At 61.6% G+C, this 57500-nt stretch carries 52 protein-coding genes, 1 tRNA gene and 1 pseudogene (1 of these 54 running past the window's edge); 22 read left to right on the top strand and 32 right to left on the bottom strand.

The window, feature by feature from the left end; all coding sequences use genetic code 11:
• The 3 genes from B0E55_RS06050 to B0E55_RS06040 form a co-directional block, all read right to left on the bottom strand.
• On the bottom strand, window positions 1–1870 hold the 5' portion of the coding sequence (locus tag B0E55_RS06050; RefSeq protein ID WP_080909282.1) for an arabinosyltransferase domain-containing protein. Its footprint begins 1433 nt before the window's first position; the window shows 1870 of its 3303 coding nt (coding positions 1–1870); it begins with the start codon at window positions 1868–1870; its stop codon lies beyond the left edge, outside the window.
• A 73-nt stretch (window positions 1871–1943) separates the two neighbouring features.
• Window positions 1944–5234, bottom strand: coding sequence for an arabinosyltransferase domain-containing protein (locus B0E55_RS06045; protein WP_443216803.1), 3291 nt, complete (start codon window positions 5232–5234; stop codon window positions 1944–1946).
• 49 nt (window positions 5235–5283) lie between these two features.
• The gene (locus B0E55_RS06040; protein WP_003943854.1) at window positions 5284–5553 is read right to left on the bottom strand and encodes a helix-turn-helix domain-containing protein; all 270 of its coding nucleotides are present in this window, start codon (window positions 5551–5553) and stop codon (window positions 5284–5286) included.
• Between the two features lie 49 nt (window positions 5554–5602).
• Between B0E55_RS06040 and map the strand changes: the two genes are divergently transcribed.
• On the top strand, window positions 5603–6367 hold the full coding sequence (gene map / locus B0E55_RS06035; protein WP_020905776.1) for a type I methionyl aminopeptidase: 765 nt from the start codon (window positions 5603–5605) through the stop codon (window positions 6365–6367).
• A gap of 9 nt (window positions 6368–6376) precedes the next feature.
• On the opposite strand, the gene B0E55_RS06030 is transcribed toward map, so the two are convergent.
• The gene (locus B0E55_RS06030) at window positions 6377–8209 is read right to left on the bottom strand and encodes a glycosyl transferase (RefSeq protein ID WP_019746419.1); all 1833 of its coding nucleotides are present in this window, start codon (window positions 8207–8209) and stop codon (window positions 6377–6379) included.
• A 335-nt stretch (window positions 8210–8544) separates the two neighbouring features.
• Between B0E55_RS06030 and B0E55_RS06025 the strand changes: the two genes are divergently transcribed.
• A complete protein-coding gene (locus B0E55_RS06025; RefSeq protein WP_020968119.1) occupies window positions 8545–9216 on the top strand; it encodes an MspA family porin in 672 nt (223 codons plus the stop codon).
• Between the two features lie 22 nt (window positions 9217–9238).
• Here the strand turns inward: B0E55_RS06025 and B0E55_RS06020 are convergent, their stop codons facing one another.
• From B0E55_RS06020 to B0E55_RS06000, 5 genes are all read right to left on the bottom strand, one after another.
• Window positions 9239–9871 carry a hypothetical protein gene (locus B0E55_RS06020; RefSeq protein ID WP_195849558.1) on the bottom strand — a complete coding sequence of 211 codons (633 nt, stop codon included), beginning with the start codon at window positions 9869–9871 and terminating at the stop codon, window positions 9239–9241.
• Window positions 9872–9970: 99 nt separating this feature from the next.
• Window positions 9971–10579 carry a TetR/AcrR family transcriptional regulator gene (locus tag B0E55_RS06015; protein WP_024487671.1) on the bottom strand — a complete coding sequence of 203 codons (609 nt, stop codon included), beginning with the start codon at window positions 10577–10579 and terminating at the stop codon, window positions 9971–9973.
• 73 nt (window positions 10580–10652) lie between these two features.
• Window positions 10653–12506 (bottom strand): galactan 5-O-arabinofuranosyltransferase, encoded by a 1854-nt coding sequence (locus B0E55_RS06010; RefSeq protein ID WP_080909420.1) that lies wholly within the window; start codon window positions 12504–12506, stop codon window positions 10653–10655.
• 90 nt (window positions 12507–12596) lie between these two features.
• Window positions 12597–13358, bottom strand: a complete 762-nt coding sequence (locus tag B0E55_RS06005; RefSeq protein WP_019746424.1) for a decaprenylphospho-beta-D-erythro-pentofuranosid-2-ulose 2-reductase — start codon at window positions 13356–13358, stop codon at window positions 12597–12599.
• Window positions 13355–14788 (bottom strand): FAD-binding oxidoreductase, encoded by a 1434-nt coding sequence (locus B0E55_RS06000; protein WP_003943934.1) that lies wholly within the window; start codon window positions 14786–14788, stop codon window positions 13355–13357. Before B0E55_RS06000 ends, B0E55_RS06005 begins: the two co-directional genes overlap by 4 nt.
• A 63-nt stretch (window positions 14789–14851) precedes the next feature.
• Here B0E55_RS06000 and B0E55_RS05995 point away from each other — a divergent pair, with 63 nt between their 5' ends.
• The 3 genes from B0E55_RS05995 to B0E55_RS05985 are packed head-to-tail and all read left to right on the top strand — an operon-like array spanning window position 14852 to window position 17297.
• Entirely contained in the window at window positions 14852–15325 is a 474-nt protein-coding gene (locus tag B0E55_RS05995) for a GtrA family protein (RefSeq protein WP_074447111.1), read from the top strand.
• 54 nt (window positions 15326–15379) lie between these two features.
• Complete coding sequence (locus B0E55_RS05990) at window positions 15380–16306, top strand: PIN domain-containing protein (protein WP_080909280.1); 927 nt, start codon at window positions 15380–15382, stop codon at window positions 16304–16306.
• A gap of 19 nt (window positions 16307–16325) precedes the next feature.
• Window positions 16326–17297, top strand: a complete 972-nt coding sequence (locus tag B0E55_RS05985; protein ID WP_080909279.1) for an alpha/beta hydrolase — start codon at window positions 16326–16328, stop codon at window positions 17295–17297.
• On the opposite strand, the gene B0E55_RS05980 is transcribed toward B0E55_RS05985, so the two are convergent.
• The 6 genes from B0E55_RS05980 to rfbA form a co-directional block, all read right to left on the bottom strand.
• A complete protein-coding gene (locus tag B0E55_RS05980; protein WP_080909278.1) occupies window positions 17283–18143 on the bottom strand; it encodes an ATP-grasp domain-containing protein in 861 nt (286 codons plus the stop codon). The genes B0E55_RS05985 and B0E55_RS05980 overlap by 15 nt on opposite strands.
• A 34-nt stretch (window positions 18144–18177) precedes the next feature.
• Window positions 18178–19269 carry a S1C family serine protease gene (locus tag B0E55_RS05975; RefSeq protein WP_069146770.1) on the bottom strand — a complete coding sequence of 364 codons (1092 nt, stop codon included), beginning with the start codon at window positions 19267–19269 and terminating at the stop codon, window positions 18178–18180.
• 69 nt (window positions 19270–19338) lie between these two features.
• Window positions 19339–20169, bottom strand: coding sequence for a glycosyltransferase family 2 protein (locus B0E55_RS05970; RefSeq protein ID WP_046377751.1), 831 nt, complete (start codon window positions 20167–20169; stop codon window positions 19339–19341).
• Complete coding sequence (locus B0E55_RS05965) at window positions 20166–20636, bottom strand: GtrA family protein (RefSeq protein ID WP_020905791.1); 471 nt, start codon at window positions 20634–20636, stop codon at window positions 20166–20168. The genes B0E55_RS05970 and B0E55_RS05965 overlap by 4 nt, the downstream gene beginning before the upstream one ends.
• Window positions 20636–21247 (bottom strand): dTDP-4-dehydrorhamnose 3,5-epimerase family protein, encoded by a 612-nt coding sequence (locus B0E55_RS05960; RefSeq protein WP_223257871.1) that lies wholly within the window; start codon window positions 21245–21247, stop codon window positions 20636–20638. The genes B0E55_RS05965 and B0E55_RS05960 overlap by 1 nt, the downstream gene beginning before the upstream one ends.
• Window position 21248: 1 nt before the next feature.
• Window positions 21249–22124, bottom strand: a complete 876-nt coding sequence (gene rfbA / locus B0E55_RS05955; RefSeq protein ID WP_020905793.1) for a glucose-1-phosphate thymidylyltransferase RfbA — start codon at window positions 22122–22124, stop codon at window positions 21249–21251.
• Window positions 22125–22231: 107 nt separating this feature from the next.
• On the opposite strand from rfbA, the gene rfbB reads away from it, so the two are divergent.
• Complete coding sequence (rfbB, locus tag B0E55_RS05950) at window positions 22232–23239, top strand: dTDP-glucose 4,6-dehydratase (RefSeq protein WP_024488303.1); 1008 nt, start codon at window positions 22232–22234, stop codon at window positions 23237–23239.
• Here rfbB and B0E55_RS05945 read toward each other — a convergent pair.
• Window positions 23236–24162 (bottom strand): NAD-dependent epimerase/dehydratase family protein, encoded by a 927-nt coding sequence (locus B0E55_RS05945; RefSeq protein ID WP_080909277.1) that lies wholly within the window; start codon window positions 24160–24162, stop codon window positions 23236–23238. The two genes, rfbB and B0E55_RS05945, sit on opposite strands and share 4 nt — an antisense overlap.
• Window positions 24163–24164: 2 nt before the next feature.
• Window positions 24165–25193 (bottom strand): glycosyltransferase, encoded by a 1029-nt coding sequence (locus tag B0E55_RS05940; protein WP_241896020.1) that lies wholly within the window; start codon window positions 25191–25193, stop codon window positions 24165–24167.
• A 108-nt stretch (window positions 25194–25301) separates the two neighbouring features.
• Here B0E55_RS05940 and B0E55_RS05935 point away from each other — a divergent pair, with 108 nt between their 5' ends.
• Window positions 25302–25982: a class I SAM-dependent methyltransferase gene (locus B0E55_RS05935; RefSeq protein ID WP_108912697.1), complete on the top strand. Its 681-nt coding sequence runs from the start codon at window positions 25302–25304 to the stop codon at window positions 25980–25982.
• On the opposite strand, the gene B0E55_RS05930 is transcribed toward B0E55_RS05935, so the two are convergent.
• Complete coding sequence (locus B0E55_RS05930; protein ID WP_080909419.1) at window positions 25937–28156, bottom strand: hypothetical protein; 2220 nt, start codon at window positions 28154–28156, stop codon at window positions 25937–25939. The genes B0E55_RS05935 and B0E55_RS05930 overlap by 46 nt on opposite strands.
• Window positions 28157–28291: 135 nt before the next feature.
• Here B0E55_RS05930 and B0E55_RS05925 point away from each other — a divergent pair, with 135 nt between their 5' ends.
• On the top strand, window positions 28292–30145 hold the full coding sequence (locus tag B0E55_RS05925; RefSeq protein WP_024488161.1) for a glycosyltransferase: 1854 nt from the start codon (window positions 28292–28294) through the stop codon (window positions 30143–30145).
• A gap of 3 nt (window positions 30146–30148) precedes the next feature.
• Here the strand turns inward: B0E55_RS05925 and B0E55_RS05920 are convergent, their stop codons facing one another.
• From B0E55_RS05920 to B0E55_RS05895, 6 genes are all read right to left on the bottom strand, one after another.
• Window positions 30149–30976: a TylF/MycF/NovP-related O-methyltransferase gene (locus tag B0E55_RS05920; protein WP_070796544.1), complete on the bottom strand. Its 828-nt coding sequence runs from the start codon at window positions 30974–30976 to the stop codon at window positions 30149–30151.
• A 47-nt stretch (window positions 30977–31023) separates the two neighbouring features.
• On the bottom strand, window positions 31024–32109 hold the full coding sequence (gene rsgA / locus B0E55_RS05915) for a ribosome small subunit-dependent GTPase A (protein WP_080909418.1): 1086 nt from the start codon (window positions 32107–32109) through the stop codon (window positions 31024–31026).
• Between the two features lie 155 nt (window positions 32110–32264).
• Entirely contained in the window at window positions 32265–33161 is an 897-nt protein-coding gene (glfT1, locus tag B0E55_RS05910; RefSeq protein WP_020905802.1) for a galactofuranosyltransferase GlfT1, read from the bottom strand.
• Window positions 33158–33964 carry a galactan export ABC transporter ATP-binding subunit Wzt/RfbE gene (gene wzt / locus B0E55_RS05905; RefSeq protein WP_020905803.1) on the bottom strand — a complete coding sequence of 269 codons (807 nt, stop codon included), beginning with the start codon at window positions 33962–33964 and terminating at the stop codon, window positions 33158–33160. The genes glfT1 and wzt overlap by 4 nt, the downstream gene beginning before the upstream one ends.
• Before the next feature lie 10 nt (window positions 33965–33974).
• Window positions 33975–34847 (bottom strand): galactan export ABC transporter permease subunit Wzm/RfbD, encoded by an 873-nt coding sequence (gene wzm / locus B0E55_RS05900; RefSeq protein ID WP_020905804.1) that lies wholly within the window; start codon window positions 34845–34847, stop codon window positions 33975–33977.
• A 64-nt stretch (window positions 34848–34911) separates the two neighbouring features.
• Window positions 34912–35481 (bottom strand): bacterial proteasome activator family protein, encoded by a 570-nt coding sequence (locus tag B0E55_RS05895; protein ID WP_021342495.1) that lies wholly within the window; start codon window positions 35479–35481, stop codon window positions 34912–34914.
• 132 nt (window positions 35482–35613) lie between these two features.
• On the opposite strand from B0E55_RS05895, the gene B0E55_RS05890 reads away from it, so the two are divergent.
• Entirely contained in the window at window positions 35614–36816 is a 1203-nt protein-coding gene (locus B0E55_RS05890; RefSeq protein ID WP_007731767.1) for a cysteine desulfurase-like protein, read from the top strand.
• Between the two features lie 15 nt (window positions 36817–36831).
• On the opposite strand, the gene B0E55_RS05885 is transcribed toward B0E55_RS05890, so the two are convergent.
• On the bottom strand, window positions 36832–37821 hold the full coding sequence (locus tag B0E55_RS05885; protein ID WP_007731765.1) for an NAD(P)H-quinone oxidoreductase: 990 nt from the start codon (window positions 37819–37821) through the stop codon (window positions 36832–36834).
• On the opposite strand from B0E55_RS05885, the gene B0E55_RS05880 reads away from it, so the two are divergent.
• From B0E55_RS05880 to B0E55_RS31870, 7 genes are all read left to right on the top strand, one after another.
• The gene (locus B0E55_RS05880) at window positions 37820–39058 is read left to right on the top strand and encodes a lactate 2-monooxygenase (RefSeq protein WP_047888801.1); all 1239 of its coding nucleotides are present in this window, start codon (window positions 37820–37822) and stop codon (window positions 39056–39058) included. The two genes, B0E55_RS05885 and B0E55_RS05880, sit on opposite strands and share 2 nt — an antisense overlap.
• A 128-nt stretch (window positions 39059–39186) precedes the next feature.
• Window positions 39187–39612, top strand: a complete 426-nt coding sequence (locus B0E55_RS05875; protein ID WP_020968140.1) for a MarR family winged helix-turn-helix transcriptional regulator — start codon at window positions 39187–39189, stop codon at window positions 39610–39612.
• Between the two features lie 51 nt (window positions 39613–39663).
• Window positions 39664–39753: transfer RNA gene (locus tag B0E55_RS05870), tRNA-Ser, on the top strand.
• Window positions 39754–40450: 697 nt separating this feature from the next.
• The gene (locus B0E55_RS05865; protein WP_020968141.1) at window positions 40451–41134 is read left to right on the top strand and encodes an MspA family porin; all 684 of its coding nucleotides are present in this window, start codon (window positions 40451–40453) and stop codon (window positions 41132–41134) included.
• Between the two features lie 126 nt (window positions 41135–41260).
• The gene (locus B0E55_RS05860) at window positions 41261–41656 is read left to right on the top strand and encodes a hypothetical protein (RefSeq protein WP_020968142.1); all 396 of its coding nucleotides are present in this window, start codon (window positions 41261–41263) and stop codon (window positions 41654–41656) included.
• Between the two features lie 84 nt (window positions 41657–41740).
• Window positions 41741–42082: a hypothetical protein gene (locus B0E55_RS05855; RefSeq protein WP_020968143.1), complete on the top strand. Its 342-nt coding sequence runs from the start codon at window positions 41741–41743 to the stop codon at window positions 42080–42082.
• Window positions 42079–44445 (top strand): hypothetical protein, encoded by a 2367-nt coding sequence (locus B0E55_RS31870; RefSeq protein ID WP_198538396.1) that lies wholly within the window; start codon window positions 42079–42081, stop codon window positions 44443–44445. The genes B0E55_RS05855 and B0E55_RS31870 overlap by 4 nt, the downstream gene beginning before the upstream one ends.
• 896 nt (window positions 44446–45341) lie before the next feature.
• On the opposite strand, the gene B0E55_RS32600 is transcribed toward B0E55_RS31870, so the two are convergent.
• The 4 genes from B0E55_RS32600 to B0E55_RS05825 all read right to left on the bottom strand — a co-directional run bounded on the left by B0E55_RS32600 (window position 45342) and on the right by B0E55_RS05825 (window position 50072).
• The gene (locus B0E55_RS32600; protein WP_394855704.1) at window positions 45342–46028 is read right to left on the bottom strand and encodes a TatD family hydrolase; all 687 of its coding nucleotides are present in this window, start codon (window positions 46026–46028) and stop codon (window positions 45342–45344) included.
• 92 nt (window positions 46029–46120) lie between these two features.
• On the bottom strand, window positions 46121–47413 hold the full coding sequence (locus B0E55_RS31505; protein WP_133053403.1) for a hypothetical protein: 1293 nt from the start codon (window positions 47411–47413) through the stop codon (window positions 46121–46123).
• Entirely contained in the window at window positions 47410–47853 is a 444-nt protein-coding gene (locus B0E55_RS05830) for a hypothetical protein (protein ID WP_133053402.1), read from the bottom strand. Before B0E55_RS05830 ends, B0E55_RS31505 begins: the two co-directional genes overlap by 4 nt.
• Before the next feature lie 323 nt (window positions 47854–48176).
• On the bottom strand, window positions 48177–50072 hold the full coding sequence (locus B0E55_RS05825) for a KAP family P-loop NTPase fold protein (protein ID WP_080909272.1): 1896 nt from the start codon (window positions 50070–50072) through the stop codon (window positions 48177–48179).
• 292 nt (window positions 50073–50364) lie between these two features.
• Between B0E55_RS05825 and B0E55_RS05820 the strand changes: the two genes are divergently transcribed.
• Window positions 50365–50745: a hypothetical protein gene (locus B0E55_RS05820; protein WP_133053401.1), complete on the top strand. Its 381-nt coding sequence runs from the start codon at window positions 50365–50367 to the stop codon at window positions 50743–50745.
• 336 nt (window positions 50746–51081) lie between these two features.
• On the opposite strand, the gene B0E55_RS05815 is transcribed toward B0E55_RS05820, so the two are convergent.
• The 3 genes from B0E55_RS05815 to B0E55_RS05805 all read right to left on the bottom strand — a co-directional run bounded on the left by B0E55_RS05815 (window position 51082) and on the right by B0E55_RS05805 (window position 53375).
• The gene (locus B0E55_RS05815; protein WP_080909270.1) at window positions 51082–51885 is read right to left on the bottom strand and encodes a neutral zinc metallopeptidase; all 804 of its coding nucleotides are present in this window, start codon (window positions 51883–51885) and stop codon (window positions 51082–51084) included.
• 211 nt (window positions 51886–52096) lie between these two features.
• A complete protein-coding gene (locus tag B0E55_RS05810) occupies window positions 52097–52477 on the bottom strand; it encodes a hypothetical protein (RefSeq protein ID WP_019746448.1) in 381 nt (126 codons plus the stop codon).
• Between the two features lie 403 nt (window positions 52478–52880).
• Complete coding sequence (locus B0E55_RS05805; RefSeq protein WP_030535796.1) at window positions 52881–53375, bottom strand: DUF1877 family protein; 495 nt, start codon at window positions 53373–53375, stop codon at window positions 52881–52883.
• A gap of 251 nt (window positions 53376–53626) precedes the next feature.
• Here B0E55_RS05805 and B0E55_RS05800 point away from each other — a divergent pair, with 251 nt between their 5' ends.
• From B0E55_RS05800 to B0E55_RS05780, 5 genes and pseudogenes are all read left to right on the top strand, one after another.
• On the top strand, window positions 53627–54478 hold the full coding sequence (locus B0E55_RS05800; RefSeq protein WP_241896030.1) for a glycoside hydrolase family 43 protein: 852 nt from the start codon (window positions 53627–53629) through the stop codon (window positions 54476–54478).
• A gap of 590 nt (window positions 54479–55068) precedes the next feature.
• Window positions 55069–55752 (top strand): MspA family porin, encoded by a 684-nt coding sequence (locus tag B0E55_RS05795; RefSeq protein ID WP_059016389.1) that lies wholly within the window; start codon window positions 55069–55071, stop codon window positions 55750–55752.
• 92 nt (window positions 55753–55844) lie between these two features.
• Entirely contained in the window at window positions 55845–56237 is a 393-nt protein-coding gene (locus tag B0E55_RS05790) for a hypothetical protein (protein WP_029254241.1), read from the top strand.
• 62 nt (window positions 56238–56299) lie between these two features.
• Window positions 56300–56638 (top strand): hypothetical protein, encoded by a 339-nt coding sequence (locus B0E55_RS05785; protein WP_029254242.1) that lies wholly within the window; start codon window positions 56300–56302, stop codon window positions 56636–56638.
• A pseudogene (locus B0E55_RS05780) lies at window positions 56635–57500 on the top strand (hypothetical protein); the annotation flags it as partial. The gene B0E55_RS05785 and the pseudogene B0E55_RS05780, both read left to right, overlap by 4 nt.

Below are 57500 nucleotides of genomic sequence, written 5' to 3'. Positions count from 1 at the left end.
TCAACGCGAGCATCAGGAGCAGTCCGGCCACGAACACCGATCGGTTACGACGCGAGCGCAGGGCAGACGCGGACACAGCCACGGCGGTCAGCGCGGCGAGAGAACCGGCGATGCCCGCGTACGCACCGAAGTGGTGAGTCCACTTGGTGGGGTTGAACATCATCAGGAACATCGTGCCGAAGACGACGCCGACCAGGCGCCACGACGGACCGGTTGCCGCGCCGGGGACGCGGCCGCGCCGCAACAACACGAAGAGCGTCGTGAAGAGGCACAGGATCATCGTCAAGAACGCGAAGCGTCGGGCAACCGAGCCGTCGACCGTCTGGACGAAGAGGTAGTAGTAGCGCAGGAAGTCCTGGTACCACTCGAGATTGGGGCCGATGATCGTTCGGACGCGCGTGGCTTCCATGACGCCGGCAAAGGTCTGGTCGGCGAAGATGACCACCAGCACGATGGTTCCGGCAGCGGCGATCGGAGCGAGAAGTGGCAGTGTGCCGACCAGTCGGTGACGCTTGACGACGATGCGCACCAACGGGCGCACACCGGCGAGAAGGGCTGCGATACACATCAATCCGGTGGGTGCGGCGGCAAGAGTGAAGGCGCCGATCAAAATTGCCGTGGCCGCGGGCAGCAGGCGTCCGGTGGCGATGGCGCGCTCGATGGAGCACCAGGTGAGCAGTGCGCCGAGAGCCACGATGGGCTCGGGGCGAAGACCGTTGTTGTACGCCAGCCAGAAGGACAGGAATACCAGACCGCCGGTCCAGAGGGCGACATTGCTCCGGCGAACCGCCCGGCCGAGACGCGGGACGACCTCGCGGCTGATCACCATCCAGCAGAGGATTCCGGCGAGCAGAGCGGGCAGACGCATGAACGGGCTCGCCGTCGAGATCTTCGCCATCACGGCCAGGACTTCGTAGTACCAGCCGAACGGGGCCTCGGGAACGCCGAACCAACGGAAGTAGTTGGCCATGTATCCCGCGTCCGGCGAGACTCGGGCCATGGTCAGGAGATAACCGTCGTCGGCGGTGTTCGCGCCGATGAAGTGCCAGACGACCAGCGTGCCGACTACAACTCCGTCGATACCGGAGAACTTCCACCACCGTTCGGGCAGGAAGCGTCGGTGCTTGCGGCCGTCGGTGCCGTCGAGGCGAGCCAGGGCGACCAGCGCGACGATGGTCGAGAGCACTGCCACGATCATCGCGACCAGCTTCAGGACGCTGGGGCTCGACGAGAAACGTGAGTCGATCGTCATCGAGAAGCCGAGGCCCTCGGGGGCAGCGCCGTCGGGCAGGTCGCTGAAGACGCCGACCACCTGCGGGCGGAAGTCGCCGTCGAGCTGGCCACGAATCGGGTTGCCGTCGGGATACGTCAGTCCGACGAACTCTGCCGAGGTCCGGTTGACGTCAGAGCTGAACGCGATGGCGCCGCAGCGACTCGACTCGACGTCCTCGCGCGCTGCCGAAGCGACGACGACGTTGCGATCGAGCACGTCGACGCTGGTAGCGGACACGCGGACGAACATCGACGAGAGCGCGGCACCGTCGCCCTGAGCAGGTGCCGTCGACATCAGGATGCCGCCGCCCTCGGGGAGTGAGCTGACCGCGGTGCAGGGGATCGACGCGTTGACGTCGATGGGAACCTGCGCCATCAGCGGTGCCTCGACGTCGCCGATCACGCCGTTCTGTGGCCAGTTGACCGTCGCCGTCGTCTGCACGACAGGAAGCAGAGGAGTTGCCAGTGCGAGTACGAAGCCGAGCAAGCCGGCGATGATCGCAACCCATCGAGTGCGATGGAAACGCTCGCGGGCATCCTGACCAGCAGGAGGCGGCGAACTCGAAGTCTGGGGTGAAGCTGTCACGGCGTCGGGCACGGCTACCGATGGTATGTCAGGGCTGAGCGTGGACCTACCGTGACCGGGTGGTTGGTAGGTCCACGCGTAACAGTTACGACTGGTAACGAATCGGGCCCGGTGTCCAGGTGCCCGAACGGGTCTCGGTGGTGACGTTCATTTGCGCGGGAACTGCGTCCGGATCGAGCGGTGTGTACTGCTCGAGCGAACCCCAGTCACGATCCCAGTCGTTGTCCAGATAGGTGGGCAATGCCCTGGCCGAGAGCAGTTCGCTGGTCCAACCGAGCGGTCCGCCGCCGTAGTGGTCCTGCCAGGCGTTGGTGGACTCCGCGCCGATGCGGTCGGGCAGAATGCGCCACTCGGGGATCTCGGCGACGCCGTACAGATGATCGACCGGGCGTTGACACGGGAAGGCGAGACCGACGGCCCAGTCCATCAGCACCGGATCGGTGGATCCGACGACGTCCTGCAGCGTGCGCATGGTCGGCACTCGCGGCGGTGTCACCGCCAGCCATTGGTCGGCACTGATGTCGGTGTCACTGGCCACCAGACGCACGGTGTCGGCGTCGGCGGGCAGTTGATCCATCGGAACGCGCAGGTTGCGCCACGACGGCGACGGGCCGATGTCGATCGGATCGACTCGTCCCAGCGCGTCGACGCTTCCGTCGGCCTGCTTCTTGCCGTACTCGACCTGCAAGACCGCGCCGGGGGTGACGATGCCGTCGGAGTTGACGTAGCGGATTCGTCCGGCCGCGGCGACCGTGAGGAGCGGTGCGGCGTCGTTGCGCTCGGGCAGTGAGTACCAACCTGTGGTCAGTGACGCGTTCTGGGGCGCTCCGTAACTACCGAGCACCGGCGTTTTTGCGGGGTCGAGCCCGAACGGGAGCGCGACGTTGCTGCCGTTGACGCCCGAGGTCGACTGCGAGCCGCCAGCGGTTCCGGATCCGGTGCCGGGCGTGCTGGTGGTGCCGGACTGAGATGTTGTCGTGTCGAGGCTGTTTGCACTGCCCGCCGTCGAGTCCTCGGCGTCTGCGGTGAGGTCGCCGGCGACTCCGTCCGGCGAGAATCCGGTCGATTCGCTTGCACCGAAAGCTCCGGCGCCGGCGAGGTCGGTGGGCCTGTCCAGCAATTGCAGGACGCCGGTGTTGGGATCGGATTCCACGAGTACCTCACCCGCGAGACCGCAGCTTCCGCCGAAGACGGATTCGATGTTGGACTTGCCGATCGAGTACGCGGGGTACTGAGCGACCGCTCCCTTGAGTAGGGACAGCACCTCGAAGAGCACGACGGCTCCGGCCGCGATGGTCAACGGTGACGGGGCGAGAAGGCGAAGTCGCCTTGTCTTCTTGACGCTGTCTTCCGCACCGTTTCGCTCGCGCGGCTCCATGACGTGGTACCAGGCTGCCAGCAGCAGCGTGAGGATCGTGAGGCCGAGGAAGGCCGTCGAGAATCCCTTGCCGGCGATTGACGGTGGCTTGTCCCACCACGGGACGCCGTAACTCGAGACATACCACCAGCCGTTGGAGCTGGTGAACGCCACAGCGAGGATGAACAGGATGCCCGCGGCGAACAGCGCGCGGTTTCGTTTGGAACGCATGCTCGACGCACTCACGCCGACGGCGGCGAGCACGGCAACCGTAGCGGCCAGACCGGCGTACACACCGAAGTGGTGAGTCCACTTGGTGGGGGTGAACTGCATCAGGAGCAGCGACGCGAACACGATGCCGAGGATTCGGCGCGAGGGCCCGATCGCGGTACCGGGGATCCGGCCCTTGCGCAGGATCATCATGACGCAGAAGACGAGTCCGACGATCATGACGAACATGCCGAAGCGGCGGGCCAGTGAGCCGTCGGGGGAGATGGTCATCAGTGCGTCCCACCGCAACCGCTCCTCGAACCACGGAACGTTCGGCCCGACGGCGGTTCGCACCCTGGTGGATTCGAGAACCGTTGCGAGGGTTTGATCTGCGAAGACTGCGACAAGAACCACGGTTCCGGCTGCGAGGATCGGCATGACCTGGGACAGGAAGCCGACGCGTTTGCCGCGGGCGATCAGGATCTGCAGGATCGGCCGGGCTCCGGCGATCAGCGCGCCGATGGCGATCAGCCCCGAAGGTCCGGCGGCCAGCGAGAATGCGGCGATCAGCACGGCCATCGCGGCGGGCAACAGACGTCCGGTGGCGATGGCGCGCTCGATGGAGCACCACGTGAGCAGGGCGCCGAGGGCAATGATGGGTTCGGGACGCAGGCCGTTGTTGTACGGCAACCAGAAGGCCAGGAACACGAGCCCGCCCGTCCAGATGGCAACCTTGTTGCGGCGCACCGCAACACCGAGTCGCGGTATCACCTCGCGGCTGATGACCATCCAGCACAGAATGCCGGCGATCAATGCGGGCAGGCGCATCCACATGCTCGCGGTGCTGACCTTCGCGAACAGCGCCAGCACGTCGTAGTACCAACCGAACGGCGCTTCGGGGACGCCGAACCAACGGAAGTAATTGGCCATGTACCCGGAGTGCTCCGAGACTCTGGCCATGCCGAGCAGATAACCGTCGTCGGAAGTGTTGGCGCCGAACACATGCCAGAGCGCCAGCGTGCCGATCACCAGGGCGTCGATGCCGGTGAACTTCCACCACCGTGCCGGAAGGAACCGCCGGGCACGACGGCCGTCGACGCCGTCGATCCGGTGCAGTGCGTACAGCGAGACGATGGTCGAGAGTGCCGCGACGATCATCGCGAACAGTTTGAGAAGTGTGGGGCTGGACGAGAACCGCGAGTCGACGTCCATGTGGGCAGACAATCCGGCGGGCGCTGCGCCCTGCAGGTCGGTGAAGATGCCGACAACCTGTGGGCGGTAGTCACCGGTCAGGGTGGTGCCGACGCCGTCGATTCCGGTGACCGCCGCGACGGTCTGCTCGGAGTTGGTCGTGATGGTGATCGCCGTGCACCCGCTCAGTTGATCGAGCGGAGCCGAGATCAACACCGAATCGCGAGTGAGTGCTTCGAGGCGGTCGGCAGTGGTGCGGACGGTGAGGCCGCGAGCGTTTCGGTCCGGCGCACCGTTCGGCATGGTCGAGAGCAGTGTGCCGCCGCTGCCGCCCAACTGGCCGAGGGTGGAACAGGGAATGCTGATGTCGAGCGATGTGGGCGAGTAGGAGATCAGCGGCGACGAGACGCTGTTGACGGTCCCACCCTGCGGCCAGTCGATGCTCGCGGCTTCCTGCTTGACGGGCAGGAACGGCGTCGCGAGTGCAAGAAGCAGGCCAAGAAGGCCGGTGACTATCGCGATGAGTCGTGCCGTCCGGACTCTCTGGGAATCCGATTCTCGGGGAGCTTCGGGGCCAGTGGGCACGGGTTTCGGGGGCACTACTACTTCAGACGGCACAAGGAACGATGTTAGGCGAGTGCGGGCCCACACATCCTGAGAGAACTACTCAGGATGCAACTTCCTGTTCGGATTGTGGTGTTTCAAGTGTTCGGGCGATGGTGTCGAGTGAAATACCCAACACTTCCGCGACCGCGCTGATGGTGAAGAAGGCGGGTGTCGCGATGCGTCCGGTTTCGATCTTGCGCAGCGTTTCGACGGAGATACCGGCGTCGAGCGCTACCTGAACCATGCTTCGGTCCCCCCGCGCCGATCGCAGGAGTTCACCCAGTCGTAGTCCTCGTTCGAGTTCTTCCGCCGTCAGCGGCACGCGCACCATGTGCTTATAGTAATACCGGTATAGTTATTCGACAAGGAAGGTGTTCGAGATGGTCGAAATCAAGACCGCAGGGGAAATCGACGCGATGGCGGCGGCGGGGAGAATCACCGCGCAGGCGCTGGCTGCGGCGCGTGAGGCGGCGAGCGTCGGAGTGACGTTGCTCGAATTGGACGCCGTTGCCGCGGAGGTCATTTCGGCTGCCGGCGCCTCGGCGCTGTTCTTGAATTACCGGCCGGCGACGGCGCCGATACCCTTTCCCGGCGTCGCCTGCATCAGTGTGAACGATGCTGTGGTGCACGGTATCCCGAATGGGTACCGACTCCGTGACGGTGACCTGGTCAGTATCGACTGCGGTGCGAGACTCGACGGCTGGTGCGGCGATTCTGCCATCAGCTTCACCGTCGGACAGGGAAGTAGTGAGGATCAGGCACTGATCGACGCGACCGATGAGGCACTTGCCCGTGGCATTGCCGCCGCCCAGCCCGGAAACCGATTGGGCGACATCGGTGCCGCGATCGGACAGTACGCGCGTGGCCTCGGATACGGCATGCTCGCCGATCACGGTGGGCACGGCATCGGCCGCGAGATGCACGAAGGCCCGGACGTGCCCAACGAAGGTCGAGCAGGCAAAGGCTTCCGGTTACGGCCCGGCCTGGTCATCGCCATCGAACCGATGCTCATCGCCGACGGAACCGACGACTACCGGCACGACGCCGACGGGTGGACCCTTCGCACCGTTTCGGGCGCCAGGGCTGCGCACAGTGAGCACACTGTCGCGATCACCGAAGACGGTCCGGTGATCATGACCCGCTGATCAACCCGCTCAGCTCTGGTTGGAGGTCTTGCCGCTCACGAGGTCTCGTACGTCCCACACCCACACGTCGTCGACGCGCTTGGCGTCGAAGCCGACCAGCTCGTCGACCGTGTGGCGCAGGGCGTCGTCGCCGGAGAATCGGGGAAGCACCAGTACGTCGGCGTGCCAGTACCGCAGGTCGGTCAGGGCGTTCGCTCTGGTGCCCACATCGATCAACGGGACCTTGCCGGTTTGTTTGGCATTGACCAGCAGGGTCGAGGTGGGCCGTGACTCGGCGCCGTAGATTCCGGCGCGGGTCTTCGAATCCGGGCCGACGAAGTACCCGCCGGCGATGGGGAAGCCGAAGTCGGCGTCGACCTGCCAGCTCAGTGCGCGGGCGTCTTCGGCGCTCGCGACGGGGACCGTCACCAGGGTGCCGTCGCTGACGTAGTTCTCCCACGAGCCGCTGGTGATGAATTCAGGCGTCGCAGATCGCTGATCGGCGTCGATGGGGGTCGGGATCAGGGGAATCATCGCGACGGCGAGTGCCACCAGCCAGACACCGGCTGCCGTGCGGCGCGGTCCACGAAGTTCGACAAAAGCGCGGTAGGTGCCGAGGGTGAGCAGCAGCCCGATCGCCGGAATCGCGCCCATGGCGAATCGGGATTCGAGCACCGATTCGAACAACGGCAAGTCGGCGAGGAGTTTCCACGGCAGGGTGATGCCGGTCTTGTCACCGTCGATGGTCAGTTCGGAACCGAGCGAGAGCACACCCATCACCACGATCACGGCGGCGGCAGCGCGGGTCAGACGGATGCGCCACAGCCACACCGTTGCACCGAGAAGCAGGAGCACCAACGGCCATCCGAAGTACGCATTCTCCTCGGTCGGGTTCATTCGGAACTCCGCGCCCTCGGGATCACCCGCAACCGATTCGGTCGGGAACGTGGTGAGTGCAGCGGTGTCGTTGCCTGCCTGACCGTGTGAGACGCCGTCGTAGCTCGCAGGGCCGAAGAACTGCGACCACAGCGGCACCGCGGTGATCAGGAGTGTGACCGCGCCGCCGATCACGAGACCGGGCATCGCGCGCTTGATCGCCTGGCGCGACTTGGCCAGGTCAGGCAGTGCATAGGCGGCGCCGAACACCATGGCTGACATCGTGAAGATGAGGAGCGGCTCTTCGCCGAGGAAGATCTGCCACGCGACGAGTAGGCCGAGAACGATTCCGTCGCGAACCGGACGCTTGCCGTTCGAGATGCGTACTACCTGCAAGAAGATGAAGGGGAGTACGAAGAACGCGACGAAGTTCGGATGACCGTTGGCGTGCGAAATCATGGCGGGCGCGAATCCGCAGAACCCCGCTCCGACGGCGGCGGCGATCTTGGAGCGGACGGAGACGCCGGTAAGTACGTGCCGCGAGAATGCCCAGTACCAAGCGATGGCGGTGCCGCCGAGGCCGGCGGTCAGCCCGATCGCATACGTGGCTGTCGGTCCGAAGATCAGCGTGATCGGGGCCAACGGGATGCTGATGCCGAACATCGCGGTATTGGCCATCAGGTTCACGCCGAGCGGGTAATTCTGCAGGTCACTGAACAGCGGGCTGCGGAACTGGGCGAGGGCGTGAGCGGTATCGGCGAAGAACCATTCCCACATGGCCTGGTCGCGGCCCGCGTTGAACAGATAGCCGGACTGCAGATCGCTCCACAGGTTCGACATCACGTAGATCGCCGCAACGGTGAACGTCGCCATGATCGCGAGGTCGACAAGACGCCCGCGCTGGACGACCGAGCGCCGCACTGCTGAACGGACTCGCCCTGGACGTGCTTCTTCGAGCAGTTGGACGTCGGGCAAGGTCTCGGTCATGCAGTCGGTGCCTTTCGGTTCTGGCGCCCATCCCTGAAGTGGCAGTTCTCAGAAGTTCGGGCTGGCCTATTTAGGTCTCGATTCGATAACTTCCTCTGTCAGAGTAACGAACAAAACGGTTCGCGTCCGCGAGCGGGCGCAGTCGACGGGACAAACCGGGCCACCCGACTTGTCCGGAAAGTAATGTTTTCGTGCATCGTTTGACGGGTTCGTGACCGGGGTATCGCAACAAGGATCTTGCTCGCGTTTGTTCAGGCAGCCCCGACGAATCCCATCCTCGACGAAGAGTTGGAACCAACGTCCGGGGCCTATACCGGATGGGATGGTGCTTGTGCATGTCGAAGACAGCAGTTCGCAGTAGCGCAGTGGGAGCAGTGGCCTTACTGGCCGTTGTCCTGGGGGGTGGGACGGCGTCGGCAGGCGTCGACAACACCAGTTCGATCACCGACGTCAAAGGAAATCGGATAGAGGTCTATCAGGCTGATACCGCTATCCACGTCTTTCCGCCTCTCGACAGCTCACCGCTGAGCGTCGAGTTCTTCCACGACGGGGTTGCCGGCGTGAAGATCGACGGGCCGGACGCAGCAAGTTTCACCGGCACGAAGCTGACGATCGGTTATCAAATCGGCTACCCGATCGCGTTGACCGGCGCGACGGTCGTTCTCAATAGCCCCGGTCTCGACTGGGCTGTCGAGAGTGGAACCAACCTCGGTATCGGTCTGGTTCCGGACTTCGAACTGGGCCTGGACATTTCGAACGGGTTCGCCATCGGCGGCGACATCATTCCTTCACAGGAACTGGACGTCGATCTGGCGCCGGGCGGTATCACCGACGTCGCGCTACTCGAAGACCAGGAATTCGACGGACCTGAAGCAGCCGTCCGGCTCTCCGGAGTTCACGGATACGTACAGGGAGCAATCGGGCCGGTAACCATCAGGCCCTACGCGAAGGCTGTCACGTCGAATGGCGATACCGTCGTCACTTACGGTGTGCCGCAACGACTGTAAAGCAGTGCCGGCGCTCCCGCCCTCACGCTGCAACAGCGTGGTGGTGGGAGCGTTCCGCGTTGTGAGTTGTCGAATCGGTGCCACGAATAGGCTCGGCGTCCGCCCAATGGGCACTGCGGGAAACACTGACGAGTTTCGCGACCAGCCGTGCCGCGATCCACACGAGGTACACGGCGGTGATCAGAAGCAGAAGCGCCCAGTCGTGCGCGAAGAATCCGACTATCCCGCCGATCGTGAACGCGAGGGCGACGAAGACGACGCGTCCTCCCACGTCGGTCTCGACCAGATACTCCGGCTCGATCGGATCGTCGAAGTCGTTCGATTCATCGGCGTCTCCAGCCGATTCGGCTCTGGACTTCTCGTGGTGTTCGGTCGGGATCTCGAGTAGCTCACCCCATTCGAGCACCGCAACGGTGTGTGCGGTGTCGGTCGGGATCGCGCGGTAGTCGCGGGACTCGGAAACGTCGATGAGAGCCCTTGCCAGAGTGAGTACTTCGATGCGATTGCGAATCGCGACGCTCAACACTTCGTGGAAGGCCTGCTCGCGCCCGAACGGTTTGCCGCGCGCAATGACCAGAACATGTTCTGCGGAATCGAGAACTGCACGATGCGGTACAAGCTCGCGGCTTTGCGTAACGAGTTCGCTCACTGTCATCACCTACCCCGCCGGTGGTTGATGCGGCCGTTTGCTCGACTGCGCTTGGAGGGGCTGAGTACCCCGGCAGTTTCGGAAACAAACTCGCCGGACAGCGTGTCAGATTTGCGCAGCCGGGGCCGAGAGTGCTCCGAGGCAACTTTCGATCAGGTCGGCAACAATCACGTGAGCACGTTCTCGGCTGTCGACGCGACCCTCCCACGTGGCAAAAGTGACGACGGCGAGCACGGTCAGAGTTGCCGCCCGAAGTTCGGCGATCTCTGCCGGCAACGAGGACGCAGTGACTATCCGCCGCTGAACTTCGCGGAAACTCTCGGCCTGCATGTGATCACGGATGGTCGACGACATGGCCGGGTCGAAGATCGACTGCACCAGGAACCGTGCGTACAACGTGCCCTCGCGGTAGATGGTCTGTTCCGCCAACGGCAGGACGAGAGCCTCGACGAGGGCACGCATCGTCGGTGGATTCGCGTCGAGATCGATCGTGTCGAGCAACTCGCGTCGACGCTCACCGGCAGGTCGCATTCTGGACTCGACGACGGCCGCCAGCAAACCTTCACGTGAACCGAAGTGATACTGCGCAGCCGATTTGTTGGCCTGTCCGGCTTCGGTCTGAACATCACGAAGCGTCAGAGCGGCCAGACCTCGTTCGGCAACCAGACGCTCGGCTGCATCGATCATTGCCGCTCGGGCATCGGTTCGAGTCACGGTATGAAGTTAGGGGTGCGTCGGGGTCGCGTCAACGACCCCGACGGTAAGCCTTTTGTGACGTATCTCCTGGTTAGATCGCGTCAGAGCGGGTAACGACCACAAACGGGCCCTGCTCGGTGACTGTGAAACGAGGATCGTCGAACAGTTCCTTGGGGAACGTGACCGTGTAGCGGCGGACGTTCGGGTCGTTGGGGTAGACATCCTCGGCCAACCGCAGCGTGTACCCGTCGGCGCCCTGGCGGAAGACGAAGGCGTCGGGACTGCGCCACGGCGACGCGTCCAGCGCAGCTATCAGTTCGTCAGGGGTCTTCAGTTCCGACCACTGCTCTATCAGTGCGGCGCGGGCACGGAAATCGGCGAGGGGGTTTGCGTAGTGCGACGTCAGACCTTGGAAACCGAAGTACGGGTAGAAGCTCAGGAAGCCGATGTCGGCGGTGAGTACCACCGTGTCATGGGGTTCACGTCCCAACTGTTCGCGGATGATCCGGTCGATGTCCGCGTAATTGGCTTCGGCCCCGGGAGGTCGCTTGTCCCCGCGCTCGCCGTTGCCGTCGGTATCGCTGTATGCCACAGCGATATCCGGCGCCAGCACCTGCGGGATGTTCTGCGCGAAGGCGATGGCTCCGATGGCACCGAGTGCAACCAGTACCGCTTTGACGCGGGGATTTTCGCTGGTGGCCAGGACGATCCAACCGGCGAACTCGACGAATCCGAACACGCCGGCGGCCGCAAGGAGTCCGATCAGGACCGGCTCCAGTCGAAAGCCGAGGAGCGTACTGCCGGCAACGGTGAACGTCATCGACAGCAGTGCCCACAGATACACGGCAATGACACCGATACCGAGTGCCCGGGCGCGGCGGGAGAAGAGGAAACGAGAAATCAGCCAGACCGTGCCGAGTAGGCACAGTCCGCCGACGAGGGTGAAGCTCAGCATCGGGAAGGGCAGTACCGCACCGGAATCGGGGAGGTAGTGCATTGCCGTGCCGGATTCTGCAGTGGCACCCGAGAGTGCCTTCAACAGGTAGGGCGCCCAGACCGTCAGAGCGACCAGTCCGGAGATCACGGCGATGACAGCGAGCCTGACAAGGGGACCCAGTGCGGCTTTCCACGTGTTCTGAGCGCGGGCGGCAAGTACTGCGGCAACGACTGCCATCAGAGTCACGGCGAATGCGGCGAATCCGAGGTACAGCGTGTAGACGGTTGCGGCAAAACCGAGGAACAGGCCCGTCCCGAGAATTGCGCCGGCTCCGGCAAATCGAGAGGCACCCGGGCGATCGAGAGCCCCCCACGCCAGGATCAGCACCGGCGGGATCAGGAGGTTGATGACGGCGCCGTACGCCTCGGGGGAGTTGTACGCCAACACGACGGCAGTGACGGCCAACGCTGCGACTACGGCCCAATCGCGTCGAATCAGCTTGGTCCACAACACGAGTGCAACGACGGCGACGACAGCCAGCGAGCCGATCGCGTAGGGCTTGAAGGCTTCCCAACCGTCCATGCCCAGCAGGTTCGCGACGCGTCCACCGATCCAGAACCAGCCGGCCGGGTAGAACGGCGGCAGATCCACGTACGTCATGTCCTGCAGCGCAGCCGAATCCGTCAGCCGGGTCAGGTACTCGGTCCGGAACTGCTGATCGACCGAGACGCCGTGCAGATACAGACTCGTCGCGGCCAGGGGAAGTCCGAGCGTCGTGGTGACGAAACCGGAGAGCCCGGCCCACGAGAGGAGTTTTGCGACCCGCTCGGCCTTGCGGGCGCGGAACATCAGAACCGCAACACCGACCACTGCGATGCAGAGCACCTGCAGCACCGTCGTGACGGCCTGCGTGACGTTGGAAGACGTGAACGCCGGCCACTGCACTCGGCCGAAAGCAAAGAGCCCGACAGCGGCTACAACAGCGGCGACCAGCGCTCCGAGGGCCATTTCCACCACCGTCGCCGCGGCATTACGCCACGGCGACGGGGTCGAAAGTTCTGTACTCGGAGCAGTTGTTGTTTCTGGCACGGGAGGAGCTTAAACCGGCAACTTCCGGAAGATCGGGCGCGGCACGTGGCGAAGACCCATCATGACGAAACGCCACGGGCCGGGAGTCCAGACGATTTCCTTGCCCTTGTCCGAGGCGGCAACAGCGAGCTTCGCGACGATGTCCTTGTTGACCGTCAGCGGAGCTTCCTTGACGTGGGCACTGAACTGCGTGCGCACCATGCCGGGACGGACGACGGTGACCTGCGGTCCGAATTCCGCGAGAGCCTCGCCGAGTCCGAGGTAGAAACCGTCGAGGCCCGCCTTGGTGGAGCCGTAGACGAAGTTGGCACGCTTGACGCGCTCGCCGGCAACCGACGACATCGCGATGATCTTGCCGAAGCCCTGAGCCTTCATCTTCTCGCCGAGAAGAACACCGACCGAGACGGATGCGGTGTAGTTCACGTTTGCGACCAGAACCGCCTTGCGCTGGTTCTGCCACAGCTCTTCGGAGTCACCGTCCAGTGCGAAGGCGACGATCGCGACGTCGACGTCCCCGTTCGAGAACGCCTGGTCGATCACCTTCGGGTGCGATTCGAAATCAACGGCGTCGAAGTCGATGAGCTCCACCGAGGTGGCACCCTTCGCTTCGAGCTGCTTGACCGCAGCTTCGCGTCCCGGATCGCCGGGAAGTGCCGCAAGAATGACGCGGAGCGGCGCCTTCTTCAGGTATTCCTCACAGATGGCGAGGCCGATCTCGGAGGTTCCACCGAGAAGCAAAACGGTTTGCGGGTTACCTACAGCGTTGATCACAGTTCCAGCCTTCTGGACATATCGGAGGCGAAAACGCCTGTGGGGTCGTACTTGCGGCGCGTCGCGATCCACTCGTCGATGCGCGGGTACATGGCGTGGAAGGTTTCCGCGGACGTCCGCGAATCCTTGGCCGTGTACAGGCGCCCACCGAATTCGAGGACACGCTTGTCGAGTTCGGTGACGAACTCGTTCAGGCCCGGCTTGATGCGGAAGTCGACGCAGATGTTCCAGCCCGGGATCGGGAAGCTCAGCGGCGCCTGATTGCCCTCGCCGAAGAGCTTGAACACGTTGAGGAACGAGTAGTGCCCGCTGCGCTGGATGTCGACGATGATCTTCTTGAATTCGTCGACGGCCTCCGGCGGAACCACGAACTGGTACTGCAGGAATCCGTTGGATCCGTACGCCCGGTTCCACTCACCGAACATGTCGAGCGGGTGGTAGAACTGCGTCAGATTCTGGACCTTGCCGCGGTACTTGCCGGACTTGCGGAACCAGACCTCACCGATCGCGGTGAAGTTGAACTTGTTGGCCAGCCCGTTGGGGAAGACGTCGGGGAACGTCAGCAACTGCGGCGCATCGAAGGCGAGCGGGTTCTTCTGCAGCTTGGCCGGAAGCTGGTCGAGCTTCGCCAGAGATCCGCGCGAGACTGCCGCACGGCCGAGCTTCGGGGGCGCGGAAATCGCGTCGAACCAGGCGCTCGAGTACTCGTAGTTGGCCTCGCTGCCGTCGCTGTGCAGCGCGATGGTCTCGTCGAGGCTGTTGGTGACGTCGCCGTCGGCGATGAAGTACGCCGTCTCGGTCGGTGTCATCTTGATGGTTGCCCGCAAGATGATGCCCGTCAGGCCCATGCCGCCGATCGTGGCCCAGAACAGTGCGGCCTTCGGGTCGTTACGCCCGCCCTTGGGGGTGAGCGTGCGAACCTTGCCGTCGGCCGTCAGTAGATCCAACGACACGACGTGGTTGCCGAAGCTACCTGCGCTGTGGTGGTTCTTGCCGTGGATGTCCGAGCCGATGGCGCCGCCGATCGTGACCTGGCGAGTACCCGGCAGGACCGGAACCCACAGGCCGAACGGCAGAGCAGCCTTCATCAGCTGATCCAGATTCACACCGGCGTCGACGTCCACCAGGGCGGTGTCGCGATCGATGCGATGAATGCGGCTGAGTGCATTCATGTCGATGACCAGCCCACCGGCATTCTGCGCCGGGTCGCCGTACGAGCGGCCGAGGCCGCGCGCGATGACACCGCGTCGCAGATGCGATGGCTTGGAATCGTTCTGTTCCGCAACCTGGGCGACCGCGTTGGCGATCACTTCCACGTCGGGGGTGGACAGCACCTGTGCGGTGGTGGCGGCGGTGCGTCCCCAACCGGTGAGGGTGCGGGCTTGGGTGTGGAGAGCCGGCTGCGGCGTCTCTTCTGCTGTCGTGGACATCAAGGTAGAGGTTACCTGGGAGTAGTGCCGACGGCTCCGACTCGAGTGGTTACTCTCGTCGTCGTGCCCGAAACACCTGCAAGTCACCAGCACGAACCCCACGTCCCGCTGCCCGTCGAGATTCCTGTCACGACGGACATCGCCGACGACGCGCTGGACCTGAAAACGCAGATCGTCCGGTTCGTCGCGACGGGTGGGCTGTCGGCTGTCGTGGACTACGGGCTGTATGTGCTGCTCCTCGCGTTGGGGTTGCCGCGCGTCGCCGCAAAATCGCTGAGCTTCGTTGCGGGCACCACGACGGCGTACCTCATCAATCGTCGGTGGACGTTCAAGGCCGAGCCTTCTCGCGCCCGCTTCATCGCTGTAGTCGCGCTGTACGCGGTCACTTTTGCGGTTCAGGTCGGACTCAACGAACTGATGGTCCATGTCTTCGACGAGCATTGGTGGCGGACACCGCTGGCCTTCGTCATCGCGCAGGGCACCGCGACGGTCATCAACTTCATCGTTCAGCGGGCAGTGATCTTCAAGATCAAGTAACGGTTCGGGGTGGATTAGCGCATTCGTCCGGTTTCTCGAGAGAGAATCGAGCCCATGATCATCGTTCTCGATTCTTCGGCCCTGACCAGGGGCGCACGGTTCGACGCCGCCATCGCCGACGCTCGCGCACTCGGACACCGCGTCGTCGTGCCGCGATTGGTCGTACTCGAGGTTGCGAGCCGCTACCGCGAGGAATCGGCGGAGATGATCGCGGCCCTGAGCGTCCAGGCGCGCATGTACGACCGACTGGGGTTGCGGCGCGACCTCACGAGGTTCGTCGACGCTGCTCACGACAAGGCCGACGGCTACGTCGACGACGTGATCGAAGACCTCGTGGCGATCGGCGTCGAAGTGGTCGATCCAGTCGACGTGTCGCATCTCGAGGTGGCCGAGAGGGCGATCTCGCTGCGTCGGCCCTATACCGACAAGAAGAAGCGAGACGGCTACCCGGCGACGCTGAACTGGCTGACCGTGCTCGATCTCGCCCACCGCAACCCGGAGGTCGACGTCATCTGGGTCAGTTCCGACGCGCGGGCATACGGCGACGGCGAAGACGGGGTCTGGCACGCGGATCTCGCACGTGAACTGGCATCGCGCGGCCTCGAGTATCGGGTCCGCTGGGCGTCGGACATCCCGGTGATCGACGGACCGGTGCAGGTGGAGCAGGTGGCTGAGGTCGCTGAGGTCGCGCCCGAGGCCCCGGTTGCTCGGGGCTTCGTGGAGCCGGAAGCGGTCGTTCCAACAGAGATTCCCGAACCCGAGGTTCCGGCGGCGCCCATCGCTCCGGAGGCACCGGCAACAGCTCCCGCACCCAAGCCCGTACAGCGCGCAGCGCGGACGAGAGTTGCGCCGCAGCGCATCGAACCCGCCCCGAAAGCTCAGTCCGGTGGACTGCGCGGTCTGGGCAAGGTCATCGGCGGGCGGAAACGAAAGGTCACGATCGTCGACGATCTCGACGAAGTCGACCTCTTCGGCGCCTGATCGCTTCTAATCTGGACAGATGTCTCTGTTGCCGACAGTCAGTCGTAGGACCGGAACTCGATACGGCAGGCCGAGTATCGAATCGCAGGTCCTCTACAACGCGTGTCGATGGATGCTTCGGCCCGTAGTTGGGATCGCGCCGCTGACGCCTGGCGCAATGCGCCGCGCCGCAGTTCTGGACTCGGCCGCGGGTGTACGCATTCCCTCCGGGATCGATCGGGAAGCGATTCGTTTTCCAGGTTTCGACGGTGAACTCGTCCGGACAGCAGGCTCGACGGCCGATCTGCGCGACGGTGTAGTTCTATACCTGCACGGCGGCGGGTTCATGTGCTGCGGGCTCAACACGCATCGGCCGGTCGTGGCCAGCATCGCCAAGCGAACCGGCCTTCCGGTCCTGCACATCGCGTATCGGCAGTTGCCGAGCACGAGCATCAGCGGGTCCGTCGACGACTGCCTCGATGCATACCGGTGGCTTCTCGAACAGGGAGCTTTTCCGGAAAAGGTTGTCTTCGTTGGTGATTCGGCCGGAGGTTTCCTGGTCTTCGCGACGGCGCTTGCAGCAGTTTCCGCGGGGCTCGAGGTTCCGGCCGGCCTGGTCGGGCTCTCGCCGCTCCTCGATCTCGATTGCACCACCAAATCGGTCCATGCCAACGCTCGACGCGACGTGATCGCCCCGGTGTCGGCATTGATGGCGATCGGAAAGCTTGGCGGACAGACGAACTCGCCCGTCGACGGCGATCTTGCAGCTTTGCCGCCGTCGTTGCTGATCGCCGCCGAATCCGAGGTGCTCAGAGTCGATTCGGAGGTGATGGCGCAACGGCTCGCCGCCGCGGGGGTGCCGTGCTCGCTGCAGATCTGGAACGGCCAGGTTCACGCGTTTCCCGCCGTCTGGCCTGGCTTGCCGGAGAGCCGGGCCGCGCTACGTGACGTTGCCAGGTTCATTCGCGCCAGGCTCGATGCGGTCCCGCCCCAGGAGTCACGTGCGCAGTGACGCGACAACTGCCCGTGCGAGGGCGTCGGCAGATCCAGGGGCGAATGGCAGAAAGAGTTCGGGCTCGATCAGTTCCACTTCCATGAGCAGTGGTTGATCCACCGGCCCCACGACGTCCACACGCGCATAAAGCAATTCGCCGGGGCCGCGTGGGGTCGCGGCCAGTGCCGCGTCGGCCACCGCGAGTTCGGCGGCGGAAGGCTCGTGGAGGTAGTTGGTTCCGCCGTGGAATTCCTGCACGCGGAAGTCGTTGGTGGCCGGGATTTTCCGGACGGCGTGCGAGTAGCGTCCGCCGAGGTGGATGATCGAGCGCTCGCCGTCTACGACATCCGAGATGAAGGGCTGGACCAGAGCGTCGTTGCCACTCTCGAGGATTGAACTGAGGTGAGCGTGGGCCTGCTCGGACCCGGCGGCAAACTTTCCCACTCCGACAGCGCCGGCGGACACTGCAGGCTTGACGATGACGTCGGCACCCTCGAACGAAGGGAGGGTGAGTGTTTCGCTCTTTCCGGCAGCGATCACAGCAGTTGGGACGATAGGTACGCCGGCCGCGGCAAGTTCGGTGAGGTATCCCTTGTGGGCGTTCCACTCGACGATCGGGAGCGGGTTGGCGATCGGGGCGGTCAGCTGATCGAGAACGGCAAGAAATTCGTCGAGGCGCTGGGTGTAGTCCCAGGTCGACCGGATCAGAACCAGGTCGGCGTCGATATCGAGGAGGGACCGGCTCGACCACGGCGCCATTGTCGACGCAACGCCGTAGGTGGTGAGAGCTTCCATGACGAGTTTGCTTTCGACATCCGCCTCGCGGGCGGCGCCGTCACAGGTGAGCAGGAGAACCGTGGTCATGCCACGATGCTTTCACGGCTGGCGCCTTGTCCGACTAGCGAGGTGGCCCCTCGTCGAGGACCAGGGAACCGGTCCCGGGTTGCCCGGTTGCGTCCACCCACGTCACCGCGACGGTGTCGCCGGGGCGGCGCGAGCTCATCGCCGCGTTGAGATCAGCGGACGACGCGATCCGGCTGCCACCGAACTCGGTGATGACCGCACCTTTGATCAGCCCCACCCGCTCGGCCGGCGAATCGAAGCTCACGGCAACAACTTCCGCGCCGGCCGGCATCTCCGCGTGATCCTTGACTGCGACACCGAGCACGGGCGTCGGTCCCACACGCACGGTTTCGGAGGAGCGGCCACCGAGTACCTGCTCGACGATCGGCAGCGCGGTGTCGATCGGTATCGCGTAGGACTGAGGCGCCGGCGAGGTTTCGGTGCGGTCGGTGACGGCGTTGCCCGCGCTGCTGACGCCGATCAGCTCGCCAACGGCGTTGACCAGGGGGCCACCGGAATCGCCAGGCCGGATGTCCGCGTCGACCTCGATGAGGCCCTTCAACTGGTTTCGCGATCCGTCGGACACGTTGCGGGTGTTGACGGTGACACCGAGGTTGGTGATGACGCCGGGAGCTGGGACGGGCACTCCGCCGCCTTCCGCATTTCCGATTGCGGTGACGGCATCCCCACGAGTGGCTTCTGCTGATTTGCCGACCACAGCCACCGGCAGATCCGTGGCGCCCGCGAGTCGAAGGACGGCAAGGTCGCTGACGCTGTCGTACCCGAGGATCTCGGCGTCGTAGATCAGTCCGTTGGACATGCTGACGGCAGTGACGTCCGAGGCCCCGCTGATGACGTGGTGATTCGTGAGCACAACTCCGTCAGGGGAGAGCACGATCCCGGTTCCGGCGGTGGTGGTGAATCCGGCCGGCGCGGTGATGGTGACGATGGTGGGGACCACCTGGGCCGAGAGCTCTTCCGGGGTGAGCGGAACAACCGGCGCCGGTGGGGTGGTGGTGATAACCGTGACCGGTGCGGACTCGATCGTGCCAGGCGTCAGAGGCGGTGCGACCAGTGCGAGGGCGCCGAGTCCGGCTGCGAGAACGGCGGCCATCCACAGACCGCGTCTGCCCGCACGTTTGGTCATCCAGCCGTCCGTCCCGCCGGTCGTCATCCCATCGAGTGTGAAAGGTGAAGATTACCCAACCGGCAACGATCAAGACATGCGATGGCGCAACAGCATGTAGACGCCGCGACGCATGAACGAGGTGGCGAGTGCGCGTGCGTCGCCGATTCGGACGTCCATTGCGGAGACGAGAGTCGGATCCGATTCCCGGAGATCTTTGTGGAATGCCGCTGCCTGGCGTGCCTGATCCTTGGCCAGACGCACACTCCACTGTCCGGCGTTGACGCGGAAGGACGCGAGGGGCTTGGCGATCGCATAGACGTCGCCTTGGAGTGCGACGGCGGTGTACGTGGCTTCGTCGATGACGTACGGGTTGGTGTCGTCCCACCATCCGATGGCCTTCAAGGCGGATCGCTTCATGAGTACACATCCGGGCTCGCCGAAGATGTTCGCTCCCGCCGTTACCGTCTTTCGGGCCGCGTCGCGCCCGGTGACCAGTCCCTTCAGCCCTGCAAGTCCGCGCGCGGAGAGGATGGTCTTTCCGTTTGCATCGACCAGTTTGCGTTGCGAGGCCACGAGTACCACCGAGGGGTGCTCGTCGAAAGCCGCGACCTGTTCCGCCAGGCACTCGGGGTAGATGGTGTCGTCACCGCACACCAGTTTCAGGAGCTCTCCGTTCGCGGCTTCGCTGACCCGGTCCCAGTTTCGCTTCGCTCCGCCGCCGGCCTCGGTCGACAGGATCTCGATCCGCGGATCGTCGGCGTATCGCGCCAGGACCTTGACGGTGTCGTCGGTCGACGAATGATCCGAGATGATCAGTTCGAAGTCCTGGTAGGTCTGATTCAGGATCGAGTCGATCGTCTCGGCAATGTAGTCGGCATTGTTGTAAGCCGGGACGACGACGGAAACACGCGGAGTCATGAGTTGCCTGTTCTCTTGTTTCGACTGAACGAGAAATCGCGGTAACCGAAGAAGCTTGCTGTTGCGGTTACCGCAGTGATGACGAGTTGTGACGGGATGGGAGGAAAGTGCAGGACCGAGACCGCGACGGTCATCAGCGCGAGGTTGATCACGAAGGCGCCGAAATTGACGACGACGAATCGCCAGAAGTCACGGAGGAAGTGACCGCGAACTTCGAACACCAGGTAGCGGTACATCGCAAAAGCGCACAGCAGGTTGCAGACGTACCCGGCAACGATCGCGAAGTGGTAGCCGAATTGATCGCCGAGCGCGATCTGCCAGGCAATGAACCAGGCGGTTCCGAGCGCCGTGTTGACGCCACCGACGAGCAGAAAGGCAAGGGCCTGATTCTTGACGACGCGCATCAACGGACCCGGCCTGCCGGTCATTCCAGCGGGGGGTGTTGCAGTCGAATCCGGTGAAGCCATCAGCCTTCGCCGAACGTGGGCAGCAGCCCCGCCGACACGGCATCTTGAAGCGACGGTGCCGCTGTGTCCTTCGCGGAGAGCGTGATGTTCAGGGGCTCACCGCTGCGACCCACGGTGGGCCAGTCGATCGCTATGTCGGGATCGAGGGGGTGAACTTCGTGCTCACGTTCGGGGGCGTATCCCGTCGAGCACAGGTAAACCACTGTCGAGTTGTCCTCGAGGGACAGGAAGGCGTGCCCAAGCCCTTCGGACAGAAAGATCGCTCTGCGGTCGACGTCGTCGAGAAGGACCGAATCCCACTGGCCGAAGGTCGGCGATCCCACGCGGAGGTCGACGGCGATGTCGAGTATCGCGCCTTTGACACACGTGACGTACTTGGCCTGTCCGGGAGGGACGTCGGCAAAATGGATGCCTCGTAGGACGCCGGCAGCCGAGACCGAGCAATTGGCCTGCTGAAGGTCGAGGGTGCGGCCGGTGATCTCGGAGAATCCGGGTTCACGGAACCACTCGAGGAAGACTCCACGGTCGTCGCCGAACTGTTTGGGTGTGAATTCCCAGGCCCCTGGCACTTTCAGTTCGCGATACTGGCTCATCACGTGAGTATCTGCCATGTCACCAGTCCTTGCCGCGGTCGAGAAGTTCGAGAAGGTATTTTCCGTATCCGGATTTGAGGAGCTTCTCAGCACGAATGCGTAGCTCGTCGTCGGTGATGAATCCGTGCCGCCACGCAACTTCTTCGGGCGCGCCGATCTTGAGTCCCTGACGCTCCTCGATCGTGCGCACGTAGTTCGATGCGTCGAGAAGCGAATCGAAAGTTCCGGTGTCGAGCCACGCGGTGCCGCGAGGAAGTACTTCGACCTGGAGGCGGCCAGCTTCGAGGTACGCACGGTTGACGTCGGTGATCTCGTATTCGCCGCGTGCCGATGGTTCGAGGTCCTTGGCGATGGCGACAACGTCGTTGTCGTAGAAATAAAGGCCAGGCACCGAATAGTTGGAGCGCGGGTTCGCCGGCTTCTCCTCGAGCGAGACGGCTTTGCCTTCGCGGTCGAACTCGATGACTCCGTAAGCCGTGGGGTCCGAAACCCAGTACGCGAATACGGCGCCACCGTCGATGTTCTCGAAACGCGTGAGCTTACTGCCCAGACCTGGGCCGTAGAAGATGTTGTCGCCGAGGACGAGGGCCGCGGATTCCGAACCGATGTGGCCGGCTCCGAGTACGAAGGCTTGTGCGAGACCATTCGGCTCGTGCTGGATCTGGTAGGTCAGGTCGACGCCGAACTGCGAGCCGTCGCCGAGCAACCGCTGGAACTGCGGTGCGTCGTCTTCTGTGGTGATGATCATGATGTCGCGAATCCCGGCCAGCATCAGGGTGCTGAGTGGGTAATAGATCATCGGTTTGTCGTAGACGGGGACCAGCTGTTTGCTCACGCCGAGCGTGATGGGGTGCAACCTCGACCCCGTGCCGCCCGCCAGAATGATTCCGCGCATGCCTCGAAGTGTTCCAGTGTTCGCTGGAGAAACAAATCTCGGGCGCACGGTATCGTGCGTGGCCGGTAGATAGATCGGTTCGATTCGGTGATCGTGGAGGCGCAAACGTGAGAGTTCTCGTGACTGGCGGTGCAGGCTTCATCGGCGCCAATTTCGTCCATCAGACGGTGGCAGAGCGCCCCGACGCCGAGGTCACGGTGCTCGATGCGCTGACCTACGCGGGCAACAAGTCTTCGCTCGATTCGATAGCCGACCGCATCACGTTTGTTCACGGCGACATCACCGACGCAGTTCTCGTCGACGAACTGGTGGGCGCTGCCGACGTCGTCGTTCATTTTGCTGCCGAGTCCCACAACGACAATTCGCTCGCTGATCCGTGGCCGTTCGTGCAGACCAACATCGTGGGAACCTTCACGCTCCTGCAGGCTGTGCGCAAGCACGACGTCAGGTATCACCACATTTCCACCGACGAGGTGTACGGAGACCTCGAACTGGGCGATCCGGACCGTTTCACGGAGTCGACCGCGTACAACCCGTCGAGCCCCTACTCGTCGACGAAGGCATCGAGCGACATGTTGGTGCGCGCGTGGACCCGTTCGTTCGGCGTCCGGGCCACCCTGTCGAACTGCTCGAACAATTACGGCCCTTATCAACATGTCGAGAAGTTCATCCCGCGGCAGATCACCAATGTTCTCGCCGGATTGCGTCCCAAGTTGTACGGCGACGGCTTGAACGTCCGTGACTGGATCCATGTCGACGATCACAACAGCGCGGTCTGGGCGATCATCGACGGTGGCCGGATCGGTCAGACCTACTTGATCGGCGCTGACGGTGAGGTGAACAACCGAACTGTCATGGAGTCGATTCTGCAGATATTGGGCCGTGGCGCCGACGAGTTCGATTTTGTCACCGACCGCCCGGGGCACGACGTGAGGTACGCGATCGACTCGAGTCTGCTCCGGAAAGAACTTGGCTGGTCCCCGCGCTACGAGGACTTCCGCAGTGGTCTGGAAGCGACGATCGACTGGTACCGCGACAACGAACAGTGGTGGCGTCCGCAGAAGGACGCGACCGAGCAGGCATACGTGGCAGCCGGCGAGAAGACCACTTCCTAGCGTGCAGCCAGATTGCGGCGGATGGAGTCGAGGGTCGACGCTATCCCGGCAGGCAACGGGCGATGTGTGCGCTGGTCCAGATCAGTCCACACGATCGATCGCAGCCGTAGGTCTCGGGCTTGCGCCGAAGCGAGTGGAGAACTGGCGAGCACAACGTTGGGGCGTTTTCTGAAGACGGTGTGGCACGCGCCGAGGATCGCTCCGATGGTGACGCTGCGTCCGGACGCGTAGATCTTGGTGACCGTCGGTTCCTGCGACGCTTCCGCTCGGGTGAAGCTGTCGACCACCATTTCGGCCGCGTCGGAGACGTAGACGTAGTCCCGAAGCGTGTCCATGGGAACGTAGATCGAAATGGGCATCGACAGCAGATAGCCTCGGCAGAGGTGCGAAATCAGGCCTTGGGGTTTCGCCAGATTCTGACCCGGGCCGTAGAGATTTGCGAATCTTCCTATGACAGTGCGGGTTCCGCTTCTGGCGCCGAATTCGCGAACAATGGATTCGGCATCGAGCTTTGCTCGCCCGTAGTCGGCCAGTGGATTGGTCGCGCTTGTTTCGGTGTGCGGTGCTCCGGGAGCTCCGGCGTAGACGCCGCCGGCAGACGAAGCGTGGAAGACGGTCCCGACGCCTGCGTCCGCCGTCCCCAGCTCGTCGAGAACGTCCTTCATGAGTTGGTTCTCGCGAGCGAATTCGTCACTGCTCGTACCGTTCACACCTGCACCGGCGCACCACGCCATTCGCCACGGGCCGCCGGCGGCGTCAGTAACCAGTTTCCTGGCATCGGCGAACAGGATTTCTCTGGCCAGAGCGGGTTCGCCCCACGGGACGCGGCTGGTGCGGATGTCGGCCCCACGGCGCTCGAGTTCGCGGGCCACGGAGCTGCCGAGGAGGCCGCCGCTGCCGACTACCCACGTGGGGACATTCATTGTTACGCGGGTGGCTCGGTGGCGTTCCGGCGCCCCAACGGGCCTGACGCGGGGTCGCTGACGATGAGGTACGGCGGCTTTCCCATTGCCGTCTTGACTGCGACACCGATGTATTCGGCGATCACACCCAACGAGAAGAGCACTGCCCCGAAACCGAACAGCATCACGATCATCGTCGACGCCCATCCCCGCACCTCGACGCCGGCGTCGAAAAACACGTACGACGCCAACACGTAGAGGACGATGACGAGACCGCCGACAGCGAACAGGAAGCCGATCAAGCTGACCATTCGCAGGCCCTTGGTGCCGCTGGAGAGAACCATTCGCCAGAAATGCGACAGCAAGCTTCTGAGGTGATATCCGGATGCGCGTCCGCGTTCCTCACGCAGTTGAACCGGGCTGGTGGTGACCTCTCCCGCGATCCAGCCCAGAGCCACGTCGAGGTAAGCCTCGGATCCGGCGTATGCGGCGACCGACCGTCCGACCTCTCCGAGGACCAGTCGGAAGCTCTGATACTTCACGGAGTTCTCGGACGAGAGAATTTTGGTGGTCAACCATTTCGACGACTTCGACGCCGCGTTGCGTAGCGCACCGTGGGGTGCCGCGTTCACGGGCTGCGCGTAGACGAGGGTGGCCTGTTGATCCAGTGCAGTGTCGAGGAGTCCACCGATGTCGGCCGGGTCGTGCTGGCCGTCTTCATCCATGGTGACAACCCATTCGCCACCACTCGACGCCATTCCCGCCAGTGTTGCCGGATGTTGGCCGAAGTTGCGCGAGAGCCAGATGGGTCGGATGAAGTCATGTTGTCTCGCGAGTTCACGGATGACCGCAGCTGATCCGTCCGGACCGTGGTCGAAGACGAGAAGGACTTCTTCGACGACCAACAGCCGCCCGCCGGGAGTGGTCTGGGTTTTCGTCAGGGGAAGTATCTCGTCGATGAGTGCATTGAGAGTGTGTTCGCCCTGGTAAACCGGCACGACGACGGAAATTCGGTGCGGTTGCACCGACTCGGGTGTGCCATCGGTCTTCACAGGCGGGGAGTGTATACGTCGCCGAGGGTCGGCTTCTCGGCGTGGGGGCGTACATGTCGGAGAATCGTGAAGTTATGATCCGGATCACTCGACGAAAGTGAGTCTCCAGTGGCCGAGTTCGAAGATCACACCAACGATCGACGCGAGAACAATCGCGAGAACACAGGCCTTCCGGGGAGAGCCGATACGGGTAGCGGTGATACCACCGACACCGAGTACACGGCTCGGTTGCGTGAGCTTCAAGGCGCCAAATGGAAGCGCGTTCTGAACGTGCAAGCGCCGTATCAGTGGAATATCCGACGTTTCCTCGGCGGCCGGAAGGTGCTCGACGTCGGCTGCGGGATCGGCCGAAATCTGCGAAATCTTCCCCCTGGCAGTGTCGGGGTGGACCATAACGAACATTCGGTGGAGTTCTGTCGATCGCTCGGGTTCGAGGCGTACTCTTCTGCGGAATTTCACTCCGAAAGCGGTCAGCGAACCTTCGACGGAATGCTGATGGCGCATCTCCTCGAGCACCTGCCGGCGGGAGAAGCTTCCGGCATCGTCGCCGAGTACCTTCCATTCCTGGAACCGGGCGCGACCGTCATGCTGATCTGCCCTCAGGAACGTGGCTTCGCCAGCGATCCCACGCATACCGTCTTCCTCGACGGCGTCGACCTCGAAAAGATCTGTGCGGACAACGGTCTTGTAGTCAGGCGCTCGCTGTCGTTCCCGTTTCCGCGGTGGATGGGAAAGCCGTTCATCTACAACGAGTCTGTGGTGATCGCGGAGGTCCCGTCCCGGCTCTGACGCCTGTCGCGGTAGTAGATCACGGAGAGGCCGGCAAGGATAACGAGCCCGAAGCCCATACCGACATAGCCGATCCTCTGTCCTGGGGAACGGAAGTTGATCACCAGTTCCGCGTTGTCGGTGCCAGGCGGCAGATCGACGTAGAGGTACGTTCCGCCAAGGCCCTTGGTCGGGATGGGTTCGCCGTCGAGGGTCGCGGTGTAGCCCGGCCATGCCAACCGTGCGAATACCACGCTGCCACCGCCCGGTGAGCTGACTCGCACACGCTCGTTCTTGACGCTCATGTACTCGGACTGTGCGTCGGCATTGGCAGTTGCCGACACACGGCCCGGTTGACCGGAGATCGGGCCGGCGTCGCGTTCGAGGATGTAGATCTGGTCCTGGGCGACCTCGGGCACGTCTGCCCAGTGCCACCCGGGTGGGGCGGGTTCGTTGTCAGCGCCCGGGTACTGCTTCCGTTGAAGGACGACGCGGTCGAGCAGCATCAGGTCTGCGCTGGTTCGACCGGTGTATTCATCCGGCCTGAACACGTTTCGGTAGGCGTCGTCGCACGTCGACCCGTCGAATCCCATACACAGCAGCGAAGCGAAGTCCGCGTGGCCGACCGGGGTGTACGCGTTGACGTAGTCGAGATCGAGCACCTTGGCGTAGTTTCCGTACACCTGCGAAGTCCACGGGAGTTCTGTTGTTTCGGCGTCGATTCGGATCAGCGCGCGATTGCCGAGCTGAAGGGTCGTGCCCGGGAAATCCGGAAAGTTCGCCTTGGCTTCGGATTGGCTGGTCGGCAGGTACCACTTGTTCAGCGCCTGGGGATACGCGATCACTTGATACAGAGTCACCGGAGCGATGGTGAGAATCAGTAGACCTGCGATCGCCGGGGCGCCGTATCTACGACCGAGGTAGATGGCGAGTGCTCCGACGGCGATGATCACGACAGCCCACGTGAGATGTCGGATGAAGTACTGCGGACCCGAAGAACTGGCGCGAATCATCAAGACGAACACGATCAACGATGCAGCGATGACGCGTGATCGCAGTTTGTCCAAAGTCCCGAATCGGCTCAGCAGCACACCGAGTAGTACCAGGGAGAACACCGCGACGAAGGGAAGTAGTCGTGCCGGCCACCGAATCTGGCCGATGTCGCTGGGGCCCGCGGTGAACAGCAGAATGAAGGCCAACAGCAGCAGCGGGGTCACCAACTCTCGCAGTGAACCCTGTGCTTTCCGCCAGCCGATGAATGCCAGTGCCGGTATCGCGAACCAGGCGATGTAGGTGATCGGTGCGTAGGTGGTTTCGCCCGTCCAGGACTCGATGCTCGAGACGGACGACGGAATACTCGCCGTGAGCGTTTCCGACCACGGTGCCGTCAGGAAATTGTCGTTGAACGTACCTTCTTCGCCGGTGCGCCATGTGACGGCCGAGGAGAGCAGACCTGGAAGAAAGGTGATCGCGCCGCAGGCGGCGGCCGAGATGCCGACCAGTCCGAGCTTCACTGTTGTCCGCCACTGCGGACTGCGGACGTATTCGCCCACCATCAGTGCCCCGACGGTCACTCCGGCCATCAATGCCGCATGGACGTATCCGACGCTGATCGCGAGATAGAGGAAGACGAAGACGGGTATTGGCCCCGACCGGCCGCGGGCATAGCGAATTCCGCTGGCCCACGCCTGCACCACCCAGGCCATTCCGATCACCGACGTAACCCACGACGGGTACTCGAAGTACAGAGTGAACCCGGCAAAGGGCACTGCGCTTCCGGCGACGGCCGCCCAGTAGGGGCGCGCGCCGTATTCGAGGCAGACTCGATAGACGCCCCATCCGAGGATGATCGCGAATGCCAACTTCACCAGCGTGGCCAGCAAAGCGAGATTGTCGACGGACGGTGCGATGTAGTTGATGAAGATCTGGACCGGGTTCCACAGCCCACCCTGACCCTCGACCGGATAGTTTCCGGCCATCCACTGATCCAGAACCAGCGAGGGGAATTGTCCCTCTCGCATCAGATGGCCTAGCTGAACCCAGTTGCCGACCGCACCGGATTCGGTGTCGTCGACATAGAAGTAGCGAGGGTCCACCGTGACGATCGCGAAGAATGCGAGGCACACGACTGCTGGGATCACAGCGCCCCAGCTCCAGCGTTCCCGACGGGTGGGAGCGGGTAGTTCGAGTGTCAAGGGATCTCCAGGTCGCACGGGTGGATGCACCAGAGACAGTAGCCGAGGCTGTGTTTTCGAGTTTCGGGGGTAATTCCACCTCGGATACCCTGCGAGTGACAGGTACAGCTTTTTCAAGATTCACGTAGGAGTCATATGCCCGAGCAGGTAAAGGTGGGGGTGCCGGAGAACGGGCAGGTCATGGCTCGCCGTTTGGTGGTCCAGCGCGGCGTGTTCGTCGGAATGTCGCCGATAGTCAACGACGACCTGTACGTCGAGTTCCGGAAGGGCTCCGGTGAGCGGACCCGGCACCGAGTCGCTCTGGACAAGGGCGCACGTATCAGCACCAACACCTATTTCGGGCGTTTCGCTGCCAGCTACTGGCAGCGGTGGACGACTGTCACTGAGGTCGAGGCTTCGCTGCGGATCGAGAGCGAGGGTCGGTTCCGCGTCCGGATGGTTGCTTCGGATATCGCCGGGCATCGCCGTATTCTCGAGACCCGCGACGGATCGGGGTCCTCGGAGGTCACGTTGACCACATCGTTGGACAAGTTCGTCGACGGCGGCGCCCTCTGGCTCGAGGTGGATTCTGTCGACGCTCCGATGACGATCGACCACTTGGAATGGACCGTGGCCGCTCCGGAGACGGTTCGCCCGGTCTCGGTGGCGATCTGCACCTTCAATCGGGCCGACGATTGTGCCGAGACTGTTGCTGCACTGGCTTCCGATGCCACTGTGCGTGACCTCGTCAGCTCCGTGTACGTCGTCGATCAGGGTAACGACCTGGTGAAAGATCGGGCGCGCTTCGTCGAGGCGGCAGACAAGCTCGGTGAGAAGCTGAAATATCTGCAGCAGCCGAATCTCGGCGGAGCGGGCGGTTTTTCACGTGGGCTTTTCGAGGCTACATCCGAGGGGACAGATCTCGCCGACGTCATCCTGATGGACGACGATATTCTCTGTGAACCAGAAACAGTGTTGCGCCTCAACGCTTTTGCGAATATGACGGTGGAACCGACATTGGTGGGTGCACAGATGATGTATCTGCTCAATCCCGATTTCCTCAATGTCGGTGCCGAAGACGTAGATCTGAAGACTCTCCATCACGGGCAACGAGTGCCCAAGGCTCTCATCAACACGAGCATGCTCAAGAAGCGTCAAGAGCGTCGAGTCGATGCGGGATACAACGCCTGGTGGACGTGCCTGATCCCCGCCGAAGTTGTCGAAGCCATCGGGTTACCCGTTCCGATCTTCTTTCAGTGGGATGACGTGGAGTACGGAATCAGGGCCCGGAAAGCAGGGTTTGTCACCGTCACGTTGCCCAACGCCGCTGTGTGGCATGCCGATTTCTATTGGAAGGACTTCGACGACTGGGCCCGCTACTTCAGTACGCGTAACTCCCTCGTCGTCGGGTCTTTGCACAGCGATCTCGACACCAAGGGACTTTCACGTCAGTTCTTCCGCCAGATTTCCGAATTCCTCGTCGGAATGCAATACGGCCTTGCCTTCACGACGTTGAAGGGCATCGAGGATTATCTCGACGGTCCGGAAGCGTTGCGGGACGGCGGCATCGAGGCCATGGCAAGCATCCGTGCCGGCCGAGCGCAGTATGCCGAGACGATCAAACACGATGCGGCTACCGCCCCGATCGCCTCGAACGAACTCCACACCGAGCGTGCCGGTGGTGAACCGAGCCTGATGCGAGTGATTCTGGCCAAACGTGGGTTGAATCAGTGGCTGGGGCGCACCCGTGGCGGTTTGGTCAATATTCCGCGCGAGGATGCGCACTGGTGGCACATCTCGCAGTTCGACCATGTAGTCGTCACCGATGCTTCGCAGTCGGGGGTACGTATCCGGCAGCGAGACAAGGCTACGGCGCGTGCTCTCTTGATCCGAACGGTGAAGCTACTGCGTCGATTCCAGAAGGAAGCACCTGCCGTGTCGGCGAAGTACCGTGCTGCGATGCCGGAACTCACGAGTCGAGAGAACTGGGCACGTCTGTACGAGAAGTGATTCTCAGCTGGTGATCTCGACGATGACCTGCTCGTTGTCGACGGTGTACCCGAGGTATTCGAACGAGATGCCGGTGCGTGTGACGAACTCCGTCCACGCCCGGTATTCGTGCTGCTGCCATCCGGGATAGTTGAAGAACTCGTCGAAGACGACGATCGACCCGGGGACCAGTCGGTCGCCGAGGAGATCGAGCACGGTCTTGGTGGACGAGTAGAGGTCGGCGTCGAGGTGCAGGAACGCAACGGGGCCGGATTCGTCGTTCAGGAACGAGGGCAAGGTGTTCTCGAAGAGGCCCGGAACAAGTTGCGCTCCAGGCACTTCGGGGATGGATTCCTGTGCGAACTCGCCGACCGGGAACCCGGTGCGCCAGGTCTCCGGAAGGCCGGAGAACACGTCGAAACCTGCGACGGTCCCCTCGCGTTCGGTGAAAGCCTCCGCGACGATCCTGAGTGTGGTTCCGCTGGCGACGCCGAATTCGAGTGCCATGCCGGGTATTTCGATCAAGCCCAATGCGTGGCGCAGCGTGTCGTGCGGGTGGCCGAATGTCTCCGCGACTCGAAGGTGTTCGAGGATGAACTCGGCAGTCGACGCTGTCGCTTCCAGATCCACGGCGTAGGCCAGATCCCGACGCTGGCGAAATTCCAGCTCGTCGATCCTGGACCGGAGGCCCGCGATGTCAACGCGGGCCTCGGCCAGTTCGTCACGTGAGAGTGCCAGCGCGTCGAGGATCTGCTGCGTGCGATCGGCGTTGCGACGGTCGGCGGTCTCGACCACCTCGGATACCGCACGCTGAAGCTTGGTCCTGGCGCTGGAACGGAACCGCTCGAACATGACAACCTCTCGTCGGGATCACCCCCCATGCTGCCAGGCTTTCTTCGCTACCGGTCCCGACCACGGTAGTGACTCTTGAGATGGCGGGAGATCACCTTGATCTCCCGCGTCCTCTCTGCCTGCAGCCGAGCATTGCTTCGGGCGGCGTTCCACGCGTTCTCTCGCTGTAGTTTCCGGTAGCTCGCAAGTCTCCGCTCGTCCAGATCGCCGCGCCCGAGTGCGGTCAGGACTGCGCATCCCGGCTCGGAGTTGTGTGCGCAATCCGAGAACCGGCACTCTGCAATCAGTTCCTCGATCTCGGGGAACGTCTTGTCGATTCCCTCCGCCGCATTCCACATGCCAACCCCTCGCAGGCCGGGTGTGTCGATCAACGTCCGGGCGCCGGAGAAGGGGATCAGTTCTCTCGTGACTGTGGTGTGGCGTCCCTTTCCGTCGCCGGTTCGAACGCGGCCGGTCTCGAGTCGATCGGCGCCTGTGGTGTCCGCGAGGAGTGCGTTCGCGAGCGTCGACTTACCGGCGCCGGATGGACCGAGTATCGCCACGGTGCCGTCCAGAACTGCATCGAGTACATCCATTCCTTCGTTGGTCTCGGCACTGACGGCCAGCACTGTTGCGCCGGGCGCAATGGCAGAGACCTCAGCTAGAGTGTCGGAGATATATTGAGCTGCATCCGATTTGGTGAGTGCGACGACAGGTGTTGCGCCACTTTCCCAGGCGAGTGCGAGTAGTCGCTCGATGCGCCCGAGATCGACGTCGGCGTCCGAAGCCGTGGCGATGACGACGGTGTCGACGTTCGCAGCCAGAATCTGGCCTTCCGATTTTCCGGACGCCGAGGATCGAACGATGCTGCTCGATCGGGGGAGTATTGAAGTGACCGTGTGCATCTCGGGTTCGCGTGAGTTCAGTACCTCGGCGACGGCCACCCAGTCACCCGTGCACAGTTGGCTGGCACCGCGTGGATCGCTGCCGCTGAGTGCGCGAACTGTGCCTTCGGCGATGGCCACGTCGCACCGGCCGCGGTCGACGCGAAGAACGCGCCCGGGTGCGGAGTCCGGTGGGGCCAGGGTAGTGAATGTGTTCGAGAGTGTTGCGTTCCAACCGTATTCGGTCAGGGGCGTGCTGTTTTCCGGCATGGTGATTGTGTCCTCGAGTACGAAGAAGTGTGAACGTTGACGGCGCTGAAACTGCGGAACACGACAGTCATCAATACTCACTCCTCGTAATTCTCAGGACGCACCATGCGTCGGATCAGAATCGTCTCAGCCGCAGACGCGACTGTGCAACTGATTTAACTCGGGCGTTCGAACTTTTCTTCCCGGCCGAGTTTGCGCAGTCGCATCCACTCGCGTAGTCCTGCCGGATCGCGGCGGGTGATCAGGAAGTACCAGCCGAACCGAACCCATTCCTGCGGAAGCAGTTTCCGCATTCCCGGTTGGGCGAGGATGTATCCACGGTTGCGGTAAGTGAAGTAGCGCTTCGTGTCGTTGTCGGGGTACTGCGTGTGCATACGTCCGCCGAGAATCGGCTTGAACTCGTCCGCGCCGTTGGGGTGGACGTAAGCAGTTTGCAGGCAGGTGCCGAACTTCAGGCCGGAGCGCACGAGGCGACGATGTACCTCGACCTCGTCGCCGCGGACGAACAGGCGTAGATCCGGAACTCCGACAGCATCGATCGCATCGGCGGTGAACAGTGCACCGTTGAAGAGGGACGCGATGCCTGGCAGGAGATCCTCGTCGCCGAGTTCGGAACGCAACCGGCGCCACGACGTGCCGCGGCGCAAGGGGAACGCGAGGCGGTCTGGGTTGTCGATGTCGCAGACGACGGGGGAGACCTCGGCCAGGTCGTTCCGAATTGCACAGTCGAGCAGGGTTTCCAGGACCTCGGGGCCCTCCGGACGCCCGTCGTCGTCGGCGAGCCAGACGCGGTCGGCGCCGAGCGAAAGTGCGTAGAGAATGCCCAGAGCAAATCCTCCGGCACCGCCGAGGTTGTGCTGAGAACCGATGTAACTCGTCGGCAGTGGAGCGTTGTCGACGAGGTCTTTCACATCGGCTTCGTCGGCGTTGTCGACGACAACCAGGTGATCGAGCGACCGCGACTGGGTGCTGAGGACCTTCAAGGATTCGGCCAGCAGTTCACGACGCTTGTGCGTGACGACAACCCCGATGATCTTCTCGGGTGCGCTCACAGGGTGTTCTCCCGTTCCATCTCCTTGATGACGTGGCGCACGTGTTCGGCGGCGTCGTCGCCTTCGTAGGCGCGCACGACATCCTCGATGTCACCCTGCATGCGGATCTGGCCGTGGTCGATCCACATCGCGCTGTTGCACAGCTGAGCGAGGAATTCGTTGGAGTGGCTGGCGAATACCAGGATGCCGGAGCGTTCCACCAGCTTTTGCAGCCGAACTCTGGCCTTCTTCATGAATTCGGCGTCGACGGCACCGATGCCTTCGTCGAGTAGCAGGATCTCGGGATCGATACTGGTGACCACGCCCATAGCGATGCGCACGCGCATGCCGGTGGAGTACGTGCGCAATGGCATGTCGAGATAGTCGCCGAGTTCGGTGAAGTCGGCGATTTCATCCATCTTCGCGAGCATCTGCTTGCGGGTCTGACCGAGGAACAGGCCGCGGATGATGATGTTCTCGTAGCCGGAGATCTCGGGATCCATGCCGACTCCGAGGTCGAAAACAGGTGCGACGCGTCCGCGAATGGTGGCGGATCCCCGGGTGGGTTCGTAGATCCCGGAGAGCAAGCGCAGCAGGGTGGACTTTCCGGCGCCGTTGTGGCCGACCAGCCCTACACGGTCGCCCTCTTTGAGCGTCATCGTGATGTCTTTCAGGGCTTCCACGACCACAACGTCGGAACTGTTGCGGCCGATGGCGCCACCCGCTTTACCGAGGAATGCCTTCTTCATCGACCGGGACTTCGCGTCGAAGATCGGGAAGTCGACGCAGGCGTTGTGCGTTGAGATGTTCACATGTTCGGTCATTGCGATGTCCCTAAACCCAGTAGGGCACGCGGGCCCGGTATTTGCGAAGCGCCAGCAATGCGACGGCCCAGCCGACCACCGTGATCGTGATGACGATGTACCAGTGGTAAAGCTCTTGCGGCTGCCCGATCATCGGCGCGCGGACGATGTCCAGGTAGTGGAACAGCGGATTGAGTTCGGCGATCTTTGCACGATCTCGGACCGCGCCGCCCTGAGCCTCGAGGCTTTGTGTTGTCCACATGATCGGTGTCAGCACGAAAAGCAGCAGCGTCAGCGAAGACAGAATCGGTGCGATGTCACGGTATCGAGTGGCGAAGATTCCGAACACGATCGAGACCCACAGTGCGTTGAGCACGATCAGTCCCAACGCCGGGATCGCAGCCAACGACGCCCAACTCAGGTTCCGCCAGACCCCGAACGCGATCACCATGATCACGTAGATCAGCAGGTTGTGTGCGAAGAACAACATCTGCCGCCACACCAGTCGATAGATGTGCACGCTCAAGGCTGATGGCAGCTGTTTGATCAGGCCTTCGTTGGCGACAAAGACTTCGGAGCCTTCGATGATCGAGGCATTGATGAGGTTCCAGACGATCAGGCCCACCGTCACATACGGCAGGAACTCCTGGAGTGGCATGTCCAACAGGGCCGCGTACAGAATGCCGATGGCGGTGGCCTGGACGCCGGTGGCGATCGTGATCCAGAACGGACCGATCACCGACCGGCGGTAGCGCTGTTTGATGTCCTGCCAGCCGAGGCTGAGCCACAACTCACGCTGATTCAGACCGTCGCGAAGGTCTTTGAACGCACGACGGAACGTCTGGGAGTCGGACACGGGCGCAGGTGCGTCCGGCGTCTCGGATTCGATTGCGGATGCTGACACGGAGGTCGAGCCTACCGGCCTGGCGTCGGCGCCGGATTTCCCTCGGATCTAGTGGTGGTCCGGGTTACAGATACTGGCCGGTTCCTGGGCTCTGTTGGTCCGGATGTGCAGGCGAATGCGGAGCCCCGATGCTCATGCCGGGAGGCAGTGCGCCTTGACGCATTTGTTCGAGCTGAGCGCGCGCTGCCATCTGCTGGGCGAACAGTGCGGTTTGAATTCCGTGGAACAGTCCTTCGAGCCAGCCGACGAGTTGGGCCTGCGCGATTCGCAGTTCGGCGTCGGAGGGAATGGAGTCGTCGGTGAACGGGAGGCTCAGTCGCTCGAGTTCTTCACGGAGTTCGGGTGCCAGGCCTTGTTCCAGTTCTCGGATGGACGAGGTGTGGATGTCCTTGAGGCGCTTGCGGCTGGCGTCGTCGAGCGGCGCGGCGCGAACTTCTTCCAAGAGTTGTTTGATCATCGTGCCGATTCGCATGACCTTCGCCGGCTGCTCGACCATCTCGGCGACGGACTCGGCTTCTGTTTCCGCGCCTTCGGTGGTGCCGGAGGTGGCGGCTTCTGCCTCGGCCGCCGGCATCGCGACGGGTCGACCGTCGGGTCCGATAACGAGTACCTGCTCTTTGTCGGGGTTCGTCATGCTTCCATCTTGTCGTGTGTGGGCGACAAACGCCGCGTAACCCCCAAAAAGTTAGCTATCGAATAACTGTACTGACGGGTAATTGGGTGACTGCCTTCGACTAAGCGGGCGTCTGCACCTAGAGTGTCGAGCATGGCTTACGACGTTGCCCGCGTACGGGGGTTGATTCCCTCACTCGGTGACGGCTGGATCCACCTCGATCCGCAGGCCGGAATGCAGATCCCGGACGCCGTCTCGCGGACGGTCTCCACCGCGTTCCGTGCCTCTGCATCTTCTTCCTCCGGTCGCCACGTCTCGAACCGTCGTAGTGCTGCCATTCTCGAGAGTGCGCGCACCGCGGTCGCCGATCTGGTCGGCGGAGATCCTGCGGGAGTCGTTCTCGGATCAGACCGAGCGGTGTTGTTGGCTTGGCTCGCCGAGTCGCTGAGTTCGCGGTTGGGCCTCGGAACCGGTCTCGTGCTCTCGCGCCTCGACGAAGAGGCGAACGTCGCGCCCTGGCTTCGTGTGGCCAGTCGCTACGGCGCTCAGGTGCGATGGGCCGAGGTCGAAATCGAAACGTGTGAGCTCCCGAGTTGGCAGTTCAACGATCTCATCACCTCGACGACTCGCTTGGTGGCCTTGACGGCCGCATCACCGGTCGTCGGTTCGGCTCCGAACGTCCGTGCCGCAGCTGATCGTCTGCACGAATTCGGCGGACTGATGGTGGTCGACGCCGTCGGTGCAGCGCCATATGCGCATGTGGACATGGCTGATCTCGGGGCGGACATCGTTGCCGTCAGCGCGCCGTCGTGGGGCGGTCCACAGGTGGGCGCACTCGTCTTCCGCGATCCCGGACTGCTCGACCGGATTCCGGCCGTGTCGCTCAACCCGTACGCGCGTGGCGCCGAGCGACTCGAGGTGGGCGGTCATCAGTTCGCGCTGCTGTCCGGTCTCACGTCGTCGATCGATTTCCTGGCGGGCTTGGACGAATCGGCAACGGGAACCAGGCGTGAGCGCCTCGAAACCTCGATCAGCTCGCTGCAGGACTATCAGGACGGTCTGTTCGATCACCTCATGCGTTCTCTCGCAGCCCTGCCCAACGTGATGGTGATCGGCGGCGCACCCACGCGGGTGCCGACGCTCAGCTTCACGCTCGAGGGGATGGCGGCAGACAAGGTCGCCGCGCACCTGGCCGACAAGCGCATCGCGACGGTCAGCGGTACGCATGGTGGTTCCAGGCTGCTCGACGCCCTCGGTGTCAACGACGAAGGCGGCGCGGTCACCGTCGGCCTTGCGCCGTACACGACGCGGTACGAGATCAATCAGCTGGTCGCCGAACTCGGCGCCCTGGGCTGATCGATCCCGCTCGGCTCACTTCACGGTGAGGATGACCTTGCCTACGGTTTCCGGCGAATCCAGCAACTGATGGGCTAATGGCGCCTCGGTGATCGGAAGTTCGGTCGACACGATCGGTTGAACCGATCCATCGGCGATCAACGGCCACAACTTCGCACGGACGTCGGCGACGATGTCCGCTTTACCGCCTGGGCCGGTGAGCGGACGCCCGCGCAGGCCCGTCGACGTGATGTTTCCGCGCTTTCCCATCAGCTTGGCGATGTCGACCTCGCCCTTGCGACCACCCTGCATTCCGATGATCACGACGTGGCCGTCCATGGCGAGTGCGTCGACGTTGCGCCCGAGGTACGACGCTCCCATGTTGTCCAGAACCACGTCGGCGCCGTGGTTGTCGGTGGCTTCGGCGAGTGATGCTACGAAGTCGCTGTCGCGATAGTTGATGAGAATATCCGCGCCCAATTCGCGGCAGCGGTTCAATTTGTCCTCCGAACCCGCGGTAACTGCGACGCGGGCGCCGAGGGCTTTGCCGACCTGGATGGCGTGGGTGCCGATTCCGCCGCCACCGCCATGGACGAGTAGTACCTGTCCGCGTCGTAGGCCGCCGCGCATTACGACGTTCGACCACACCGTGCACGCAACTTCCGGCAGAGACGCTGCGACACGGAGATCGACGCCCGCGGGAACGGGGAGAAGTTGTGTTGCCGGGACCGCAACCTTCTCGGCATAGCCACCGCCGGCCAGCAATGCGCAGACTTCGTCGCCGACGGACCAACCGGTGACGTCTTCGCCGAGTTCGGTGATCACACCCGAGCATTCGAGGCCGAGAATGTCACTCGCGCCGGGCGGCGGCGGGTAGAAGCCTTGACGTTGGAGCAGGTCGGCGCGGTTGACTGCGGTCGCGGCGACCTCGACGAGTACGTGCCCGCGAGGTAGTTCAGGATCGGGCTGCTGCGCCCATTTCATGACCTCGGGACCGCCGGGCTGATCGATCGTTATGGCGTACATGGATACGACGCTAGCGAATCTCCCCGCTGACGGGTGTTTTGCCGCTACCGTCGCGGACGTGACTTACTTCGGGAACATGCAGAACGAGATCTATCTGACGGGACTGAGCGGCGCGAAGCCGGCTTTGCCGATGACTGCGGCGGGCTTGGAAGATGCCGCGCGCGAGCAACTCTCACCAGAGGCTTTCGGGTACATCGCCGGTAGCGCGTCGACCGAACGGACCGCGGTGTCGAATCTGCGGGCGTTCGACAAGCATGCGATCGTGCCGCGGATGTTGCGGGGGACTGCGGCGCCCGACGCGCGCGATCTGAGCGTCGAGGTGTTGGGGACGCGGTTGGCCGCACCGATTCTGACGGCTCCGGTGGGAGTGCTCGGCTTGGTCCACGACGACGCCGAGGTTGCGGTCGGTTCGGTCACTGCCGAGTTGGGGATCGGATCGATTCTCTCGACGGCGGCGTCTTCGACCATCGAAGACGTAGCGGCGGCCTCGGGCGATAACTGGTGGTACCAGCTGTACTGGCCGGCCGACGACGAGCTTGCCGAGTCGTTTGTCCGTCGGGCGGAGACGGCGGGTGCGAAGGCAATCGTCCTGACTGCCGACACTCCCGGTATGGGTTGGCGTCCAAGGGATCTCGAACTCGGTCACCTCCCGTTCCTGCAGGCGAAGGGTATTGCCAACTATCTGTCGGATCCGGTGTTCCGCGCAAAACTGGCCACGCCTCCCGAGGAGAGCGCAGAAGCCCTGCAAATCGCGGTTCTCACGTGGGTGTCGTTGTTCGGCAATCACGCGGTGCGGATCGCGGATATCGCGAAACTTCGCCAGTGGACGACACTTCCGATCGCGGTGAAGGGAATTGTCCATCCCGACGACGCACGTGAGGCCGTCGCGGCCGGCGCCAACGGCATTGTCGTGAGCAACCATGGTGGGCGTCAGGTCGACGGGTCGATTTCGGCACTCGATGCTCTCGGTCCTGTCGCTGATGCGGTGGGGCATGAGGTGGACATTCTGATGGACTCCGGAATTCGTTGTGGCGCAGACGTAATCAAGGCTCTGGCCTTGGGTGCCGACGCAGTGCTGTACGGGCGGCCGTGGGTGTACGGGTTGGGATTGGCCGGAGCTGACGGAGTGCGTCATGCGCTCCGAAGTCTCCTGGCCGACCTGGATCTCACCATGGGGCTGGCGGGGCTGGCATCGGTCGCCGAAATCGACCGTTCGATCCTGATGTCCAATTCGTGACTTTAGGGTGAGTCTTACTGTGACGGGCGGACACAGGTCTAAACTTGGAACCTGTGACAGCTGAAGCGACAACCGAGGAGACCTCGCAGGCGGCGCACGGTGAGACACCGTGGCTGACGCCATGCGAGATGCGTGCATGGCGCGGCTACATGGACGGTAATCAGCGCCTCATGGAGGTTCTCAACCGCGAACTGCAGGATTCACACGACCTGTCGTTGGCCGATTACCGCATTCTGGTCATGCTCTCGGAGTCAGCTGACGGGTCGTTGCGGATGAGTGACCTGGCAGACGGCGTGCTGTCTTCGCGCAGTCGCCTCACGCACCAGATCCGGCGGATGGAATCTCAGGGCATCGTCGTGCGCGACACTTGCGTCGAAGATGGTCGCGGCGTGCTCGCGCGGATCACGGAAGAGGGTAGGCGTCGCCTCGCCGAGGCAGCGCCTACTCACGTGGCCGGGGTGCGGAACAATCTGGTCGATCTGCTGACTCCCCAGGAACTGGACGTGCTGGCAGACGTCTTCGAGAAGGTCGACAAAGCCATCGGCGAGCGCTGACTTCTGGAGCCGTTTTCGCGGTCCGTGGGAACACCCGATAGGATCGCCCACGGAAGCGTGGCAGAGCGGCCGAATGCACTCGCCTTGAAAGCGAGCGTGGCGTTAAACCCACCGGGGGTTCAAATCCCTCCGCTTCCGCCAAATGTTCGTTGTTCAAACCCAGCCCGCGCGAAAGCGTGGGCTGGGTTTTTTCGTGCCCTACGAAGCGCAGGAGCGTCGAGGAGTCGGATGTGTAGCAATCTTTGCCGCCCTGGGGTCGCCGGGTGAAGCAATGGCTTCGCCACTTCGGTGCTACGTCCGATGTTGCGGCAATCTGCCGGTTCTCGTTGTGCTGTGGTGAACGATCAGCCATTGCGGCGCTCGGCGACGAGAGTTCCAGGTGATCGCATCGTGCGGCTGGTGGTCAATTCGATTCCCTCCTTGGCTAGATGGGCTCGTGGTTTACGCGGCCTCCTTGCGCTTGGTGTCCGAATGAGCTGCGCGCCACCAATTAACTGTTGACCGTTCAATAAGTTTGCGTGGCCATATCGCCAGAGACCACGTTGCATTCAATCTGCTGAAATGCTCCGGATCGTGCCTTGTTTGCACGTTTGCTCGACTGTCACCAATGGGCGGATGGTCCAAGTTTGGTGTCGTTCGCCACATTGGGACCTAAGTCCCATTCCCTGCTCTGAGCCCTGTCGATATGTATCTGTTACCGGAAGTTCACCGCAAGTCTCCGATAGTTGGTCGCGGGAGCCTGTTGATAAAACGGAACGCTTGGTACTGTCCGGTAACTTGCATTTAGTTAGTGTTCAGCTACCGAATTGGTTGCTGGTCCGCGACGTAGGAGTTACTCATGGCAACCGAATTGAAAGCACGAACATCTCGCCGTCGATCGAGGGCCGCGGTAGGGCTCGCGGCGTGTGCGGTTGCCGCGCTGTCGTCGGGTGTGGTCTTCGCAGGGAGCGCATCGGCAACGCCGATGGCGTTGGCGGACAAGTTCGCGAGCACTGTCACCGATGACGGTTGGTCGTTGGATCTTGTCGCCACGAAACTGTCGGCGAACCCGGTGCCGAATCTGGCGACGACGGCGTTCACTCGTGAGGGGTTCGTGTCGGCGAAGGTGACCGGCACGATCGGTGGTGCGGGCGATTCGGCGGTGAAGACCGGTTATGTCGAGCAGGGGTTGCAGATCGGCTGCCAGATCGATGTTTCCTCCGGACTTGGCTTGGGGCTCGGTTTTTCGCTCGGCCCGTCTGTCGGTGTGAGTATTTCGGGTGTCCCGTCGGCGAACGTGGGTGTGAATGCGTCGGTGAATCCGAGTATTCAGTCGACGATTGCGCCGGGCACGATCACGACGATTCCGTTGGGGAAGAAGGATCTCGAGTCGTCGAAGGCGTCGATCACGGCAGAGAACGTGCACGTGAAGGTTGATGCGTGCATGGGGCCGGTGACGATCCGCTCGTACGCACAACTCTCGGTGTCGACGGCGACGTCCGACAACACGTTGTTCGTGTACTCCGATCCCACCTGGCTCTGACCCACGCAGCCGTCGTCAGCGCTGCATTCTCAACCCACTCTGCGCAGGCCACCATGCCCTCCACACCCCGTCACACGAGGCCCGAGTCACGGGTTTGCCCATCAATCAGCATCACAGGAGAAGTTCATGAAGATTCGTACCTTGGCCACAGCCGGAGCGCTTACCGCAGGTATCGCCCTCGTCGGTGTTATCGGCGGGGGCGTGGCATCGGCTGCTACCCCGATCGTGCAGCCGGAGCAGGGTCGGATCGGGCTTTCGCTCTCGAATGCGGAGACCGCAGCACTGGCGGCGAGCCCGATCCCCGATGCAATCGCGAACATTGTTCCCGGCTCGCAACGTTGGGTTGGCCGGGCTCCGGGTTCGGTCATCACCAACGTCGATGGCAGGGCAAGCGCCCCCGATCGGGTCGTGATCGCCGAAGCTGCGGCGCATCCGGGTGGCTACGTCAACATCTACGTGTCCGACCCGAACAACCCCGTCACCGGGGGCTACATCGTGCAGACCTACCAGCACTGGAACTGAACTAGGGCCGGTAACTCCGGACCCTGACTGCTGCCGCCGATCTCGTTGTTTCACTTCACCTATCCGCCGTTTGGAGTTTCTGTCATGACCATCCGCAACGCTGAACACGCTCGGTCCCGCCCGATGACGGAGCCGCCGGCCACAGTGCACAGTGGTCAAAGTGCGGACGTCGACGACTGGGACCCCGCCAGTGAGCTGAGCGAAACCTCGAAGGCCATGATCGCCACCGTCTTCGGTCTCGCATTGTTGATTGCAGCGTTCGCGGTGATCGGACGTCTCGGGGGCTGGGCCGCTGACTATGGGACGATTCTGGTGTATCTGGCGTTCTTTCTGTGGATGTCGATCGCGGGCCGGGTGTTCTGGTGGGGCGCGGACAAGCTCATCGCCGAGGCGCGGAAGAAGTCGAACACGGGCGATCGCCGGTGAAGTCCGTGCTGAAGCTGCGCAGGTCCATCGCGGGAGCACTCGCCGCCGGAGCACTGTTGACCGGGGTGGCGGGGGTGATCGGTGCGGGAATCGCGCTGACCGCTGGACCTGCGACTGCGGGACCGGCGGAGGATTGCGCGGCGGTGCGGGCACGTGATCATCAGATCTACCTGAACCTGATCGCGTCACTGCCACCCGGTGCCCCCGTCCCGCCCGAGTACATCAACCCGTGCCTGAGCGCACCCACCACGACTCCGACGGCGGCCCCGACAACCACCGTCGGACTACCGGGTGCACAGGCTCCGGGCGGTGGCCCGAACGTCGGCGCGAACGCGCCGACGAACTTCCCCGCTTACAACGGCACCCCCATCGTCCCCGTCCCCGGCGCCGCGCTGCCTGGACAGCCGAATACGCCGACAGCGCCAAGTATCGACAACCCTGCAGGAGTCCCGGTTCCGACGACCACCAGCGGACCCGCCCCGACCACCCCGCAGCCCGCTGGATCGACCGCACCCACAGCGGTCCCCGATCGTGGTCCCGGACCTGTTCCCTCTGGAACACCGAAGACTGTTCCCGGACAGTCGGAATCGAATCCCACAGTCACGCCCTCGGGACTCAGCGACGACGACGGGCGCGATCGTTACCTCGAACTCGTGTTGGTCGGTGCCGCCGCATTCACAGCCGGCGGGATCGGAGTACGTGGGCGTCGTTCACCGTTCGGCCCACGCATACCGTTGGGTGGGCGTACGCCGGAATCGATCCTCTCCCAGACAGTCGGTACCCTCGCGTCACCGCTGATGCAGTACGCCAAGGGTGGCCAGTCGAAGATCACGGTCACCGAACCGGGCGGGGGACGTCGTACGTTCTTCCTCATCCATGACGCGACGTCCTCACACGAAGCGGAAATCCCCGTCGACGTCCCGCCCGGCGGGCATATGAGCGTTAATCCGGACGGCTCAGTCACCGTCTTCGACGCGGACGGAAACCCGGTCTCGGTCGTGGCAGCTCCGTGGGCGTACGACGCCAACGGCAATCCTGTTCCCACCGACTACGAAGTTCGCGACGGCCGCCTGATTCAGACGGTGTACGCCGACGAAGCGACCGCGTACCCGATTTTGGCTGATCCGCCGGAAAAGAAGGCGAAAGCACCCACCTCTGTCGCTTCGAAACAAGTCCAGAAAAATACGAACACCGCCGCACCCAAGCCGAATTCGATGACCTCGCGCACAAGTCCGCAGAAACCGCAGAACAGTGGAAACACGAACTCGGGCAACACTTCCGGAGCCACGAACAGCGGCACCACCGCTGGTAAGTACGCCGGGACCACCACCCAAGGCTCCGCTCCGGTCACGAAACCTGCATCTCCCAATCAGTCACCGCGCACCACCACCAAACCTGGACCGAAGCCCGCGCCGACCTCTCAGGAACAAGCAACGAACCAACTCGCCCAAGCACACGGCGAAGTCCCTCCGGTTGCACCTTCGAAACCCGCGCAACCAAATCAGTCGCCACGCACCACAACCAGTCCGGGCCCCAAACCCACTGTCAGTCCACGTCAACAAGCTGCGAACCAGCTTGCCGAAGCGCACGGGGACGTGCCTGCCGGGTTCACCGGCAATGTGCCGATCCCGCCAGATCCGAACGCGCCCGACGACCGATCGTTCCCGCAAAAAGTATGGGACACCGCGTGGGGTGTCGGGGAAAGTGCCGTCGACACAACAGTCGATAGCGTCGGAACGCTCGGAGATGCGTGGCGAAACTTCCTCGTAGTCCCCGTGCACGATGCCGCCGTCGATCCGTTCGGCTTCAATCGCGGCCAACGAGCACAACCTTCACCCGAGCATTCTCCGGCTGAGATCGCTGCCGCAGCAGCAAATATCGTCTCCCTCATTCCGATCGTAGGCACAGGAGGCAGAGTCGGCGGAGCTGCCGTGCAAGAAGCGGTGGAGGCTGTTCTGCGGCGCGGCGGAACCGCCGCAGACGCCGAAGCCGCAGGTCGCAGGGCAGCCGCCACCGCCGGTGAGGCCGGGAATAGAGCCCCTAGCGATCCGACTATTCCCGTCGGAGACAGACCGGCCTCGACGCCTGTGGGTGGGCGCGGAGATCGCGAAATAAATGTAAAGCCCGGAACCAATCGTCCTGGAATAGTCAACGGTCGTGAATATACGGGGCATGCGTTCGACCGAATGCAAGAGCGCGGCATACTCCCATCCCTGGTTGAACAGGCCATTCGTGAAGGGGTGGCGACCCCGAGCAGAGGAAACACGACCGTGATCTATGATTCGATAAACAACCTATCAGTTATCATCAATGAAACGGGCAGAGTTGTGACCACCTCATTTGGCAATTTATCGGGAAAGTGAAAAACATGACGGATCAATCAATTTACCGCCTGGAAGCTGAGCAGGTTAATCGCGATTATTGTGACGGAAGAATATCCTTGCATGCGCTAGTTGAAATATTCGAGAGGTACGTCAGAGAACGCGAATCGGAGCGTGCATCAGATTCCGAAACCCTGAGGGGGGCCTGGGGTCAAATTGAAATAATGAATGCAATTAACCAGGATGATCCTTCGAATTCGAGCAAAAATGAGTCGGAGGTGCGAGAAGTTATTCAAGAATTCTTGGACTTGCTTCCGTAGTCTCTTTTCTCGGTCCAGGGGCGACTAATCAAGGCAGGCTTTGACTCACTTGCGCGACCAGTGTCATGTCAAGTGACACTGGCCAGCAGTTGCTTATTGTGGTGTGGGAGCAGATTAGGATTCGCAGGCTGACGGTTCAGACGTCTACGCCTTCGAGGGCGTCCATCCATTCACCCTGATCACCGATCACGGCCACCTCGCCTACCGCATTCCGGTGGAACACGATCACATCCTGATTCCAGGTAAAACCGACTACCTGTACAACAGTGCAGGCGTCCGCATACCTGCCTGGCGTGTCACCTTGTCTTCGGAACAGAAGAAGTTACTTTCAGTGTTCGAAAGCGCTCGTGACATCGTCTCAGACGAACTGGACGTAATGGAGCAGAGCGACCGGAACGGCAACGCCGGCTAAACGTGCAGCTCATTCCACTTTTCGAGCATCCGTCTCGTCTGGACAGTCAAGTTTGAATGCCATCCACTTGCCTCCGCCAAAATGATTTTCATTTTCAATAACAGGGGTGCGCCGAGTTTGAACTTTTACAGTTCGACTCGGCGCTCTTTGTTTTATAGAGGTAAAAAGGTTCGAATCCCTCTTGATCAAAATTTGAATCAGTTCCGTCAGCGAGTGCTTCGAGCGATAGACATAGAGTTCTGCCAAGCTCGGTTGAACAGACCTAGTGTATCTGTACGCTCGGCCAGGTTAGCGAGATTGAGCCAGAGTTGCCTTCGTACACCTGCTTCACTCATGGACCATATGGTTGCGAGCTTCTTCTCGACTTCACTGACATTACCGGGTTTGCGTGGGCGTGGTCCATGTCGGTCGCCACTTGGATGGTCTGTCTCGGGCAGCACCAGTTCTTTTGGAATTTGACGAAGTGTATCTATGTGCGAGGATCCCGTTGCGCCGGGCGGGACGGAAAAGTAGCAGCCAAGACGGATCGCTTCTTCAGTCAGGCCTGTGCCTCCAGTCCACCAGTGCAGCACTGCACCATCCACAGGAACACGATTCAGTTCATGTATCACTGCCGCCTGCGCTCCGGTGCTGTGAACGCTCAGTATCCGGGGTGTCTCTGCAAGGGCTTCAAGTATCTTGTGGAAGTTGCGACGCTGTAGTTCCATGGGTACCCGACTTTTGCCGTCAAGTCCCACCTCACCCACTACGACTGCGCTTGGAAGGAGTTGTCGGAACTGGTCGCTATCGAACGACTTCTGGGAACGCACTAGACCGGGATGAACACCTAGTCCCCATACAGCCCGCGTGTCGTGCCTTGTGAGGCCTTGATACTCCGTTAACGACCGTGTCATCGCAAAGACGAAGGAACCAAGTTCAGTAACGTCTAGCGCAGGTATTCCAGTGTCGATGTGTGCATGAGTGTCGAGTGGTAACAACTGCATCGTCATAGTGACAGACTCCTAAGCTCGGCCATTGCTCGGTTGCATAGCTCGGTCGCTTTCGCTAGCTCTATGTCGTTCGGTAGTCGCAGGGTCGCTAGGTCTTGAGCACGCAGATCGCGGGATAGGAAATCACGCATGGCGGGTACGACCGACTTGCTCTCTAGCCAACGCTCAAGTCGTTGATCGCCTGCAGGGACTAGATACTGCGTTTGGTCGGGGATAGAGCTAGCAGCAAAGGATGCCTTGCGTAGGACGCAACCGAAGCAGGCACCGCACTGTATGCGCCCCTTCAGTCCGAATGATCTTGCGCCGGTATGGGAACAGGAGGTGGTTGCGCTCAGATAATTGGAGGCGGCTTCAACCCCGATAGCCTCACCTACCTTGGTGAACATCTCACCCTTCGTCAGGTCTGCAAAAGGGTTGGAGAGTTCGTTGTGTGCACCTACCTTGCCTAATATCCGAACGAGACCTTGCAAGAAGGCCGGATGTGTTGTCTTCGTTGATAAACTCCCGCGTCGGTTACTGGAAAGCGGCGGATTGATCGACGCGTAACCATTCTCAGGTATCCAGAGCGGTAATTTATTGACCGAAGCGACGGCTAATCCGATCGCTATAAAAAGGATGGATCTAGAGCGCGTAGAGTTCTCTTTCTTGTATGGTTTTCCTTCTGGACTCGTGCGGCCACGTGAATGATGTACTTGAAAAAAGTCCGACAAACTATTCGGAAATAGTCGAACTGTCTCATCTTTGAGTTTGCGTTGGAGGGGTGCAAGGTTCTTCTCGGAAAAGTGCGATACCAGCGCATGTGAGTTAGTTCCTTGAAGTTCATGCGCTGACAAGATCGCTCCGGCACCCGAATCGGCGCCACCACTGAACAGGACAACTCGCGACGCACCAATAGCGCGGGCTGCGATCTGTTCGCATTCGCCCTTAGCTTCACTGAAATCTAGAGTCCATGTATCACCAGTTAGAAAGCCAAGTAGGCTCTCCAGCTCAGTTTTGACACCCAGCCAAGGTTCTACTGCGATAACATCGACTTCAATTGAGATTTCCCGCGTATTCCAGGCCGACATGCGCCCGGAGCGAAGGACTGAACGGTCCGCTGATAGTACTGCTGACGCGATTCGCACGAAATCGATATTCCTATCGTTGACGCGGCCAAGTTCGCCAAGATTTGGACCTACGTTCGAGGTGAACCATGGGGAGGTTCCCTGCTTTGGCCAAAAGAATGTGTTTGACGTGCCGACTAGATCGGACGGGACGTCATCGACACTTAGTTTGAAGGCGCTGCTCACTTCTTCCCCTGAGAGTAGATGCCTCTGAGCTTCTTAACTCCAGTAGTGATAGCTTTCTCGATTGATTTAGCATCAGTTCCAGTTTTTCCGATGTCAGCCTGTGCTGCGATGGCCTGGGAGGTTTCGTTGATTCTGTCGATCATCTCGTCTCTTGATACCCCGTCGCCACTTATTAGGCTGTCACCGGCCTCTGAAAGAAATATCTCAGCAGCAATGAGACCAATTGCATGTTCGGCTGCGTCAGCTGAATCGGGGATAGACTGATTTATAGTGTCATCCAACATCCAATCGACCAGCTTACCGGCGATTGCGCGCTGTTCCTCACTAGCAATGTCACTATTAGGGTCGGCGGCACAAATCACGTCAACGATGGCTCGAACTCGTTCAGCATTACTACTGAGCGCGGCAAGTGTATCGAAATCTAGACCGGCGCGCTCCAACTCAACGCGATCCCCACTTCGGAATGCTCCTGCTACAGAGGCGGCACGGCCTGCTGTTCTGGCGTAGGAGCTAATACTCCTCTGCGGTGAACTCTGACCTCCTCCACCCGTAGCTCCACCGCCTGACGCCCCACCTCCCGATCCGCCGCCGCTGCCTGACGAGCGTGAAAAGCTCGGAATGTTTAATGCTTGCGCTACAACTTGCTTGGGGAGATCGGTGTGATTTTTGTCAGTCTGGCTTCCAGCCCAATCCTCTAGACCCTCGCGTATCGCTTTAGGTGCCTTACCGGACGACCCCTTATATGAGGAGCTCGTTCCCATAACTACGCCAGTTCCAATGCAGTTGATAATGATCCCGCCAGTTCGGCAGTACCGTTGGCTTCAACGAGTTGTGTAATTTCTTTTCGGATTGATGACGGGTCAGTTTTTTGGAGCTGCAAAACAGCACCGGCCTTCAGTTCGTTCGGCGGGATACGTCGCAAAGTGGTGCAGACAGTATCGACAAGGTCGTCCCGCAATCTTGCAAACCTTAAGAGTGCAATGACACCTTGCGTTTGCCGGTCTGGTTGATCGGTAATAACAGAGCCGATATGCTGTATGAGTGACCTGGCGTCATCAATGGGAAGTGCGGCTATAACTTCGTTCGTTACGCTACGGTTATCTGAGTTGGACTTCGACAGGAATCTAGTAGCAAGGTCCTTAATCTGTTCAGATAGACCCTTTGTGGATAGAAACACATCATCACCAAATGATGTCGCGAAGACAAGGTAGGATGCGAGATCTTCGCCGCTCAATGACGGTGTCAACTGTGCCCACCGAATGAGCGATCCACCGTACTTTTGCTGAGGTGTGGTCTCCGGAGAGGCCGCTTGGCTTGGCTGCGTATCCTTCTTAGCGCTCTTTGGTTTCGCGTCTGAATCTTGCGGCGTTTCGTTCGCTGTTGTATCTGACTGGGCGGCACCTGTACTCCCTACGCTTTTTTCGAGGGCAGTCATGTTTTCGCGAAGTGTATTGTCAGCTAGCCAACCGATAACCTTGCGAAATTCTTCTGGAAAATACGACTCTAAAACCATCAATTTTGCGATAGCTGCAGTGTTCAGCGTGATACCACGACGATCTGCGACGTTCTGTCGTATCGAGAGATCGTTTAGAAACCTTTTGATACGACGAGGGTTGCCTTTCGTTTTTTCATGGATAATTGGCTTGAGGCGGGTTGCGATCGTCCGAGCAGGAGCGAACTTTGCAATATTCAAGAGTGGCGCGTCATCGAGGGTTTTCCCGGCTTTACGAAGCTCTGACACTTGCAGAACGATCGAGTCGAAGTGGACCGGTTCTGTTTGGGCTTGGACCTGCAACATAATAAGGTATGCCTCGGTGTCGAAATCACTCAGGGCGGGAACAGGTACTGATGTCTGTACGATCTTATGTAGGTAAAGTTTCGACGGTTCCTCTTCCCCGTCAGGTGTAGTGTCAGCATTCTGTGGAAATCTGGTGGCGATCGCCTCGGCTATGCGTACCTCGTCTGCGGCGATGACGAAAGACATTTTCGGCACAGATAGAAATAGCCTAATCGTCTCGAGAGTCTCAACGACAGTTTCCGGAAGGCAGCGGTCGAGATCATCGACGAGAATGACGACATTTCTCAGATGCTTGAGTCCGTCGGACTGAAGTAGTGAGGCAAACTCGGCACGAAATTGGACCATGTCACTGATCGGTTCCGGATCTTCGTCGTCTGGCTTCGGCTTGACTAGAGACATGAGCGTGTCAATGTCCGGAACTGACATTGTAATAGATGATTTAGCTGCTACCTGGATAGCCTTTCCCCAATCGACTCTCTTTACGAGTCGTCCCAGCAGCTTTTTAGCTTTGCCTTCAGTGTCTGTCTTCTGGTCGATCTCGTCTCCGAGTGCAGTGAGGATTTCACTAATTAGTGATTCCTTTGCACCCATTTGTGGGTCATATTTCCACGGATCGGTCTGCACCACTAGCGTCGAAGTTTTTGTGCCCTGCGTAGGCTGTAGATTTTTTGCAATCAATCCGAGAACGGATGTCTTGCCGCTACCCCAGGAACCCGATAGCCCGAGAGCGATAGGATCAAGGCTTTCATCAAGGAGTGCGTCGGCCACAGCTCCCGCGACAGCATCGAATGACAAGAGATCAATCTCTGCCGGCTCATCTAAATAGATGGGAAATTCTGTTTGTCTATTCTTTTCGCTCATCTTGCCCCTTCAAATTGAATAATATTGCTGTTTCTTTAATTATACTCTCAGGCACGAGCTTTCCTAGCATCTGTGCAACGAGTGTCGCGTGTTTGGCTAGATAGTGAGTATGTTAAGGCTTTAGGAGCGATCCATGACCTAAATACCTGACGAAGAACGCTTAGAGCGGCACCGTAAACGTAGTCAAGTGGCACGAGCGAATCGTAACCTCCGCTCCATTGCGCGAGCACACCTCGCCATTTCTAGTTACATACCGGAGTCAGACGAGTTCGACCAACTACCCTCACTACCTGTGTCTGCTGTCGATCCAGCTGACGAAGCAACGAGTCCTCCGTCTCCTGATGACCAACTAACTACGCCCTCTACGATGCGACAAGCTCCGCAGGCTGACGGATCAGACGTCTACGCTTTCGAGGGCGGCCATCCATTTGCCCTGATCACCGATCATGGCCACCTCGCCTACCGCATCCCAGTGGAACACGATCACATCCTGATGATTCCAGGTAAAACCGACTACCTGTACAGCAGCGCAGGCGTCCGTATGCCTGCCTGGCGTGTCACCTTATCTTTGGAACAGAAGAAGCTACTTTCAGTGTTCGAAAGCGCTCGTGACGTCGTCTCAGACGAACTGGACGTAATGGAGCAGAGCGACCGGCACGGCAACGCCGCTTAAGTCTGCAGATCATCCCATTTTTCGAGCATCCGCCTCGTCTGGACAGTTAAGTTTGAATGCCATCCACTTGCCTCCGCCGATGCCCCTCACTTGTTCATACAGGTGAGGGGCTTTTTCGTGTCCGATCGTGCCAAGATCGCCGTCGACGAGGTCCGCGTCGGCGTCGAGCGACGTCGCTGCAGTTCCTTCGAGAGCTGGATCCAGTCTTTGACGGCGGCATGATCGTTCTTGTCGGGGACTTCCCGCCATCTCGCAACCACTCCACCGCCCCAGTTCCTTCCGAAATGAATGACTAGCCATGCCCCTCAAAAAAGGGACTCAGGCGGCGTTACGCATTCACCGAATCTCTGATTGCGGTGCGCTCCACGTGTCGCAGGAGCTGAGTCCCTCCTGCATTCCTCGGTTGAACCACATTCTGTTGTTGGCCTGACTCGGGTGGGTGTCTTCGGGGTCTTCGCCAGGGATGTTGATGTCGTCTTCTTGTACGGACAGTTCGGCGAGGTAGGGCAGGATGTGGTTGGCGCTGACGCCGGACAGGCATTCAGCTTGAGCTTCCAGGCGTTTGGTCATCAACATCACCTCGCGGTGATCGTTTTCCCGCGCGGCCAATGACGACAGCTGCGATTCGATCCCCATCGCCTCCTGAAGGTGATGTCCGTATTCGTGGGTGGCGACTCTGACGAGGTCGAGTTCGTTGAAACTGTCGTACGTCCAGATGCGGATGGTCTGGTTTCGGGGGCAGTAGAAACTGATCCCGTACACGTCTGCGCCTTCTCCGCAGAGGATGGGTGCATCGTCGCCTTCGAGGCGCATGTCGACGTGAGGTGTCACGAGGTTGCCGCCTCTGAGTTCTCCGTCGACAGCGGGGCTCCACATCTCGTCCAGACAGGCCATCACCCCTTCCGCATACCTCTTCTGACGGGTGATGTCGCCGCGCCATTCGACTGGCGTGCAGTCGATCTCCGGGAACTGCATATCCGTGTCGGTCAATCGCTGGCTGGTTTCGGTGACCGCTTCATATGACGGCAGCACCCGTTTCACCACGGAGGCGGCGAGATTGACCCCGACCACCAGGACGACGACCAGCCCGACCGCGGTGGCGGTCACGATGATCGCTATCTCTTTTCGGGTCCAGCTCATTCGTTCGCCTCAGGGGTCGGTTGTGGATGCGTTATTACGCAGCGGCACAAGGAATTTCCCGCACGCATCGGTGCCCGTTTGCAGTCCTCGTAAAAGTCGTCCGGGATAACGTCGCCTGTTCAACACTCGGCGACGAACGTTGCCACGGGAAACGAAAAATGCTCCGCCCCGCCGCAGGAAGAGCGAAGCATCAATTCGACGGCGGAGGGTATTACCAGTTCTGAATGAAGAAGAACTGCTGTGAACCCCTCGCCGGGTTGAGTACGCCGAGAGAAATTTCTCCACCACGGGAGGCTGCTTCGTTGGCGAACTGGTCGAGACGTCCCCAGACGACGTTGGGGCCGCTCTCGAAGCGCGATCCTGGTGCGAGGCGCACGCCGATCTGGTTGGAGTTAGTGATGCTTTCGATCGCAGCGCCGGCATTGAGCTGGCCGAACAATGCCGTCTCACCTTGGTTCAGTTGCACGCCGATGCGCCCGTTGTCGGCGATCGGAGTAACAGCTGATGCGGCGCCCGCGCCGCTGAGTGCGATGGCTGCGATACCGGCAGGTATCAATGCGGCCGCGGTAATCATCTTGCGTAGGTGCGTCATTCGGCTTCTCCCTCGTCGGTGGCCCACTCGAGTTGGCGCCTCCACGGGCCACTTTGTCTGATTCTTCCGGTAACAGTCAACGACATGTCGCAAACAATGAGCAATCCATTGGGTTGGTTTGAGATGCAGCTCACTACTGGAAATCCGTTGAAGAATAAACTGTTTCAGTGAAACTGCTGGTCAAGATCGTGAATGCCGGAGAAGCGCGCGGGCTGTCGTTACGGTTCCGTTACTGCTCAGTCTGGCTGCGAGAAGGGCACGTACGCGGTCACCCAGAAGCGCTGCGGCACAGGAATTGTCAGAGCAAGAACCCGCGCAGTGGGTTCTCCGCAGTTGAGCGCCACTGTCAAAGCGGTCTTTCATTCTTCGAGGGCGCGCTGCTTCGGCAGTGGGCTCTCGACTGTCAGAACCGCACGGTGAATACCACGTGGCGACGCTCGCGGGCCGCGCGCTGGAAAAAGTCCGCCACTTCCTGAAGCCAGCCCCAGGCGTACCCGCGCTCGTCGGAACCGTACTCCGGGTTGCGGTCGTCGAGTGGCATCGCGTCGTAGCGCACGCCGAACTCGGATTCGGTGACTTCCGCCAGGTACGAGGAGACTTCGGCGACCCGATCGGGTGCCAGGTAGGTGACGAGTTGGTCGTCGGTGTCGGTGTTGAGGTCTTCGTCCCCCAAGATCACGCCGTAGGCCGGCCAGTTCTCGGACACGCGCTCGTACCCCGTGCTGGAGAGGGCGCACAGGATCGGATCCCACGCCTTGTCCGTGTCGCACGAGAACTCGGATCGGCCCGTCTCCTCGATGTCCTCGACCACAGCGCCGAGTTTGTCGTCGTCGCCGCGCGCGTCCAGAAGTTCCGCTGCCACGCTGTCTGACAGCGCGAAATGCACCCCAAGTTCCATGGCGTGATGCTAACGGCCGACCTTGCCGGCGTCCCGCCGTCACTACAAGACGAATCGCCTTAGGTAACGATCCTGCTCTGCCTCCGACCGAAGTTACCCATGGTGGGCCTGCTGTCATACATACTTCATCGGTGATTCCGACAAAACGGACCGGCCTTTCTGTTGTATCGCTGGTGATCCTCGTCGTCGCGGGGTTGCTGGTCGCAGCCCCTGCCAGCAGCGCCGCGCCGCCGCCTGACTGGAAATACACAATGGTGGCGTTCAGCAATGCCAGCGACCGTGACATGGATGTCTACGAGTCGGTCGACGGCACCGGCTTTCAGCTCGTCCAGCAGTCGGCGTACAGGCCGCCGTCTGGGCTCGTGCGTGATCCGAGCATCTTCCGGAACACGGACGGGTTGTACTACCTCACCTACACGACGGGTGGTGGGGCGAACATCGGGTTCGCACGCAGCAGCGACCGCATCAACTGGACGCCGCTGGGGAACTATCCGGTTCCGTTTTGCTGCGCCTTGATGCCTGGCACGGGAGATGGCACCGGTTCTGCGAGTCCGCCGGGCTTCTCGGGTTCGGCTGGTTTCAGCGACGGACCGTCGCTGTCACCATTCGTCACCAAGGCCTGGGCGCCTGAATGGTTTGTGGACGGCGATCGCGTCAACGTCATCCTGTCGATGTCGACCGGTGGAGGATTTGTGCCGTATCTGATGACGGCGTTGGAACCGTCGCTCCGGTTGTGGAGCCCGCCTGTTCCGCTCGCCGGGATCGGTGCGGACCACATCGACACCACCGTGGTCAAAGTCGGATCGACCTATCATGCGTTCACCAAGAACGAGACGAGGAAGGTCGTCGAGCATGCGGTCGCTCCTTCGGTGACGGGACCTTATTCGTTTGTCCCGCCCGGGAATTGGGGTTCGCTTGTCGAAGGTCCGGCCGTGGTTCAGTTGCCGAGCGGCGACTGGCGGATCTATCTCGACGCCTATACCGAAGGAAAGTATCTCTACTCCGACAGCACGGACGGGCTGAACACCTGGTCTCCTGTGCAAGAGGTTCCTGGGGTGTCCGGGACTGCACGGCATCTCGGCATCATGAGAGAACCGGCATAACTTTCGACCCCGAGTTGGTAAGGCTCTGATCAAGGACTCCGGTCTTGGTCAGAGCCTTTTCTCGTACTTGCGTACTACTTGTGTGCGTCGCCTGCGCGAATCAGTGATTGACAAGCTAACGATGCGATGCCGTTGGGTCCGACGAGTTCGCGCCGACCACGAAGTGAGTATCTCGGCGTGAGCTGTGCAGAGTTGCGCTCCCAGGCCCCGCTCGGGCGCCGTACTTCACGATTGATTGCCAAGTAATGCCTGTTAGTTTCATATTCAAGTACGCGCACTGGCTTGATGCCCGCACTTTCGGTCTTCAACTGCTCTGAGGCCCGCGAAATGCGGATTCAATTCGATTTGCCGCACTGTTTCTGAGTAATCTTCTCGTCCGTAAACGGTGACCTTGCTCATAGTGGGACCTAGGTCCTTTTCGCTGCTGATAAGCCTGTCGATATATATCTGTTACCGAAAGTTCACCCTAAATCCAAGATGGGGGAGATGGCGCGCTGGCGGGCAAACAGGACGATTGGTACCGTCCGGTAACTAATTCAGTTAGTTGTCGGCTACCGCTCTGGTTGCTGTGTCACGTGGAGGAGCAGTTCATGTCGATCGAATCGCAAAACGGCGTATCCCATCGTCGATCGAGGGCCGCGGTAGGGCTCGCGGCGTGTGCGGTTGCCGCGCTGTCGTCTGGTGTGGTCTTCGCAGGGAGCGCATCGGCAACGCCAACGGCGTTGTCGGACAAATTCGCGAGCACGATCACCGATGACGGCTGGTCGTTGGATCTTGCCGCCACGAAACTGTCGGCGAACCCGGTGCCGAATCTGGCGACGACGGCGTTCACCCGTGAGGGGTTCGTGTCGGCGAAGGTGACCGGCACGATCGGTGGTGCGGGCGATTCGGCAGTGAAGACCGGTTATGTCGAGCAGGGATTGCAGATCGGCTGCCAGATCGATGTCTCCTCCGGACTTGGCTTGGGGCTTGGCTTTTCGCTCGGCCCTTCTGTCGGTGTGAGTATTTCGGGTGTCCCGTCGGCGAACGTGGGTGTGAATGCGTCGGTGAATCCGAGTATTCAGTCGACGATTGCGCCGGGCACGATCACGACGATTCCGTTGGGGAAGAAGGATCTCGAGTCGTCGAAGGCGTCGATCACGGCAGAGAACGTGCACGTGAAGGTTGATGCGTGCATGGGGCCGGTGACGATCCGCTCGTATGCACAACTCTCGGTGTCGACGGCGACGTCGGATAACACGTTGTTCGTGTACTCCGATCCCACCTGGCTCTAACCCCGAGCAGCCGTCGTCAGCGCTGCTGGCGAGCAATTCCTGATCCGTCCCGTCCCGGGGTGGTTACTCATCACGCTCACAGAGGAGAAATCATGAAGATTCGTACCTTGGCCACTGCCGGAACCCTCACCGCAGGTATCGCCCTGATCGGTGTTCTCGGCGCCGGCGTGGCATCTGCTGCAACTCCGATCGTGCAACCGGAACATGGCCGGATCGGACTTTCACTTTCGAACGCCGAAACGGCGGCGCTGGCGGCGAGCCCGATTCCTGATGCGATTGCGAACATCGTTCCAGGTTCGCTGAGGGGGGTCTGGTTGGCGCCTGGTTCCGCGATAACTGTTACCGATGGCAAGGTCGACGCCCTCGAAGGAGCTGTGCTCGGTGAAGCAGCCGCGCGTGGTGGGCATGCCAATGTCTTTGTCTCCGACCCGAATCACCCCGCCAGTGAGGGGCACATAGTGCTGACGGAGCAGTACTGGAACTGATACCAGGCCGAACGCCGGCGACCCGTTGTCCCCGCTCTCCCTTCCTATTTGGAGTTCCAGCCATGACCGTCAACAACGCCGAACGCCGCAGTGTCCAGTCGGAATCCACTGCCGTCGATAGTAAAGACGTTGCAGACGTTGATGACTGGGATCCGGACAGCGAACTCAGTCCACTTTCCAAGGCTGTGATCGCCACCGCAGTCGGACTGGGGTTGCTGATCGCGGCATTCGCGGTGATCGGGAAGCTCGCCGGCTGGGCGAACGACTACGGGACGATCCTGGTTTACCTGGCATTCTTCTTGTGGATGTCGATCTCCGGACGGTTGTTCTGGTGGGGCGCCGACAAACTCATCGCGCTACTCCGAACGAAGAAGAGTGACAATCGTGGTGCGCACCGGTGAAGTCCGGTAGACGACTTCGCCGGACTCTCGCGGGAGTGCTTGCCGCCGGGGCGCTGTTGACCGGAGCGGCCGGAGCGATCGGTGCGGGAATCGCACTCTCCGCCGCTCCGGCGAACGCGACGCCGGAAGAAGACTGCGCGGCGGTGCGGGCACGTGATCATCAGATCTACCTGAATCTCATTGCGTCGCTGCCACCTGGTGCGCCCATCCCGCCAGAGATCATCAACCCGTGCCTGAGTGCGCCGTCCACGACGTCGACCACTGCGCCGACGACCACTGTCGGGCTCCCCGGTGCGCAGGCTCCAGGCGGTGGCCCAAATGTCGGGGCCAATGCTCCGACGAACTTTCCCACCTACAACGGCACCCCCATCGTCCCTGTGCCGACGATCGAGGTTCCGCCCATTGCTTCCGAGTCCCCGGCCTCGGAAACTGGTGTCGGTGCATTCCCCAATGCATCGGCATCAGCGGTTCCCTCACCCACACCCACCCCGGGTGAGGGAACCACCACCGATCGTGGTCCCGGACCGATCCCCACGGATTCGGATTCGAATACCGCACCGGCCCAAACGGTTCCGGACCCGGCAGCAGATGTTTCCACCGACGGGGAGGACTCGGGCCGTGACCGGTATCTCGAACTCACCCTGATCGGCGCTGCAGCGTTCACCGCTGCGGGTATCGGAGTGCGCGGGCGGCCGGGACCTTTCAGCCCCCGCACGCCCGAATCAGTACTCTCCCAGGCGGTCGGGACTGTCGCGTCGCCGTTGACTGCGTACGCACCTGGCGGGCAGTCCTCGTTGCGGGTGTTCGATCCGATCACCGGCGGAAGCCGGTTCTTCTTCCTGATCCACGACGAAACGTCGTC

The organism is Rhodococcus sp. 66b (assembly GCF_002076325.1).
GTDB lineage: Bacteria > Actinomycetota > Actinomycetes > Mycobacteriales > Mycobacteriaceae > Rhodococcus_F > Rhodococcus_F erythropolis.
Note: the sequence above shows the minus strand (reverse complement) of the source record. Positions and strands in the feature narration are given on the sequence as shown.

Bases quoted from the DNA above. Each gene is read 5' to 3' on its own strand.
- B0E55_RS05980 (WP_080909278.1), bottom strand. From the start codon at position 18,143: ATGACCACGGTTCTCCTGCTCACCTGTGACGGCGCCGCCCGCGAGGCG.
- B0E55_RS05855 (WP_020968143.1), top strand. From the start codon at position 41,741: ATGACCATCCGCAACGCTGAACACGCTCGGTCCCGCCCGATGACGGAG.
- B0E55_RS06010 (WP_080909420.1), bottom strand. From the start codon at position 12,506: ATGGCCCTCGGAGCGCTGGTCGCCGCTGTTGTAGCCGCTGTCGGGCTC.
- B0E55_RS05865 (WP_020968141.1), top strand. From the start codon at position 40,451: ATGGCAACCGAATTGAAAGCACGAACATCTCGCCGTCGATCGAGGGCC.
- B0E55_RS05945 (WP_080909277.1), bottom strand. From the start codon at position 24,162: ATGAATGTCCCCACGTGGGTAGTCGGCAGCGGCGGCCTCCTCGGCAGC.
- B0E55_RS05985 (WP_080909279.1), top strand. From the start codon at position 16,326: ATGTCTCTGTTGCCGACAGTCAGTCGTAGGACCGGAACTCGATACGGC.
- B0E55_RS32600 (WP_394855704.1), bottom strand. From the start codon at position 46,028: ATGACACGGTCGTTAACGGAGTATCAAGGCCTCACAAGGCACGACACG.
- B0E55_RS05815 (WP_080909270.1), bottom strand. From the start codon at position 51,885: ATGAGCTGGACCCGAAAAGAGATAGCGATCATCGTGACCGCCACCGCG.
- map (WP_020905776.1), top strand. From the start codon at position 5,603: ATGGTCGAAATCAAGACCGCAGGGGAAATCGACGCGATGGCGGCGGCG.
- B0E55_RS05895 (WP_021342495.1), bottom strand. From the start codon at position 35,481: ATGACGAACCCCGACAAAGAGCAGGTACTCGTTATCGGACCCGACGGT.
- B0E55_RS05975 (WP_069146770.1), bottom strand. From the start codon at position 19,269: ATGACCAAACGTGCGGGCAGACGCGGTCTGTGGATGGCCGCCGTTCTC.
- B0E55_RS05875 (WP_020968140.1), top strand. From the start codon at position 39,187: ATGCGTGCATGGCGCGGCTACATGGACGGTAATCAGCGCCTCATGGAG.
- B0E55_RS05810 (WP_019746448.1), bottom strand. From the start codon at position 52,477: ATGACGCACCTACGCAAGATGATTACCGCGGCCGCATTGATACCTGCC.
- B0E55_RS05825 (WP_080909272.1), bottom strand. From the start codon at position 50,072: ATGAGCGAAAAGAATAGACAAACAGAATTTCCCATCTATTTAGATGAG.
- B0E55_RS05990 (WP_080909280.1), top strand. From the start codon at position 15,380: ATGATCATCGTTCTCGATTCTTCGGCCCTGACCAGGGGCGCACGGTTC.
- B0E55_RS05960 (WP_223257871.1), bottom strand. From the start codon at position 21,247: ATGGCAGATACTCACGTGATGAGCCAGTATCGCGAACTGAAAGTGCCA.
- B0E55_RS06025 (WP_020968119.1), top strand. From the start codon at position 8,545: ATGTCGAAGACAGCAGTTCGCAGTAGCGCAGTGGGAGCAGTGGCCTTA.
- wzt (WP_020905803.1), bottom strand. From the start codon at position 33,964: ATGACCGAACATGTGAACATCTCAACGCACAACGCCTGCGTCGACTTC.
- B0E55_RS05805 (WP_030535796.1), bottom strand. From the start codon at position 53,375: ATGGAACTTGGGGTGCATTTCGCGCTGTCAGACAGCGTGGCAGCGGAA.
- B0E55_RS06020 (WP_195849558.1), bottom strand. From the start codon at position 9,871: ATGACAGTGAGCGAACTCGTTACGCAAAGCCGCGAGCTTGTACCGCAT.
- B0E55_RS05790 (WP_029254241.1), top strand. From the start codon at position 55,845: ATGAAGATTCGTACCTTGGCCACTGCCGGAACCCTCACCGCAGGTATC.
- B0E55_RS05795 (WP_059016389.1), top strand. From the start codon at position 55,069: ATGTCGATCGAATCGCAAAACGGCGTATCCCATCGTCGATCGAGGGCC.
- B0E55_RS05925 (WP_024488161.1), top strand. From the start codon at position 28,292: ATGCCCGAGCAGGTAAAGGTGGGGGTGCCGGAGAACGGGCAGGTCATG.
- rsgA (WP_080909418.1), bottom strand. From the start codon at position 32,109: ATGCCGGAAAACAGCACGCCCCTGACCGAATACGGTTGGAACGCAACA.
- B0E55_RS05880 (WP_047888801.1), top strand. From the start codon at position 37,820: ATGGATACGACGCTAGCGAATCTCCCCGCTGACGGGTGTTTTGCCGCT.
- B0E55_RS05785 (WP_029254242.1), top strand. From the start codon at position 56,300: ATGACCGTCAACAACGCCGAACGCCGCAGTGTCCAGTCGGAATCCACT.
- B0E55_RS06030 (WP_019746419.1), bottom strand. From the start codon at position 8,209: ATGACCGAGACCTTGCCCGACGTCCAACTGCTCGAAGAAGCACGTCCA.
- B0E55_RS05800 (WP_241896030.1), top strand. From the start codon at position 53,627: ATGGTGGCGTTCAGCAATGCCAGCGACCGTGACATGGATGTCTACGAG.
- B0E55_RS05970 (WP_046377751.1), bottom strand. From the start codon at position 20,169: ATGACTCCGCGTGTTTCCGTCGTCGTCCCGGCTTACAACAATGCCGAC.
- B0E55_RS05920 (WP_070796544.1), bottom strand. From the start codon at position 30,976: ATGTTCGAGCGGTTCCGTTCCAGCGCCAGGACCAAGCTTCAGCGTGCG.
- B0E55_RS06040 (WP_003943854.1), bottom strand. From the start codon at position 5,553: ATGGTGCGCGTGCCGCTGACGGCGGAAGAACTCGAACGAGGACTACGA.
- B0E55_RS05885 (WP_007731765.1), bottom strand. From the start codon at position 37,821: ATGTACGCCATAACGATCGATCAGCCCGGCGGTCCCGAGGTCATGAAA.
- B0E55_RS05965 (WP_020905791.1), bottom strand. From the start codon at position 20,636: ATGGCTTCACCGGATTCGACTGCAACACCCCCCGCTGGAATGACCGGC.
- B0E55_RS05890 (WP_007731767.1), top strand. From the start codon at position 35,614: ATGGCTTACGACGTTGCCCGCGTACGGGGGTTGATTCCCTCACTCGGT.
- B0E55_RS06000 (WP_003943934.1), bottom strand. From the start codon at position 14,788: ATGTCCACGACAGCAGAAGAGACGCCGCAGCCGGCTCTCCACACCCAA.
- B0E55_RS05860 (WP_020968142.1), top strand. From the start codon at position 41,261: ATGAAGATTCGTACCTTGGCCACAGCCGGAGCGCTTACCGCAGGTATC.
- rfbA (WP_020905793.1), bottom strand. From the start codon at position 22,124: ATGCGCGGAATCATTCTGGCGGGCGGCACGGGGTCGAGGTTGCACCCC.